Annotated in this window: 56 protein-coding genes and 2 pseudogenes (2 of these 58 only partly in view); 30 read left to right on the top strand and 28 right to left on the bottom strand. The window is 71.0% G+C overall.

The features are described from left to right. A protein-coding gene (locus tag MTP10_RS12135) for a YncE family protein (RefSeq protein WP_310709203.1) crosses the window boundary here: on the bottom strand, positions 1–745 show its 5' portion. The gene continues 182 nt to the left of window position 1, outside the view; the window shows 745 of its 927 coding nt (coding positions 1–745); the start codon lies at positions 743–745; its stop codon lies off the left edge, out of view. A 379-nt stretch (positions 746–1124) separates the two neighbouring features. Here MTP10_RS12135 and MTP10_RS12130 point away from each other — a divergent pair, with 379 nt between their 5' ends. From MTP10_RS12130 to MTP10_RS12115, 4 genes are all read left to right on the top strand, one after another. After that, positions 1125–1331 carry a hypothetical protein gene (locus MTP10_RS12130; RefSeq protein ID WP_310709202.1) on the top strand — a complete coding sequence of 69 codons (207 nt, stop codon included), beginning with the start codon at positions 1125–1127 and terminating at the stop codon, positions 1329–1331. A 68-nt stretch (positions 1332–1399) separates the two neighbouring features. Next, on the top strand, positions 1400–1579 hold the full coding sequence (locus MTP10_RS12125; protein ID WP_310709201.1) for a hypothetical protein: 180 nt from the start codon (positions 1400–1402) through the stop codon (positions 1577–1579). Positions 1580–2314: 735 nt separating this feature from the next. Beyond that, entirely contained in the window at positions 2315–2440 is a 126-nt protein-coding gene (locus tag MTP10_RS12120; RefSeq protein WP_310709199.1) for a hypothetical protein, read from the top strand. A 266-nt stretch (positions 2441–2706) separates the two neighbouring features. Next, entirely contained in the window at positions 2707–4011 is a 1305-nt protein-coding gene (locus MTP10_RS12115) for a tyrosine-type recombinase/integrase (protein WP_310709197.1), read from the top strand. A 517-nt stretch (positions 4012–4528) separates the two neighbouring features. Here the strand turns inward: MTP10_RS12115 and MTP10_RS12110 are convergent. After that, a complete protein-coding gene (locus MTP10_RS12110) occupies positions 4529–4846 on the bottom strand; it encodes a hypothetical protein (protein WP_310709196.1) in 318 nt (105 codons plus the stop codon). A gap of 179 nt (positions 4847–5025) precedes the next feature. Here MTP10_RS12110 and MTP10_RS12105 point away from each other — a divergent pair. Further along, positions 5026–5637: pseudogene (locus MTP10_RS12105) on the top strand (phosphatase PAP2 family protein); the annotation flags it as partial. A gap of 72 nt (positions 5638–5709) precedes the next feature. On the opposite strand, the gene MTP10_RS12100 reads toward MTP10_RS12105, so the two are convergent. From MTP10_RS12100 to MTP10_RS12085, 4 genes are read right to left on the bottom strand one after another with little or no spacing between them, the layout of a single operon-like run. Then, complete coding sequence (locus MTP10_RS12100; protein ID WP_310709194.1) at positions 5710–8244, bottom strand: FtsX-like permease family protein; 2535 nt, start codon at positions 8242–8244, stop codon at positions 5710–5712. Further along, positions 8238–8882, bottom strand: a complete 645-nt coding sequence (locus MTP10_RS12095; RefSeq protein ID WP_310709193.1) for an ABC transporter ATP-binding protein — start codon at positions 8880–8882, stop codon at positions 8238–8240. Before MTP10_RS12095 ends, MTP10_RS12100 begins: the two co-directional genes overlap by 7 nt. Continuing rightward, positions 8879–9586 (bottom strand): ABC transporter ATP-binding protein, encoded by a 708-nt coding sequence (locus tag MTP10_RS12090; protein ID WP_310709192.1) that lies wholly within the window; start codon positions 9584–9586, stop codon positions 8879–8881. Before MTP10_RS12090 ends, MTP10_RS12095 begins: the two co-directional genes overlap by 4 nt. After that, entirely contained in the window at positions 9583–10179 is a 597-nt protein-coding gene (locus MTP10_RS12085) for a hypothetical protein (RefSeq protein ID WP_310709191.1), read from the bottom strand. The genes MTP10_RS12090 and MTP10_RS12085 overlap by 4 nt, the downstream gene beginning before the upstream one ends. Before the next feature lie 104 nt (positions 10180–10283). Here MTP10_RS12085 and MTP10_RS12080 point away from each other — a divergent pair, with 104 nt between their 5' ends. Continuing rightward, entirely contained in the window at positions 10284–11585 is a 1302-nt protein-coding gene (locus MTP10_RS12080; RefSeq protein WP_310709190.1) for a HAMP domain-containing sensor histidine kinase, read from the top strand. Here the strand turns inward: MTP10_RS12080 and MTP10_RS12075 are convergent. Continuing rightward, entirely contained in the window at positions 11573–12250 is a 678-nt protein-coding gene (locus MTP10_RS12075) for a response regulator transcription factor (protein WP_310709189.1), read from the bottom strand. The genes MTP10_RS12080 and MTP10_RS12075 overlap by 13 nt on opposite strands. A gap of 492 nt (positions 12251–12742) precedes the next feature. Continuing rightward, complete coding sequence (locus tag MTP10_RS12070) at positions 12743–13390, bottom strand: helix-turn-helix domain-containing protein (protein WP_310709187.1); 648 nt, start codon at positions 13388–13390, stop codon at positions 12743–12745. Between the two features lie 119 nt (positions 13391–13509). On the opposite strand from MTP10_RS12070, the gene MTP10_RS12065 reads away from it, so the two are divergent. From MTP10_RS12065 to MTP10_RS12055, 3 genes are all read left to right on the top strand, one after another. After that, positions 13510–13797: a DUF4287 domain-containing protein gene (locus tag MTP10_RS12065; RefSeq protein ID WP_310709185.1), complete on the top strand. Its 288-nt coding sequence runs from the start codon at positions 13510–13512 to the stop codon at positions 13795–13797. A gap of 303 nt (positions 13798–14100) precedes the next feature. Further along, positions 14101–14280 carry a hypothetical protein gene (locus MTP10_RS12060; protein WP_310709184.1) on the top strand — a complete coding sequence of 60 codons (180 nt, stop codon included), beginning with the start codon at positions 14101–14103 and terminating at the stop codon, positions 14278–14280. A 306-nt stretch (positions 14281–14586) separates the two neighbouring features. Further along, complete coding sequence (locus MTP10_RS12055) at positions 14587–15021, top strand: DUF6196 family protein (RefSeq protein ID WP_310709183.1); 435 nt, start codon at positions 14587–14589, stop codon at positions 15019–15021. Between the two features lie 475 nt (positions 15022–15496). Here MTP10_RS12055 and MTP10_RS12050 read toward each other — a convergent pair whose 3' ends face one another. The 4 genes from MTP10_RS12050 to MTP10_RS12035 all read right to left on the bottom strand — a co-directional run bounded on the left by MTP10_RS12050 (position 15497) and on the right by MTP10_RS12035 (position 21789). Beyond that, a complete protein-coding gene (locus tag MTP10_RS12050; protein WP_310709181.1) occupies positions 15497–15853 on the bottom strand; it encodes a nuclear transport factor 2 family protein in 357 nt (118 codons plus the stop codon). A gap of 542 nt (positions 15854–16395) precedes the next feature. Beyond that, entirely contained in the window at positions 16396–17556 is a 1161-nt protein-coding gene (locus MTP10_RS12045) for an epoxide hydrolase (protein WP_310709180.1), read from the bottom strand. Between the two features lie 61 nt (positions 17557–17617). Further along, positions 17618–19831 carry an HAD-IA family hydrolase gene (locus MTP10_RS12040; protein ID WP_310709179.1) on the bottom strand — a complete coding sequence of 738 codons (2214 nt, stop codon included), beginning with the start codon at positions 19829–19831 and terminating at the stop codon, positions 17618–17620. Between the two features lie 503 nt (positions 19832–20334). Next, complete coding sequence (locus tag MTP10_RS12035; RefSeq protein WP_310709177.1) at positions 20335–21789, bottom strand: MFS transporter; 1455 nt, start codon at positions 21787–21789, stop codon at positions 20335–20337. Positions 21790–21918: 129 nt separating this feature from the next. Between MTP10_RS12035 and MTP10_RS12030 the strand changes: the two genes are divergently transcribed. Then, a complete protein-coding gene (locus tag MTP10_RS12030) occupies positions 21919–22272 on the top strand; it encodes a helix-turn-helix domain-containing protein (RefSeq protein WP_310709176.1) in 354 nt (117 codons plus the stop codon). Between the two features lie 312 nt (positions 22273–22584). Here MTP10_RS12030 and MTP10_RS12025 read toward each other — a convergent pair whose 3' ends face one another. The 4 genes from MTP10_RS12025 to MTP10_RS12010 form a co-directional block, all read right to left on the bottom strand. Beyond that, positions 22585–23061, bottom strand: a complete 477-nt coding sequence (locus tag MTP10_RS12025) for a MarR family transcriptional regulator (RefSeq protein ID WP_310709174.1) — start codon at positions 23059–23061, stop codon at positions 22585–22587. A 292-nt stretch (positions 23062–23353) separates the two neighbouring features. Continuing rightward, the gene (locus MTP10_RS12020; RefSeq protein ID WP_310709173.1) at positions 23354–23740 is read right to left on the bottom strand and encodes a pentapeptide repeat-containing protein; all 387 of its coding nucleotides are present in this window, start codon (positions 23738–23740) and stop codon (positions 23354–23356) included. A 244-nt stretch (positions 23741–23984) separates the two neighbouring features. Beyond that, entirely contained in the window at positions 23985–24206 is a 222-nt protein-coding gene (locus MTP10_RS12015) for a hypothetical protein (RefSeq protein WP_310709172.1), read from the bottom strand. Positions 24207–24403: 197 nt separating this feature from the next. Beyond that, positions 24404–25321 carry a DMT family transporter gene (locus MTP10_RS12010; RefSeq protein WP_310709171.1) on the bottom strand — a complete coding sequence of 306 codons (918 nt, stop codon included), beginning with the start codon at positions 25319–25321 and terminating at the stop codon, positions 24404–24406. Positions 25322–25394: 73 nt separating this feature from the next. Here MTP10_RS12010 and MTP10_RS12005 point away from each other — a divergent pair, with 73 nt between their 5' ends. Continuing rightward, on the top strand, positions 25395–26423 hold the full coding sequence (locus tag MTP10_RS12005) for a LysR family transcriptional regulator (protein WP_310709170.1): 1029 nt from the start codon (positions 25395–25397) through the stop codon (positions 26421–26423). Between the two features lie 169 nt (positions 26424–26592). Here MTP10_RS12005 and MTP10_RS12000 read toward each other — a convergent pair whose 3' ends face one another. Beyond that, a complete protein-coding gene (locus MTP10_RS12000; protein ID WP_310709169.1) occupies positions 26593–27474 on the bottom strand; it encodes a LysR substrate-binding domain-containing protein in 882 nt (293 codons plus the stop codon). Positions 27475–27575: 101 nt separating this feature from the next. On the opposite strand from MTP10_RS12000, the gene MTP10_RS11995 reads away from it, so the two are divergent. From MTP10_RS11995 to MTP10_RS11975, 5 genes are all read left to right on the top strand, one after another. After that, positions 27576–27944: a cupin domain-containing protein gene (locus tag MTP10_RS11995; RefSeq protein ID WP_310709168.1), complete on the top strand. Its 369-nt coding sequence runs from the start codon at positions 27576–27578 to the stop codon at positions 27942–27944. After that, complete coding sequence (locus tag MTP10_RS11990) at positions 27941–29119, top strand: four-carbon acid sugar kinase family protein (protein ID WP_310709167.1); 1179 nt, start codon at positions 27941–27943, stop codon at positions 29117–29119. Before MTP10_RS11995 ends, MTP10_RS11990 begins: the two co-directional genes overlap by 4 nt. An 8-nt stretch (positions 29120–29127) precedes the next feature. Then, the gene (pdxA, locus tag MTP10_RS11985; RefSeq protein ID WP_310709166.1) at positions 29128–30084 is read left to right on the top strand and encodes a 4-hydroxythreonine-4-phosphate dehydrogenase PdxA; all 957 of its coding nucleotides are present in this window, start codon (positions 29128–29130) and stop codon (positions 30082–30084) included. A 108-nt stretch (positions 30085–30192) separates the two neighbouring features. Further along, on the top strand, positions 30193–30894 hold the full coding sequence (locus tag MTP10_RS11980; RefSeq protein ID WP_310709165.1) for a hypothetical protein: 702 nt from the start codon (positions 30193–30195) through the stop codon (positions 30892–30894). Positions 30895–31249: 355 nt separating this feature from the next. Beyond that, complete coding sequence (locus MTP10_RS11975; protein ID WP_310709164.1) at positions 31250–31465, top strand: hypothetical protein; 216 nt, start codon at positions 31250–31252, stop codon at positions 31463–31465. Positions 31466–31616: 151 nt separating this feature from the next. On the opposite strand, the gene MTP10_RS11970 is transcribed toward MTP10_RS11975, so the two are convergent. After that, positions 31617–31997, bottom strand: coding sequence for a helix-turn-helix domain-containing protein (locus MTP10_RS11970; RefSeq protein WP_310709163.1), 381 nt, complete (start codon positions 31995–31997; stop codon positions 31617–31619). Positions 31998–32080: 83 nt separating this feature from the next. Between MTP10_RS11970 and MTP10_RS11965 the strand changes: the two genes are divergently transcribed. Continuing rightward, positions 32081–32515 (top strand): nuclear transport factor 2 family protein, encoded by a 435-nt coding sequence (locus tag MTP10_RS11965; protein ID WP_310709162.1) that lies wholly within the window; start codon positions 32081–32083, stop codon positions 32513–32515. A 22-nt stretch (positions 32516–32537) separates the two neighbouring features. On the opposite strand, the pseudogene MTP10_RS41935 reads toward MTP10_RS11965, so the two are convergent. Continuing rightward, a pseudogene (locus tag MTP10_RS41935) lies at positions 32538–32762 on the bottom strand (IS5/IS1182 family transposase); the annotation flags it as partial. Positions 32763–32945: 183 nt separating this feature from the next. Between MTP10_RS41935 and MTP10_RS11955 the strand changes: the two are divergent. Then, entirely contained in the window at positions 32946–33254 is a 309-nt protein-coding gene (locus MTP10_RS11955) for a hypothetical protein (protein ID WP_310709161.1), read from the top strand. A 64-nt stretch (positions 33255–33318) separates the two neighbouring features. Here MTP10_RS11955 and MTP10_RS11950 read toward each other — a convergent pair whose 3' ends face one another. After that, complete coding sequence (locus tag MTP10_RS11950; protein ID WP_310709224.1) at positions 33319–33798, bottom strand: MarR family transcriptional regulator; 480 nt, start codon at positions 33796–33798, stop codon at positions 33319–33321. 69 nt (positions 33799–33867) lie between these two features. Here MTP10_RS11950 and MTP10_RS11945 point away from each other — a divergent pair, with 69 nt between their 5' ends. Together MTP10_RS11945 and MTP10_RS11940 are read left to right on the top strand one after the other, a co-directional pair. Then, entirely contained in the window at positions 33868–34671 is an 804-nt protein-coding gene (locus tag MTP10_RS11945) for an NAD(P)H-binding protein (protein ID WP_310709160.1), read from the top strand. A gap of 775 nt (positions 34672–35446) precedes the next feature. After that, entirely contained in the window at positions 35447–36250 is an 804-nt protein-coding gene (locus MTP10_RS11940; protein WP_310709158.1) for an endonuclease/exonuclease/phosphatase family protein, read from the top strand. Positions 36251–36366: 116 nt separating this feature from the next. Here MTP10_RS11940 and MTP10_RS11935 read toward each other — a convergent pair whose 3' ends face one another. Further along, positions 36367–36573 carry a hypothetical protein gene (locus MTP10_RS11935; protein ID WP_310709157.1) on the bottom strand — a complete coding sequence of 69 codons (207 nt, stop codon included), beginning with the start codon at positions 36571–36573 and terminating at the stop codon, positions 36367–36369. Positions 36574–36812: 239 nt separating this feature from the next. Between MTP10_RS11935 and MTP10_RS11930 the strand changes: the two genes are divergently transcribed. The 3 genes from MTP10_RS11930 to MTP10_RS11920 all read left to right on the top strand — a co-directional run bounded on the left by MTP10_RS11930 (position 36813) and on the right by MTP10_RS11920 (position 39922). Continuing rightward, positions 36813–36971, top strand: a complete 159-nt coding sequence (locus MTP10_RS11930; protein ID WP_310709156.1) for a hypothetical protein — start codon at positions 36813–36815, stop codon at positions 36969–36971. Between the two features lie 985 nt (positions 36972–37956). Next, complete coding sequence (locus MTP10_RS11925; RefSeq protein ID WP_310709155.1) at positions 37957–38937, top strand: zinc-binding dehydrogenase; 981 nt, start codon at positions 37957–37959, stop codon at positions 38935–38937. 76 nt (positions 38938–39013) lie between these two features. Beyond that, positions 39014–39922, top strand: a complete 909-nt coding sequence (locus MTP10_RS11920) for an NmrA family NAD(P)-binding protein (RefSeq protein ID WP_310709154.1) — start codon at positions 39014–39016, stop codon at positions 39920–39922. A gap of 157 nt (positions 39923–40079) precedes the next feature. Here the strand turns inward: MTP10_RS11920 and MTP10_RS11915 are convergent, their stop codons facing one another. After that, entirely contained in the window at positions 40080–40415 is a 336-nt protein-coding gene (locus tag MTP10_RS11915; protein WP_310709153.1) for a DUF2637 domain-containing protein, read from the bottom strand. 120 nt (positions 40416–40535) lie between these two features. On the opposite strand from MTP10_RS11915, the gene MTP10_RS11910 reads away from it, so the two are divergent. After that, positions 40536–41210, top strand: coding sequence for a response regulator transcription factor (locus MTP10_RS11910; protein ID WP_310709152.1), 675 nt, complete (start codon positions 40536–40538; stop codon positions 41208–41210). A 40-nt stretch (positions 41211–41250) separates the two neighbouring features. Here the strand turns inward: MTP10_RS11910 and MTP10_RS11905 are convergent, their stop codons facing one another. The 3 genes from MTP10_RS11905 to MTP10_RS11895 are packed head-to-tail and all read right to left on the bottom strand — an operon-like array spanning position 41251 to position 44161. Beyond that, on the bottom strand, positions 41251–41952 hold the full coding sequence (locus tag MTP10_RS11905) for a carbon-nitrogen hydrolase family protein (protein WP_310709151.1): 702 nt from the start codon (positions 41950–41952) through the stop codon (positions 41251–41253). Beyond that, positions 41937–43670, bottom strand: a complete 1734-nt coding sequence (locus MTP10_RS11900) for a serine hydrolase (protein ID WP_310709150.1) — start codon at positions 43668–43670, stop codon at positions 41937–41939. The genes MTP10_RS11905 and MTP10_RS11900 overlap by 16 nt, the downstream gene beginning before the upstream one ends. 56 nt (positions 43671–43726) lie before the next feature. Continuing rightward, the gene (locus MTP10_RS11895; protein ID WP_310709149.1) at positions 43727–44161 is read right to left on the bottom strand and encodes a VOC family protein; all 435 of its coding nucleotides are present in this window, start codon (positions 44159–44161) and stop codon (positions 43727–43729) included. A 97-nt stretch (positions 44162–44258) separates the two neighbouring features. On the opposite strand from MTP10_RS11895, the gene MTP10_RS11890 reads away from it, so the two are divergent. The 4 genes from MTP10_RS11890 (at position 44259) to MTP10_RS11875 (ending at position 50740) form a co-directional block, all read left to right on the top strand. Beyond that, positions 44259–45239: a YafY family protein gene (locus tag MTP10_RS11890; RefSeq protein ID WP_310709148.1), complete on the top strand. Its 981-nt coding sequence runs from the start codon at positions 44259–44261 to the stop codon at positions 45237–45239. Between the two features lie 38 nt (positions 45240–45277). Further along, positions 45278–45721, top strand: a complete 444-nt coding sequence (locus MTP10_RS11885) for a hypothetical protein (protein WP_310709146.1) — start codon at positions 45278–45280, stop codon at positions 45719–45721. A 331-nt stretch (positions 45722–46052) separates the two neighbouring features. Then, positions 46053–46862 carry a DeoR/GlpR family DNA-binding transcription regulator gene (locus tag MTP10_RS11880; protein WP_310709145.1) on the top strand — a complete coding sequence of 270 codons (810 nt, stop codon included), beginning with the start codon at positions 46053–46055 and terminating at the stop codon, positions 46860–46862. Further along, positions 46859–50740: a glycosyl hydrolase gene (locus MTP10_RS11875; RefSeq protein ID WP_310709144.1), complete on the top strand. Its 3882-nt coding sequence runs from the start codon at positions 46859–46861 to the stop codon at positions 50738–50740. Before MTP10_RS11880 ends, MTP10_RS11875 begins: the two co-directional genes overlap by 4 nt. Positions 50741–50774: 34 nt before the next feature. On the opposite strand, the gene MTP10_RS11870 is transcribed toward MTP10_RS11875, so the two are convergent. Then, entirely contained in the window at positions 50775–51323 is a 549-nt protein-coding gene (locus MTP10_RS11870) for a TetR family transcriptional regulator (protein WP_310709143.1), read from the bottom strand. Then, positions 51320–51643, bottom strand: coding sequence for an SMR family transporter (locus tag MTP10_RS11865; protein WP_310709142.1), 324 nt, complete (start codon positions 51641–51643; stop codon positions 51320–51322). The genes MTP10_RS11870 and MTP10_RS11865 overlap by 4 nt, the downstream gene beginning before the upstream one ends. Before the next feature lie 123 nt (positions 51644–51766). Here MTP10_RS11865 and rbsD point away from each other — a divergent pair, with 123 nt between their 5' ends. Beyond that, the gene (gene rbsD, locus MTP10_RS11860) at positions 51767–52156 is read left to right on the top strand and encodes a D-ribose pyranase (protein ID WP_310709141.1); all 390 of its coding nucleotides are present in this window, start codon (positions 51767–51769) and stop codon (positions 52154–52156) included. Between the two features lie 77 nt (positions 52157–52233). Next, positions 52234–52725, top strand: a complete 492-nt coding sequence (locus MTP10_RS11855) for a GNAT family N-acetyltransferase (protein ID WP_310709140.1) — start codon at positions 52234–52236, stop codon at positions 52723–52725. A 15-nt stretch (positions 52726–52740) separates the two neighbouring features. Here the strand turns inward: MTP10_RS11855 and MTP10_RS11850 are convergent, their stop codons facing one another. Further along, a protein-coding gene (locus MTP10_RS11850) for a hypothetical protein (protein WP_310709138.1) crosses the window boundary here: on the bottom strand, positions 52741–55425 show its 3' portion. The gene runs 420 nt beyond the window's last position; the window shows 2685 of its 3105 coding nt (coding positions 421–3105); its start codon lies off the right edge, out of view; it ends in the stop codon at positions 52741–52743.

The following is a 55425-nucleotide window of genomic DNA, read 5'->3' as shown; positions in this document are numbered from 1 at the left end:
CGCCCATGTCGGGTGAGCCGCCTCCCGGGATCCGCCACCGGTCGACCACCTTGCGGCGGGCAAAGGAGACGACGGACACGGTCCCATCGTCCCGGTTGGAGACGTAGAGGGACCGCGAGTCCCTGCTCACGTACAAGCCGTGCGCGCCCTTGCCGGTGCGAAGGAAGCCCACCCGCCGGAAGGTGGCGGCGTGGATGATCCAGATGCCGTCGGCCATCATGTCGGCGACGTAGAAGAGCCGTCCGTCGGGCGAGATTTTGACGTCCTGCGGCATGTTCCCCGCCCCGACACTGAGCACCTTCCGCACGCGGGGACGCTTCCAGTTGATGGCCACGAGTTGCCCGGAGAACTCGCAGCTGGCCAGGAAGACGGATCCGTCGGCGGTGAAGTCGCCATGGTTGACGCCCCGGCATGGCAGAGGAAGGGAGCGGATCAGGCGCATCGTGCGGGAGTTGCGGAAGTCGAGCCGGTTGAGGCGTTCGGCCATGACCAGCGCGTACGTGCCGTCCGGGGTGAAGTACAGGTTGTACGGGTCCTCCACCGGCACCGGCTTACCGAGGCGGCCCGTCACCGGGTCGATGGGGGTGAGCCGGTTGCCCTTGTTCTCGTTGACCCACAGTGTCCTGAGGTCCCAGGAGGGCACGACGTGCTGCGGCAGGCTGCCCACCCGGTAGCGGTGCACGACCCGGAACGTCCGCGGGTCGATGACGTCCACGATGTCGGACTCGCTGTTGGGGACGTACACGCGCCGTCGCCGTGGTGGCTGACCCTGCTGCAGACTTTCTCGATATTGGGTGAATTACCGAGACGGCCCGCTTGGAGAGCTACTGTCGTATGCACACCAAGCGTCACAAATCCGCGCCACAGGGGGACAGCAAAGATGACCGTCTCGAGCTTGCTCGCCGTCGTCGTATGGGGCGCGAGCGTGTCCGTGATTCTCCTCGCTGTCAGCCTGAGGCCGGCTGTCGAAGCAGCCACGGTAGCTCGCACATGGGCCCTGCCCAGGGCGAGCCGCTGGCGCGACGCCGACCACTCCGTTCATCTCGACCGGCAGCTCCTTAGACCAGGGCTCCCTAGCGACCTGCTAGGGCTTCCACCTGGTTTGGAAAGGGAGTCGGTAATTGATGGAGACGCTGCTCCGCCTGCTGGCGGAGATCGGCCCGGCGGTCGGCATGACCGCCTGGCTCGCGGCCGTGGTGGTCGGGGCCTTCGTCATGTACGTCGGGGTCGCCATGGCGGCGACCCTGTTCTCCTCGGATGAGGAGTGCGCGAAGACGCGCTACCGGGTCTTTCGTGACCTGATCCAGCTCTTCCGTGGGGGGCGCAGGTGAGCGCCCCGGTATCGCAGCCTCGGCGGGGGCGCCCGCCGGCGTGTCTTCCGCAGGTCCGCGCGCGGGTCGTGGCTCTCCGCGACCAGGGGCTGAGCCTCACGCAGATCAGTCGCGTCATGATGGCGGAAGGCTGGCCCACGCCGGGTGGCCGCCTGCAGTGGAGCAAGTCGCATGTCGACCGGCTGCTGCACACCCGGCACGTCCGTGAACTGATTGGTGAGGGATCCGCCGCGGTGCTCGCCGTCTAGGCGCAATAAGGCCATGGTCGGCAGTCGGTGACGAATGGGGGCTACGGTGCATGCTGTAGCCCCCGGTCAAGCACAGGTGTTCCCGGCTGGTGTAGTCAACCTCCCGGTGGCGATGGGACGGCACCTGATCTCGACACGCCGGGCAATTGCCCTCTGGAAATTCATCGAAGATGAAGTACAGAAGGGCAACCGAATCGTCATCGCTGAGCCTAACGGGAGGCAACGCGAAGTGGTGCTCGTCGGGAGCTAGTCATCTTCAGTTTCTGACAGTCGCCGCTTAGAGGCCAGCAAGCGATCTCGACGCGTTGTAGCGCATCTCGCCGGCCCTCTTGCAACCTTCCTCGTTTCGATCGAAGAAGACCGCATATTCGATCGGTTTCCGTGTTCGTGGGGTGAACTCATCCCCCACTCAAGCGCTTGCCCTCCGATCGCTCTCCCCGCTCTTGCTCGGAGGACGGGCGCGGGGAATCTCGCCAGTGAGGCGCCTCAGGCAAGGGGCGGCTTGACGTTCAGTAGCAGGGCAGCGCGGACGGTGAACGCGGACGACAGGGTCCGTCCGCTTGTGCCGCCCGGTAGAAGCGGGATGACTCTGTGGAGCACAAACCTCTACCGCGAGCATTAGGTGCCCCATGCCCGGCCCTCTACCGTCATGGCCAGGACAGTGTTGCTTCGCGGCGCCCGTACGCCCCTTCGCGGCCGCTTGCCGGAAGGTCCGGCGGATGGGAGAGCAACCCCGTGGAGAAGCACCGTCCTGACAATGACCGGCAGCAGCGTCTCCAGAACGCGCTGGCACTGGGCAGGTTCATCCTGTGGCTGGGCTGGCTGATCTGGACGCTGACCGGTCACGACGCCACCCGCTAGCTCATCTGAGCAGCGGGTGAACGGACCCCCTACCGGCGCAACGGTGGCCACCCCTGCTGGTAGGAGGTCCGCTGTCGTCCCAGCGTAGGCCGCGCGGCCCACCTGAGCCCACAGGGACCGCGTTCGTCCGCTTGATCAAGCGCGCGCCATTCCTGAGCGGGAGCTGCCCGCTAACCCTCAGAGGCGCATACCACCCGAAATCGGACATTGATCGGTGTTCACAACTGCACAGAGTTGAATCTCCCTGGTACTCCATAATCACAGTTATGGTGTATGAGTCTCCAGACGGCGCCACGTCGATCCCCCTGGTCGCCCCGCACCTCACCAACTACCTGGCGGCGTACCTCACTGCCGCCGACGACCTCGCATACGGCACCCCACGCCCAGCTCCCCGCCCAGCACCTCGCCGTGCCGAGACCCCACCTGCTCCTTTGCCGATCCTCTCCGCTGCAGGGCGAAAAGTACGGACACTGAGCGCCACCGGACTGGCCACAGCTGATCCGGCCGAACGACGCCGGCAGATCGCCGAAGCCGTCCTAGCATTACCCGCACTCGGCAAACCTGCCCTGGGCAACCGCTTCAGCGTGCACCCGCTGACCGCCGTCTGGCTGGCCACACGCCCTTCGCCGGACACCATCGCCGCCTACCACCGAGACCTGGCCCAGTACCTGACCTGGTGCGCCGAACGCCCACTGGACCCGTTCCGCGCCTACCAAGACGACACCGATGACTACGCCACCGCACTGGCTCAGCGCTACGCCCCAGCCAGCATCGCCCGTAAGCTCGCCACACTCTCGTCCTGGTACAGCTACCTACTTACATATGACGCCGCCAGCCGCAACCCGCTGGCCGGCCTCCAACGGCCACCGCTCAACCGCGACCACTCCACCACCACCATCCTGTCCCGCGCCGAAGCCGCGGCCTTCCTCGCCGCCGCCAACGCCGACACCCGCCCCAGGCGACTGCGCACCGCAGCCTTACTCGGCCTCCTGCTCACCGAAGGCCTACGAGCCGCCGAGATATGCGCCGCCGACATCGCCCACCTGGGCCATCGACGCGGCCACCACACCCTCACCATCACCGGCAAGGATGGCCAGCGTCGCGCTTACCCACTCGCCCCGCCCATCGCCGCCGCCCTTAAGAACTACCTCGCCGACCGCGCCACCCGCACTGGCACCTCCCGCGAGGAACTGACCGGCCCGTTGTTCGTCACCGAGCCCTCCGGACCGCACTCCGGCGGCAAGCGACTCGACCGCTGGGCCATCACCAAGCTGATCCGTCGCATCGCCCACGACGCCCGCATCCCCACCGCCGCAACCCTCTCCCCACAAGGCCTGCGCCAGACCTTCGCTGCCCTCGCCATGGACGCCGGCGCAGCCCTGCACGACGTACAGCACGCCCTGGGCCACGCCGACCCACGCACCACGCGCGCCTACGACCGGACGCGGCCCAACATCGAGCGCCACCCCGCCTTACGCATCCTGAACCACCTGACCTCCCCGGCGACTGACCAACGCACCACTCTCGCGCCAGACAAGCCGTCACCAGGCACCCTCACGGCAGGCCCGTGACAGCACGGCCCCCTGCCCGGGGGAGTACGGGGGCCGTGCGGCCAGCCGCCCGCGTATCGAGAGCACCGCATATATCCGCAGATACAGTGTCAGGTCCTTGACCTTGGGACTGAGCATCCCGGGCCGGTCGTGGGCGTAGACGTCAGTGATGGTTTCGCGCGCGGGTGCCTGTGCGGGCTGCTGCCGCGATGGCGACCGCAGCGGTGGCGCGGACTCGGGGATTGCAGCCATGGGGGCGGGCGGCGCGCCGCAGGAGGCCGCCGCGACGGCGGCTGCACCCAGAATGCTCGTCATCCATCGCAGTCGCATGCCTGTCAGGCTAGAAAGGCAGGCGGCAACGCCGGCCGATATCGGGGTCAACGTCCTGATCGCACAAGGCCAAGGGTCGCTGACCGAGCGGTCAGCCCCCCATCCCCATGGACGGGCACAGCGAGCGATACGCACTGCGCCCGTCGGGAAGGCGGCGCTCGCGCGCCCTCCGCTCGCCGACGCGTGCGGAGGGCGCCCGGCCCGGGGATCAGTCGTCCTGGCCGTCCTCGGACTCGTTCTTCTCGTTCTTCTTGCTCTGGCCGTCCTCGCTCTTCTCGTTCTTCTCGTCCTGGCCGTCCTCGGCCTTCTCGTTCTTCTCGTCCTGGGCGTTCTCCGTCTTCTCGTTCTTCTCGTCCTGCTCCCCGTGCTCGGCGCTGGGCTCGGGTGTGGCGACCTTGCCGCTGGGGGTCTGCCCCGTGGAGGCGGGGGTGGGGCTGTGATGCAGGGGGGAGGCGAAGGCGGCGCCTCCACCCGTCACGAGGACGGCGGCAGCGGCGAGTCCGGCGATGATCGTAGGCTTGCGCACAGGGGTCTCCAATGCGGTAGGTGTATTGCTGACCGCTCCAGCCTGCGAGAACGTCGGATAACAGCGGGTTGGGCCAACGACAGCGCGAGGTTAACTTCCTGCGCCGGAGCGTCTGGGTTAGCGTCGTGTTAACCAGGTGCTGAGGTTCCGCTGACGCGATTCTTCCTAGCGTGTCCTCCATGCGATGCGGCATCAGGAGCAGAGCGAGCGCGGGGCGGCCGTGGCTCTGGGCCGCGATCTCGGCAACGTTGCTCGTCCTCGGGGTGATCGTGGGATTCGCCGCCCGTTCGCCCGGTTGGACCGCTGCGGACGCGAGGGGAAGCGAGATGGTCCAGTCCGTCCGCTCGCCCGGGTGGACCGCGGTGGCGCAGGTGCTGAATGTTGGCTTCGGCACCGTCATGGGCAGCGTGCTCATCGGTGTGCTCGTCGTCGCAGTTGTCGTGTGGCGACGCCTGCGGCCCGCCTGGTCGGCGCTGGTGGTGATCGCCGCCGGGTGGTGCGTGAGCCCACTGGTCAAGACGCTCGTCGCCCGCCCGCGTCCGCCCGCCGTCCACGCCCTGGTGCACGAGCTCGGTGCGGACAGTTTTCCCAGCGGCCACGTCTGCCTGACACTGTCGATCGTCGTCGCCGTCGCCCTGCTGGCGAGGAACACCCGCTTCTTCTTGCCGGTCCTGGTGGCGGGCTGTGTGCTCGTGGCCGGTCAGATGCTCGCCAGGGTCTACCTCGGGGCGCACTACCCCAGCGACACCCTGGGCTCGCTCATCCTCACCCCGGCCGCGATCATGTTGGCGGTGAACGCCTTCCGGCTGTCCGGACGGACACTGCCGCCGTTCTGGCCGGGGAAGTCCACGGACAGGGCCACGTCACAGGTCGCGCAGGACGGTCAGCGGCGGCCTGCGGGCGGCTCGGACCGTGGCGGCTCCGGCGGCGAGAAGCGCAGCGAGGCCCAGGCCGGCGACGGCGGCCAGGTAGGTCCACGGAACGGCCAGCGTGTCGGGAGGAGGGTCGAAGACGCCGCTGAGCACGGCGACCAGCATCCGTGACAGCGCCCACCCGCAGGCAGTTCCCAGCACGATCGCGACCAGTCCGACCAGAAGGACCTCCGTCCACACGAACGAGCCGAGCTGGCGCGGGCTCGCTCCGAGAACCCTGGCGAGCGCGTACGCGCGGCGCCGCTCGGCGAACCCGAGAATGAGCAGCAATCCGGTGGCCAGGCCGGCCAGAGCCAGCGCATAGCCGAGCTCGATGGCGGTGAGGCCGGACAGATCGACGGCGGTGAGGCTGGAGCCGACGACCTGGCGGCTGGTCTCCACGTCGGTGACCTTCGCCGTCGGGCCGAGTCTGCCGCGCAGTTCGGCGGCGACCCGGTGGGGCGGGGTCCCGTCCGTGGTGATCAGGTACGTGGTGTCGGTGGGCATCTGGTGGGCCAGGTAGGAGGCGTTGGCGACGAGGAAGCTGTCACGGGGCGCGGTCGGGAACTCGGTGACGATGCCGGCGTAGTGGAAGGGGACGGTCTTGCCGTCCTCGGTGCGCAGCCGTATCTGGTCTCCGAGGCGAAGCTGGAAGTCGTTGACGGTCTCCTGGCTGACGAGCAGCGCGTCGGCCCGGTGGGCGAGCCGGTCGAGGATCTGGTGAGCGGTGCCGCCAACGAAGTAGGTGTCGTGCAACCGGGTGGTAGTGGGACGGATGCCGTACAGGTCCTGCAGGTCGGAGCCGACGTAGGCGAAGCGATGCTGGAGCGGCTCGACCCGGGACACGCCGGGCACGGCCGTCAGGCGCGCTTGGGAGGCGGCGGTCTGCGAGACGGTGACATCGGCGCCGTTGGTCAGTTCGGCGTCCACCTGGGCCTGCTGGCGGTAGGTGGCGTCGAAGACGGACGTGGACAGGGCGAACGCGACAGCCAGCGCGGCCAGGGTGGCGGTGCGCGCCAGCGGCGCGCGCTGGCGCGTCAGCATCGCCGACACCGTGCCGGCCAGGCCCCCGGCCAGTGGCCTGGCCGTCCAGGTCACGAACGAGCCCGGCAGCGTCCGGATGAGACGCCAGATGAGCAGGCCCGCCCCGGACCACAGCAGCGCCGGACCGGCGAACGCCCAGTAGTCGACCGACAGCTGGGGCAGCCCCTCGGGGACCAGGACGAGCTGGTAGCCGTTCCTGCTGGTGATCCAGAAGATCACGGCGGAGCCGGCGAGCAGCCACAGGTCCAGCCCGTAACGCAGCCAGGCAGGCGAGCGGCCCGGCCTGCCGATGGGGCGGCGGGCGGCGGTCACGGTCGTGGCACGCAGCGTGGGAAGCAGCACGGTGCCGCCCGCGATCAACAGTCCCAGGACGGCCGCCCACCACGACACCCACGCCGACCCGAACATCGCCCAGCCGGCCACGGCGGCCACGCCCAGGCCCGCCAGCACCCCGGCCACGCCCACCAGTGCCGTCTCGGCCAGCGCGAGCCGGACGAACGCTCCCCGAGGCGCTCCCCTGATCCGCAGCAGCGCCTGCTCGGCGGTGCGCCGTGGCGCTCCCGCCCGCGTCACGAGGCCGGTGAGCAGGGCCGCCAGTACGACTCCCGGCACGCCCAGGAACAGGAACAGCACCTGCGAGTACAGGGCGTCCTCGCGGGCGGCGCCCAGAGCGGCGCCCAGGTTGTCGCCGACCAGTCCGGTGCCGGCCAGCCGCTCCTCCAGGTTGCGTGCCCGCCCGGTGACCGTGCCATACGCCACGGCAGGATCGAAGGGGAGCCGGTGGTCGATGCGGACGTGGAACTGGGTGCGCACCTGGTCGCGGGGTACGCCGTCGAACAGGCGGTGCCAGTCGGCGGACGGGAGCAGGAGCACGTTGTCGGGTGGAGCCTGCGGCTGCGCGCCCGGGGGCGCGCCGACCCGCTGGAACAGCGAGTCGGCCGCGGGCAGTTCAACCACTCCGGCGACCTTCACCGTGGCGGCGGGCAACCCGGGACCGCGTACGGTGACGGCGGATCCAGGAGCGGCGTGCAGGTTGGCGGCCGTCTGCTGGGCCAGCAGCGGCCCGGTCGCCTTCCCTGCCAGCATGCGCAGCTCGCCCGGGAAGGTGGCGGCGTAGTCGGCGGGCAAACCGAGGACCTGGCCCGCGCCGGTGGTCAGCGTCTGCCCAGCTTGGTGGGACTCGAACCCGTCGATCCTGGCGAAGTCCACCCGCCGTGAGGTGCCGGGCATCGGGACGGACACGATCTGGCCGGGCTGCTGCTCCACCTGCCAGTCGACCGGCACCCGCTGCACCGAGCGGGCCGTCATGGTGGCTTTGGCGGAGGCGAGGAACGCCCCCAGCGCGGCGGGCAGGGCCACGGCGAGCGCGATGCCGGCCATGGCCGCGAGCAGCCTGCCCGTCCGCCGGGTCAGCAGGCCGCGCAACCAGATGAGGATCAGCATGACAGCGTTCCGTCGGTCATGGTCCAGGTCTTGGGCAGCCGGGCCGCCACCATGGGGTCATGGGTGGCGATCACCAGGGCCGCATTCAGACGGGACGCCACGCCGTTGAGCAGGTCGGCCACCTGACGGGCGAGCCCGGCGTCGAGCTGCGCGGTGGGTTCGTCCGCGATGACGAGGCGGGGTTCGCCGGCCAGCACGCGGGCGACGGCGACGCGCTGCGCCTGGCCGCCCGACAGCTCCTCGGGCAGTGATCCAGCCACCTCGGCCAGGCCGATGGCCGCGAGCGCGAGCAGTGCCCGTTCTCTGGCGGCGCTCTCACTGAGGCCGGCGATGAGCAGGGGCAGGGCGACGTTCTGTGCGACGTCCAGTGGGGGCAGCAAGCTGGGCCCCTGGAACACCACACCCACCCGGCCGCGCGGATGATCGTTGAGCTCGGGCCAGGTGATCCATCCCGCGGTGGGGCGGTCGAGGCCGGCGAGCAGGTGCAGCAGTGTGGTCTTGCCGGATCCGGACGGGCCGGTGATCGCGAGCCGGTCTCCCGATCGCAGTTCACAGGTGATGCCATGGACGGCGACGACGGCATCGGGTCCCCTGCCGTAGACACGGGCCAGGTCCTGGCAGCTGACCAGCGCGTTCATGCCGTCCGTCCGTCCTTGAGCTCCACCACGCGGTCGGCCAACCGTCGCACGGCCGGACTGTGCGAGGCGATCACCACGGCGGTGCGCTCGTCGGCCTGGTGACGGATCAGCCGCAGTACGGGCGCCTCTGTGTGCTGGTCGAGCTCGCCGGTCGGCTCGTCGGCCAGCAGGAGCGCGGGCCGGTTCGCCAGCGCCACGGCCAGCCCCGCGCGGGCCGCCTCCCCTCCGGACAACCCGCTCGGCCACGCCCCCGCCCTGCCGGACAGCCCCAGGGAGTCCAGCAGGCTGTCGCGTCGGCGCGGATCGCGCCGTCCCGCCAGCCGCTGGGCCAGATCCACGTTGGCCGCGACCGTCAGGTGCTCGACCAAGTTGCCGCTCTGCAACAGCACGCCCACCAGCCGGGCGCGCAGCGCGGCCCGTTCGGCTTCCGGCCGGTGACTGATGCGGTGGCCGTCCACTCGCACGGTGCCGCCGTCCGGATCGTCCAGCCCGGCCAGGCAGGCTAGCAGCGTCGACTTGCCCGACCCCGACGGGCCGCAGACCGCCACCACCTCACCCGCGCTGGCGTGGAAGGTGACGCCGCGCAGCGCCCTCGTCTCCTCCTCGCCCGACCGGTAGAACCGGTAGAGCTCCTCTGCCTGCAGGAGCACGCCCGGCTCGCTGGTCACACCTGCCGCCGCGGGCGTGCCTGTTTCGAGGGTCACGGCGTCGTCCACCGGAAGGAGTCGGAGACCGCGCGCCATGGGTCCACGTTGTCCGCGCCGACTGGCCCCGAGAGAGTCAGGATGGCCTCGTGCCCGGCACGGTAGAAGGCGTAGCGCTCCACCTCGTCTCTGACCACCTTGCCGGTGACCGGATCCGGGCTGCTGTCGGCTCGGTAGACGACCCGCACCGCCTTGCCGCCCTTCCTCGACACCGTGCCCACCGTAAGGACCTTCCCCTTCACCCGGGCCCTGACCGATGCCTCCGTGAGAGGCGAGGAAGCGGGGGCGGTCTCGATGCGGACGCTGTTCAGCTTGTCGGTGAAGGATGCGCCCATGGGCAGATCCGTGCGCGCCCACCCCTCGGGCACCTTCACCTCGTACGGCTGCCCGGGATGCCGATATGGCACGAAGACCGTGTCATCCGGAATATCGCCCGGCGGATTCGACTCCGTCACGTGCGGCGCCGGTACGCCTTGATCCTGCGCCTGAGCTCGTGCCGGTGCTTGTCCTTGTGCTTGCGCTTGTGTGTGCGTCTGAGCGGGCGCGCCTGCCGCGCAGCCCGCCGCCAGCCCTGCGATGGCCAGAGCCAGCACGCTCCGCCTTACCTGCATATCTCGCACGCTACGAGGACGCCGGCAAGCGCCCGCTGAGCAGCGGGTTAGCGCGACGTTTACCTGCACTCTGCCACCCTGGAGAGGTGACGGCGCGAAGCGTGCCACTGCGGCGGCGGGTGCTGGTGGTGATCGTGAGCGTGACCGCCCTGGCCGTCGCGCTTTTCCTGGTGCCCCTGGCGGTCGCGGTGCGCATGCTCTACCACGACCAGTCGGTGGCCGCGCTGCAGCGCGACGCGGCCTGGGTCGCCACCGCCGTGCCTGATGAGGCCGCACGCGACGCGGGGGTGGCGCTGCAGCTGCCCACACGCCTGTCCGGCGAACTGGCCGTCGGCGGCTACACCGCGGACGGCGCCCGGCTGTTCGGTGACGGCCCCGCCCGCTCACGCCTGGCCGCCTCCAGCAGGGACGGCCGCGTTCACGACATGGTGGAGGACGGCTTCCTGGCCGTGTCCGCACCGGTCCCCTCCGACGAGGGCACCGCGCTGGTCATCCGGGTCGCGACACCGAACGAGCAGGTCGACCACCGCATCCATCAGGCGTGGCTGCTCATGGGCGGTCTCGCCCTCCTCGTGATCGCGCTCGCGGCGGGAGCGGCCGTACGCCAGTCCGCCCGGCTCGCGGCGCCGCTGGAGCGGCTCACCCGCGCCGCGCAGGCACTGGGCGGCGGCGACTTCAGCATCCGCCCCTCCCCGTCGGGGTTGCGCGAGGCCGACCAGGCGGGACAGGCTCTCGAATCGACCGCGCACCGTCTTGGCGCCGTCCTGGCCCGTGAGCGCGCCTTCAGCGCGGACGTCTCCCACCAGCTTCGCACCGGCCTGACCGGCCTGCTCATCGGCCTGGAATCAGCCCTGTCCCGTCCCGACGCCGACCTGACCAGGGCGGCCCGGACCGCCCTGGTCAGAGGCGAACGGCTCCAGGAGATCATCGACGACCTCGTGCGACTCAGCCGTGACAGCCGCGTGCCGACCCAGCCGCTGGACCTGCGCGAGCTTGTCGAAGAGATCGATCGGGAATGGCACGGCCCGCTGGCCGAGCAGGGCCGCCGTCTGACCGTCACAGTCGAGCCAGGAATACCGCCGGTAACGGCCCAGCCCGCAGCCGTCCGGCAGATCATGCGCGTCCTGCTCGACAACGCACTTCGCCACGGCCGAGGAGAGGTCGCGATCACCATCTCGGATGTGGGCTCCGGGCTCGCCATGGAGGTGACCGATCACGGACCCGGCGTCCAGGAAGGCGCGGATCCGTTCGTCAGATCCAGCGGCGACAGCCATGGCATCGGCCTCGCCCTGGCCCGCTCACTGGCCGAGGCGGAGGGCGGCAGACTGGTGCTGAGCCGGGCCAGGCCACCGCTGTTCACCCTGTTGCTGCCCGGTCAAGGCTCGTAGCGGTAACCTCGCCCCCGTACCGTGACGATCCGCTCCATCCCCTCACCGTGCTCGGCCAGCTTGCGGCGCAGCGCGAACACGTGCACATCCAGCGTCTTGGTCGGGCCGAACCAGTTCTCGTCCCACACCTCGTCCATGAGCTGTTCGCGAGTCACCACCTCCCCCGCGCGGCTCACCAGCGCCGCCAGCAGGTCGAACTCCTTAGGCCGCAACGCCACCTCCGCCTCTCCGACATACGCGCGCCGCGCGGGCAGGTCGAGCCGCAACCGCCCGGCGTACAACATCCGCTCCCCCGAGGCGGGGCCGCGCCGCCGCAGGTGCGCCCGGATCCTGGCCATCAGCTCGGTCAGCCGGAACGGCTTGGTCAGATAGTCGTCGGCACCGGCGTCCAACGCGACCACCACTTCGAACTCCTGCGTGCGCGCGGTCAAGACGACGATCACCGTGTCGGGCACCCGCGACCGCAACCGCCTGCACACGGTCACGCCGTCGAGATCCGGCAGACCCAGATCCAGCAGGACGAGGTCCGGCTGATGCCGCTCCGCGGCCTCCAACGCCTCGGTTCCCGACGCGACGGACTCCGCCTCGTAGCCCTGGGCGGCCAGAGCTTCGGCCAGCTCGGACCTGATGACCAGGTCGTCCTCAACGACCAGCACACACGTCATGCGCCCGATGCTACGGGCCGTGCCGTCAAAGGAGCGCCAGGAGACGCGGGCAGCGCTCGCGATCCTCGCCGACCACCGGCCGAGCCGCCGCAACAACGACACCTTCACCTGCTCATAACCCGACTCGCGCCACAGAGGACATAGCGCCTCAAGACCACTGAGAGGCCCACGCACCGCGCACGCCGCTGAGCAATACCGCCGCCGCAACGTGGATCCGGCCAGCAACGGCCGGCCGCACACCACGCACCTTCTGGCCTTTCCCCCACAGAGGCCGTCCTCCGCCACCACCACGGCGACGGCCAGCGGCATCAACCGCTTCATTCCTGAGCGGAGCCGCTCTCTGGCAGCTCGGTCTCCGAGCGGGGTTCAGCGACCGCCAGAAGACGGAGCGGATCGTGCGCGGGCACTCCGGAAAGAGTGGCGTCGCCGAGGCCAAGCTCGCCTGGCGGCTTCAGCAAGAGGCAAGGCGGAACGGCATGACCTGTCTGTTGATCAGAAGTGGAACATCTCGGCGAACCGGCTGAGAAGCGCCGGATCACCTTCCACACGCACGCCGCCGTCGTGAAGTACTTCGTCTGGGGTCTTGCTGCCATTCATGAGTTCGCGGATTGGGTGGCCGGTCAGCCGTTCGATGACAAGGTCAGGTGCAGGGTGCTCGCCGGTGCCGACCGTCAGTTCCCCGTCGGTGATCTGCAGCCGGAGCGTGAAGTCGCCCATGCGAACCTCGTAACCGACGGTGACATTCTGGGCTGCCTCCGGCCGGTAGGTGGTGCGGAAGGACATGGCGATTGATTCGGCGGTGATGACTTCACCGGGGCGAGGTTCGATCATCGTGCGTGCGCCCCAGCGGCCCAGCGCGATCAGCGCCGATTCGAGATCGCGTCCGTAGTCGGTGAGCTCGTAGACGACTGCGCGTTCGGGATGTGGCAGCGCGCGGCGAGTGGCCAGGCCTGCCCCTTCGAGCTGTTTGAGGCGGGCCGAAAGGATGTTGGTCGGGATGGCAGGCAAGCCTTTTCGCAGGTCTGTGAAGCGCTGGGGCCCGGCGAACAGGTTGCGGATGATCAGCATGCTCCATCGTTCGCCGACCATCTCCATCGCGCGGGCAAGGCCGCAGAACTGCCCGTACTCTCGAGACGCCATGGTGCAGATTTTAACCCATACTTCAGTTGACAAATAACACTTTCAAAAGACAAGCTTGCTACTCGCCAGGCTGCAGAGTCGGCGGCCACGAGAGTGATCCCCACAGAACGGAGAAACACATGTCGTTCCAGGCCTACCTCGACACCATCGAGGACAAGACCGGACTGACACCACGTGAGTTCATCGCTTTGGCGAAAGAGCGCGGCTTTGACGACCCGTCCACGAAAGCTGGAGCGATCATTGATTGGCTGAAGCGGGACTACAACCTTGGACGTGGACACGCGATGGCGCTGGTGCACGTGATCAAAAAGGGCCCGAAGATCGACGCCAAACACGTCGGCAGTTCGGGTTCCCATCGCGACGAGACCGACACGCTATGGCTGGACGGCAAGAACAACCGGCCTTGACAAGCCGACCCAGCTACCCCGTTCAGCACCATGCTTGAAGCTCGAGCCGAAGGCTAGCCGGCTCGGCCTTCGGTCCAAGGCCCGTCGATAACCAACGGCATGGAACACCTGTGGCTCGAACTCCACGACCGCTACGCCGGTTCCACTCGGCCGCTAACCCTCATCGAGCACTCCCCGCCCTCGCTGGCACCGACCAGCAAGAGCATCTGGACGAGGCGTGGTTCGAATCCAACCGCCACTTCTGGCGGCGCCTTTGGCCCATCTCGCCCCGCAACCCGGACCACGGCCTCCTCCAGGCGTGGGATGTCCGCCGACGACGGCGCCACCTGGCGCGACGTCGCGACCGCCCGCGCCGGCCACGGCTGGAGCGCCAGACTGACGAACCCTTCCACGGCGGGGTTCGTCTCCCTCCGCGCGACGGTCACCGGCTTCGCCGGCGACGCGGTGACCCAGACGATCACCCGCGCGTACGCCGTCGGCTGATCGCCGACGGTGAGGGCACCCCACGGCGTCCTCACCGTCGCGGCCGTCGTGGTCACCGTGTGGGGCTCAAAATGGGATGCGGTGTCTGACCAGCCGGTTCTCGGGTGGCGTCAGCCGACAAGCGAACCGGCCATGAGTCGATCTTGAGAATGTCAGAGCATACCTGACTCGCCGTGAACGCGACGGGAATCAGCACGTCGGCGACGATGTTGTGAAGATCGTCGCCAGGGCCGGGAGGCCTCCCACCCAGGCGCGACCGCCAAGATCCCAGAGTGGATCAGCCACATGGACCAAGGAGACCCACCCATGGTCAGCGTCAGCGTGGAGACTGCGGAGCAGACGGAAGCACGCCTACGACGCGTGATCGCGGCAGCCCGGCTCGTCGTGCACAACGGCGTCTGGTGTTTCCAGGAGTCTCCGGCCGACCGCCCGCCAGCCCTTACCGGTGACACACTGGCGGTGGTCCGGGACAACGAGAGCTGGAGCGCCTTGGTCCCGTTCGCCCAGGAGCACGACGGTGTCGAGCAATTCGGAGTCTTCTCCTTCCACTTCCCCGCCGACCTGGACAACAGTGGCTTCGTCGGCTGGCTGGCCACCCGTCTCAAAGTTCAGCTGGGGACCGGCGTATTCGTCATCTGCGGCAGCAACCGTGCCAGCGGAGGAATCTACGACTACTGGGGCTGCCCCATCGACCTGGTGGCCGACGCTCTTGCAGTCATCAAGGAACTACGTGGCGACTGACAGTGATCCTTCGTGCACTCGCATCAGGCCATCGGGAGCGGGCTGCACATACGCGAGAAGCTGACCGCCCCCATCGTCCCCCGCCGGCAGAAACCGCAGATACTTCGGCCGCGACAACGCGCCCACGATCGTCGGCGGCAACCCCCAGTCCTGCAGGCGGCACCACGACGGGAACTCCCCCACCGTCGCCGTGACCGCATTCGCGGTGGCTGGATCACGGCTACGAACGGGTGGGCGTCCACTGCGCGCCGGCGGTGTGGCAGGTCGACGGTGAGGCGGAAGCACCGGCCGTCCCAGCCTCTCTGCTGCAGGACGTGCAACCCGTCGACGGGCACCCACGTGGTGGCCTGCCTGGAACGGATGGGGCTCCGGCGTCTGGATGGCGGGAAGGACCCGGGTTTTCTTGGCGGCCCGTACATGATCTCGACAGCATGACAAGAGGCCCGAAGAGCCGTTTTCATCATGACGAGTTGGATCATTGCTGTGGGCCTTCATAGAAGGCATTGACGCGGGCGGCGTGACCGTGCTGGTCCAGTTCGACGACATCGAGGGCACGGTTGCCGTTCTCACGTCGGTAAAGCAGTGCGTAGCCGCCCGGGCTGGTCAGCAGCGCTTCCTCGGTGAAGGTCAGGCCCGGGGCCAGTTCCAGTCCGAGCTCGAAGTGCCTGCGCAGCTCTGCCTTGCCATGCAATCGGCCATCGGCACGTCCCCAGCGGCGCACCACGGTAGGGGCGACAAAGTCCACGTTCTCCGCGTAGCAGGCCAAGATCGCATCGAGATCGCGCTGCTTCCACGCTGCCAGCCATGCGTCGGCATGGGCTCGAAGATTCATAGCGAAGTATCTCCTACGGGTGCCTGCGTGACTCGACGGGGTCAGTTGCTGGAGCATTCGCCCCCACCACCCGGTCGCCAACGAAGTCTGGGAACGGGGTCCACTGCCGCAGGCTGTAGACCGGACCGGATCGCCGAGGCGTTCCTGGCCAGGCGGGACGACGGCCTGCCGCTGTCCGGCGAAGGTCAGCACGCGCGAGCGGCGCGTGGCGGTTTCCTGCCCAGGTCGGGCAATGGCGGCTGCGTCGATGGTCGGAGGGCCTGATTCGTTCGGTGGTTCCGCCGGCGCTGAGTCGGATGATCTGCCGCAGGGTTTCGGTGCTTCGGCCGGCGAAGCCTCCCGGGACCAGCTGGGCCGTACCAGGAGGTGCCGGGACGGCGGGCTGGGCAGGGGATGGCGAGCCGACCCGGGTAAGTCCCTGGGTGTCGACGGCGGTGCCGGTGTGGTCGAGGGGATGGTGAGCTGAACTGCTTCGGTCGAGCCCCATGGATCCCAGCGGAGGCCCGCGGCGGTAGGCGTTCGCCACAGCAGCTGTTGTGCGGTCAGCGGAGCATGCGGAAGAAGGTACGTAGTTCCTCGACGAACAGGCCGGGTTGCTCGAACGCGGCGAAGTGACCACCCTTGTCCGGTTCGTTCCAGTGCAGGATGTTGGCGAAGCGCTTCTCGGCCCACCGCCGGGACGGCCGGGGGTTCTCCTTGGGGAAGATCGAGCATCCTGCCGGGACGGTCACCAGGTCCGTTGTCTCGGTGGTGAAGAGCCGTTGGACGGGCTTGAAGCTCTCCCAGTAGAGCCGGGCGGCGGATGCGCCGGTGCCGGGTAGCCAGTAGAACATGAGGTTGTCGAGGAGTTCGTCGCGGGTGAGGGCGTTCTCGGGGTGGCCGTCACTGTCGGTCCAGGCACGGAACTTCTCGATGATCCAGGCGCACAGCAGTGCCGGTGAGTCGAGGAGTCCGTAGCCGATGGTCTGTGGCCGGGTGGACTGCTCCAGTGAGTATCCGTCCTCGCTCTCCCGGCCTCGTTCCAGGTCGGCGATGGCGGCCTGCTCGGCGGCGGTGAGGTCGTCGAACGTGGCCGGATCCGGGGCCGCCAGCGGCGGGACGAGGTGGATGCCTGCCACGTGGGCGGGATCCCGCAGGCCGATGAGCGTGGTGATGGTCGTGCCCCAGTCGGAGCCCTGTGCGCCGTAGCGGTCGTAGCCGAGGCGGGCCATCAGCGTGATCCAGGCGTCGGCGATCCGCTCGACGCCCCAGCCACGGTGGTCCGGTTTGTCGCTGAAGCCGTAGCCGGGCAGGGATGGGCAGACGACGTGGAAGGCGTCGCGGGCGTCGCCGCCGTAGGCGGTCGGGTCGGTGAGCGGTCCGACCACTTTGCGGAACTCCACGATCGAGCCCGGCCATCCGTGGGTCAGGACGATCGGCATCGCGTCCTGGTGTGGCGAGCGGACGTGAAGGAAGTGGATCCCGAGGCCGTCGATGGAGGTGCGGAACTGCGGCAGCGCGTTCAGGTGCCGTTCGGTGGCCCGCCAGTCGTACTCATCGGCCCAGTACCGGCACAACTCTCGCAGGTAGCCCAGCGGGACGCCCTGCGACCAGTCCTCGACCGTCTCCTTCTCGGGCCACCGCGTGCGCCGCAACCGTTCGCGCAGGTCGGCCAGTACGGGCTCGGGGACGTCGAGACGGAACGGGGTCACGTGGTCAGACATGCTGCCTTCCTCGTCGGATCATTCGGTGATGCGCATGGGAGCGGCGTCCAACATGTGGCGGTCATTCTCCGGCCAGGAGGAGCACCTGCTGCGGCGCGAGGCGGGCGTAGCCGGTCCTGGGCCGGTCGGGGGTGACGCCGGGATCGTCGGTGTCGAACACCGCTGGGGCCGGCAGGTGCAGATCGGCGACAGGGGTGTCCCGGAGGTTCGCCACCGCCCAGAGTGCTCCCCGGCGGTAGGCGGTCACCGGTGCGGCGAGCCTGACTCTGCGCACGTCGTCGGTGGCGGCCAGCACGTGCGTCAGCCGGCGTCTGGTGGCCAGCAACCGGCCGAGGCTGTTCAGGTGCGATGTGGGGTCGTCCTGCTGTGCCGCCACGGTCTCGTCGTCGCCGCGCGCGCCGTCGGGAAGCCAGGGGTGCCCTGTGGTGAACCCCAGCCCCGGGCCGGGCCGCCATGGCATGGGGGTGCGCGCGGCGTCGCGGCTTTCCTCCGGCTGGGCCGCGCCCAGCGGATCGGCGCCGTGGCCGGGCGGCACCCGCCCGTCACCCAGGCCGAGCTCCTCGCCCTGGTACAGCCAGAAGGTTCCCGGCAGCAACGCCATGAGCGCGTGCAGCGCGAGTGAGCGGCGCCGTCCCCGCGGCCCACCGCCGAACCGGGTGACGGCGCGGGAACGATCGTGGTTGCCCTGCACCCAGGACAGCCGTGGCGACGCCAGCACAGCGCTCTCGATCATGGTGTCGATCCGGTCGGCGTCCCAATCGGTCTCCACCAGCCCGAACCAGAACGACGAGTGCAGCCGCTCGCCTTCCACGAAGCGCGCGAGCGCCCGGGGATCGAGCTCGTAGACCTCGCCGACCAGGAAGGCGTCGTGCCGGTCGGCGATCCGCCGCCACCGCTCGTGGATGGCGTGCACGCCGGGCTGGTGGATGTCATGGCGATGCTCCTGGCGGCGCCAGTCCATGGTCACCCCGCGTACCGGCAGGATCCGGCCGGCGGGCAGCGGCGGGTTGTCCCGCAGGTCCGCGTCCTTGACGAGGTAGCCGGCGGTGTCGATGCGGAAGCCGTCCAACCCGCGGCTCAGCCAGTACTCGGCGATCGCGTCGATCTCGGCCGCCAGCGCCGGGTTGCGCCAGTTCAGGTCGGGCTGTTCGGGACGGAACAGGTGCAGGTAGTACTGGCCGGTCGCCGGGCTGAAGGTCCAGGCGGGACCGCCGAAATGGGACAGCCAGTTGTTGGGCGGGCCGCCGTCCGGGGCCGGGTCGCGCCAGATGTAGTAGTCGCGGTGCGGGTCGGCCGCGCAGGAGGAGGCGGCGACGAACCATGGGTGGGCGTCGCTGGTGTGGTTGACAACCAGGTCGCCGATCACCCGCATGCCGCGCCGGTGTGCCTGCGCCAGCAGCCCGTCGAGGGCCGCCTGCCCGCCGAACGACGGGTCCACGGCCCGGTAGTCGGCGATGTCGTAGCCGTGGTCGCGCATCGGCGAGCGGTAGAAGGGGGTCAGCCACACCACCTCCACGCCGAGCCGTTCCAGGTGGTCCAGCCGCGCGCTCACCCCGGTCAGGTCTCCCCAGCCGTCACCAGTGCCGTCCGCGAACGACGGAAGGTACACCTGGTACCCCACGGCGTCGCGCCACCACGGCCGGACCCGCGAGCGCTGCAGCAGGTGAGCCAGCCGGCCGAGGCCGGGCAGGGACAGGTCGCCGTCCAGCCCCCGCACGGCCGCGGTCGGCATGCCCGCCGCCCGTCCCGCGGCCAGCCCCGGCTCGGAGTCCTCCACCACCAGGCAGGCGGACGGTGCGACGCGAAGGCGGCGCGCGGCCTCCAGGTAGCCCTCGGGATCGGGTTTGCCCGCCCGTACGTCGTCGATCGTGAGCAGGACGGGCGGATCGATCCCCGCCGCGTGCAGGCGGGCCTTCGCCAGCCGTCCGTCGGCGCTGGTCACCACAGCCCACGGCAGCTGGAGCCGGTCCAGCGTGGCGAGCAGGAGACGCGCGCCGGGCGCCGCTGTGACGTCTGCCAGGTCTTCGTACTGCAGGGCGTGCTGCCGCTGCGCCGCTGCCATGACGGCCTCGTCGTCCAGGGCGGGAAGCAGCCGCCGCACCGTACGCGCGGCCGGGCTTCCATGAGCGATGGCGAGTACCGCGCTGGGGTCGACGCCGTACTCCTCGGCCCAGATCGACCAGGCCCGCTCGACCGAGGCGTCGGAGTCCACGAGAGTGCCGTCCATGTCCAGCAGGATCGCTTCGATCGCCGCGAGATCCGTTCGTCGTGTCACAGCGTCCCCCTTCGATTAAACTCGTGCATCGAGCATAAAGAAGGTCGACAACACATGGCAACCCCACGCAACCGGCCAGGTCCGTGCGCGCCACGGATCTCCACTGGCGCAGCGGCTTGGCCGTGCTGGACGAGATGCGCCGTGAGCCGGGTGTGACCAGGGCGGCCGTGGCGCGACGACTCGGTCTCAGCACCGGCTCGGCCACCGAGATCACCTCCCGGCTGCGCGACCTCGCCCTGCTCGCCGAGACCCCCGCCGCCGCGACATCACGGGGCCGTCCGACGAGCGTGCTCACCCCCACCCGGACGGCCCCCTCGTCATCGCCGTGGACCTGCGCCAGGAAGACTGGCGATGCGCAGTCGCGTCGCTCGACGGAAGCCCGGCATCGTGGAAACCGGAACGCACCGCAGTCGCCGGGAGCGGCGAGCGTCCTGCACGTCACCGTGGAAGTGGGCGTCGGCGGCACCCTGGTCGGAGCACCTGCGGACTGTGCCGCCGGATGCTCAGCCGGTGGCCGCGCGGGACGGCTCGGGTCGCTCGGTGGCGGGGACGTCGCGGCGCAGGCGTGGCAGGGTGAGGGTGATGAGCAGACCGGCGATCATCCCGGCGGCGGTGAGCAGGATGACGAGGAACTCGCCGTCGGCTGTGGCCGCGCGCAGAGCCTGGCCGGTCTTGCCGTCGGTGCCGAGGTCGGCGATGACGGTGAAGACGGCCAGGCCGATGGCGTTGCCGATGTTGAGCGCGGTGGAGGCGATGCCGTTGGCCACGCCCTGCTCGTGGGTCGCGGTGCCGGTGGCGGCCGCGATCCACATGGCGGTCCAGACGATGCCCTGGCCGAGGCCGGAGACGATGAGGCCGGGCACCAGAAGCCAGTAGGAGGCGTCGGCGTCGAAGCCGAGTGCCAGGACGGCGGTGCCGGGCACACCGATGGCGAAGCCGATCAGCAGAGAGGCGCGGGTGCCGATCCGGGTGGCCAGCCGCTCGCCTGCCTGGGTGCCGGCGGCGATGGCCAGCGAGGGGATGAGGAAGGCGAGCCCGGTCTGCAGGGCGCTGTAACCGTGGATGCTCTGCATCAGCACGGTGAGGAAGTAGGGCAGGACACCGAAGGTGGCCATGTAGATGAAGGTCACCAGCATGCCGACGGTCAGGCTGCGGTTGCGGAACAGCCGGAAGGGCATGAGCGGGTCGGCACTGCGCGCCTCGACCAGCGCGAAGACCACCAGCAGTGCGGCGGCCAGCACGAAGGCGCCGGCCACCGGGAGGCTGCCCCAGCCCAGCTCGGGCCCCTCCACCAACGAGAACACCAGCAGGGTCGATCCGCCGGTGACGCTGAGCGCGCCGGGGATGTCGAACCTGCGCCGCTCCCCCCTGGCGGGGTCGCGGGGGATGACGGCCAGGGCGGCCAGCGCGACCAGCCCGGCCAGGGGGACGTTGACGAAGAAGACGGCGGGCCAGCCGAAGTGCTGGGTGAGCAGGCCGCCGAGCAGGGCGCCGATGGTCAGGCCGCTGGCGCCGGCGCCGCCCCAGACCGCCAGCGCCCGGTTGCGCTGCGGGCCCTCGGCGAACAGGCTGTTGAGCAGCGCCAGCGTGGAGGGCAGCAGCAGCGCGCCGCCGATGCCCTGGATAGCGCGGGCGGCGATGATGACGGCGGGGCTTGTGGCCAGCCCGCCGGCCAGCGAGGAGACGGCGTACAGGGTCAGGGCGAGCACGAAGACGCGGCGGCGGCCGAGCAGGTCGGCTGCCCGGCCGCCGAACAGCAGGAAGCCGCCGGCGAAGACGACGTACGCGCTGACCACGAGTTGCTGGGTCTGGCCAGGGAAGCCGAGGTCGGCGCCGATCTGGGGGAGCGCGACGAACACGATGTTCAGGTCGAGTGCGTAGATGAGCTGGGCCAGGGCGAGCAACGCCAGGGTCAGGCCGAGTCGCGGCCTGGCGTCGCCCAGGGACTGTGTGGACATGGATCGCCCTTCGGAGGGAGCCGGGTGGCGGGCATGCGGAGGCCCGCCCCACGCAACGACTGTACGATTATTTACGTACGATCGAACTATGCCACAAGAATCGTTCGAAAGTCGCGGTACAGTCGGACCATGGCCTTCCGTCATCCCGACCGCGAACAGATCCGGATCGAAGACGTGCTGTCGGCGCTGGGGAACGGCGTGCGCCTGGCCGCCGTGCGTATCCTCGACGCGGGCGGCGAGCACAACTGCACCAGCGTGCTGAACACGCTGGGGATCACCGCGAAGTCGACGATGACGCACCACTGGCGGGTGCTGCGCGACAGCGGCGTGATCTGGCAGCGGCCCGCAGGCAGGGAGAACCTGCTCGTCCTGCGCCGAGAGGACCTGGATGCCCGCTATCCCGGGCTGCTCGACGCCATCCTGTCCGGCGCCCGCACCGACGCCGCCCTCGATCGCAGTGACCGCACCGGATCGGCCACCTGACCAGCCGGCCCCCTCCTCTTCGCGCCCGGCCTGATCATCAAAGGGGCCAGCGGCAGCCATTGAGCTGCACAGTGCCCTGAGCCTGGGCGTCGCGGCCGACCAAATCTCATTCCTGGACGAGCCCGAGTGTTCCGGCGCCGTCTTCAGGCGTGCGGCAGTACGATGCCACGAGCCGAGAGGGTGTGGAGCAGCGGCGGCACCGGACTTCTCTGTGTCCGGGCTTCTACGTGGCCGGACTTCTCCGTGGCCGGACTTCTCCGTGGCCGCGGGTCTACGTCCCGGCGCGGACGGGACGACGGAACCGTGACGGGCTCATTGCCCATTCTTGATCGCTTCGCTGAGCGCGCCGAGGTTCGCGGCCAGCAGCTCGATGTCAGCCGGCTCCCAGCCCGCCAGCAGGGCGGCGACGGCTGCCGTGCGCGCCTTCCAGAGTTTGCTGATGGCGAGCTTCCCCGCCCGCGTGACGCTCACCAGTTGTGCCCGGGCATCGGCCGGATCGGGCCGCCGCTCGATGAAGCCGCGTGACTCCAGGCGTTTGGCCGGCGGTGACAGGGTGGACTTGTCCACCTCCATCAGCTCCGCCAGGACCGACAGCCGCACCGGCGCGTGCAGCGACACCTGGGCGAGCAGGGTGTAGTCGCCCAAGGACAGCTCCAGCCCGGAGGAGGCCATGATCTTGCGTCGCGTGGCGGGAGAGAACATCCAGTTGCCCACCGTGGCCAGCGCTGCCGCCACTCCGTCGACGGTCTCACGCTGCGAGCGGGAGAGACCGTCCTTGCCGGCCGACACGCGTTCCATCCTCACACCGTCTCCGAGATGGTTGGTTTGCCAAACCAAATATCTCGCATGAGAGAACTGGATGCAAGCGCATGAGCCCTCGATCTCAGGAGGCCCGTGCCGCCCCGACAATCGCGGCCCATGGCCTCGCCGGATTGATCAACGCCCTGGGCTCCGCCTGACGCTGATTCTCCATTCGAACACGAGCCCGCATGGCGAGGTCCAGCTGTGGACCGACCGCCTCCTGGATCTGCCTGGCTTGGCGACAGCCGACCGGTGCCGGGATGCCGGCCTGCACGCGGGGCTACTGCGTATCGGTGATCGCGCCATCCAGGCTGGAGCGCTTGAGATCCAGCCTGCTCAGGTCACATCCGCGCAGGTCGACGCTGGTCAGGTCACGCTCACGGAACGACGTCTGGTCGAGGATTGCACCGGTCAAGGTCGCGGGCTGGATCATCGCACTGCCCAGGCGGGTGAAGGCGATGGTCGCGTTGACCATCTCGCTGTAGCCGAACCCCGCCCCGGTAAGGTCGGCGCCGGCCAGGTTGGTGTCGGTCAGGTCGGCGCCGGAGAAGACAGCGCCGCGTGCGGACACGTGCGACAGATCCGCGCGCGCGAGGTCGGCACCGGCGAAGACCATCTTGTCGAGCTCCAGGCCGCGCAGATCGGCGCCGGAAAGATCGAGTCGCACCTCCGCGTTATCGGCGCGCCACTGATGACCGCGAACGGCCCCTGCCTCAGGATCCCGATGACCTCCGACGTTTCCGGTGCCGTTGCCACGCCGACCTCCCCGTTGAGACGCTCCACCGGCGCAGGATTGCCGGTGGTGGAGGCGACATCCTCTCTCGCGCTGGCGAGTTCTACGGCGAGTTCCTCCTCGTACGGATACATCTCCGCCATCGCCTCCGTCATCGCGAGACGAGTGCTCAGCAGTTTCAGCGCGAGGGCAGCCCTGCTGCAAGCGCGGTTCCCGCGGTGAAGTCCAGAGGGTCCAGCCGTAGGACACCGAGGGGGTTGTCCGTGGCCGACGGCGGTAGCGGCATCCGGCTGGTCACCAGGACCCGGCCCCGAACGGCGGCCTGGCACAGCCGGTCGAACACCTCGCCGAAGCCGGGATCCAGGAAACCCGTGCCGCCCAGGTTCCTCTGCCCAGCCATCGGCCTGGAGCCGCAGCGCGGTCCGCACGTCGGACTCTCTGGCCAGGCCAGGCGATCCGAGCCGTCGCACCTCCGGGCTTCATGTCCGCTTCCGCATTCACAATCGTCCTCCAGCAGATATGGCGAATTTGATCGACCAAGCCCCATCGACTCGATGGACAGAGGCAGCGACTGATCAGGCGTTGTCCGTCCGCCGATTACTTCTCGGCCTTGTCGAGGAGGGGGGAGGGTGGCTCCGGAACAGCGGCCGAACGTGCCGTCTGCCGGTGGATCAGGAGGACGCCGACCATGCTGATCAGTCCCCCGACGAGTTCGACCGGGCCCGGTATCTCTCCCAGCCACACGAACGCCACCCCGATGGCGAGCGGCGGAACCAGGTACAGGGCCGCCGTGGACTGCGCGATGGTGTACCGGGCGACCGCGTACCCCCAGGTGACGAAGCCGAGCGCGGATGGAAGCAGGCCCAGGTAGAGGGTGGACACGGCGGCATCGGCCGGGGCCTGGAGCAGGTCGTGCACGGCACCGGGCGCCAGCGGGGTCAGAAACAGCGTGCCCGCCCACATCGCGTAGCAGGCGACCTCCAGACCCGTATACCGCTTCAGCAGCGGCTTGGTGGCGAAATGGTAGACGCCTTGGACGACAGCCGCCGCGAGGATCACCAGCGCGCTGGTGGTGACCTGCGCGGAGCCGGCGGCGTAGGCGATGAGCGCCACGCCGGCAAGGGCCGTGACAGTGCCGGCCACGATGGTCGTCGAGAGGCGTTCGCCGAGGAAGATCGAGGCCAGCAGCACGCTGAACACCGGCGCGGTGGCGATGAGCAGGCTGGCCGTACCGGCCGGGACGTGCACCTCACCCCAGTTGAGCAGCACCTGATAGGCGCTCATCCCGGTGAATGCGCACAGCGCGATCAGCGGAAGGTCGCGTCGGTGCGGCAGTCGGACCCGCAGGATCGGGCTGACCACGGCCAGCGCGACAGAGGCGACCGCCAGCCGCCAGAACGACAGCCCGCCGACACCCAGGCCGTCGACGCCGACCCGGATGGCAGGGAAGGCCGACGCCCAGAGCACAACCGTCGAGATCAGGGACGTCAGGCGCAGCGAGATCGGTTGCTTCACCCCCCGCAGCATTTAACGTAGGATCAGAAAGGTCCAGTTATTGTTTCCTCCTAAATCAAGAAGATGTGCTTACATGTTGGATCTTCGTCGCCTTCGCCTCCTGCGTGACCTGCAGATCTACGGCACCGTCACAGCGACGGCCGAGGCACGGCACCTCAGCGGACCGGCGGTGTCACAGCAACTGGCCGCGCTGGAACGCGAGGCTGGGCTGCCGCTGCTGGAAAAGCAGGGACGGCGGTTGCGGCTCACACCGGCAGGCAGCCTGCTGGCCGAACACGCCGAGGTCATCCTCGGTCAGATCGCCACCGTCGAGGCCGACCTGCGTGCGCTCCAGGAGGGCGGCCAGGGCCTGGTCCGGCTGGCGGTGTTCGCCTCGGCCGCCCGGGTGCTGATGCCCCGCCTGTGGCGCCGGATGTCGGCTGACCACGCACCCACGCCGGAGTTGCGCATCACCGAGTGCGAGCCCGACCCGGCGGCCGAGGCGCTGCGCCGCCGGGAGGTCGACATCGCGATCGTCCACGCCTACAGCCTGCTACCGCGTGAACTACCGCCCGGATGCCGGCAGCACCACCTCATGGACGAGCCCGTGTTGCTGGCCATGCCCACCGCCCTGGCCTCCCGCCGCGGGCTGAGCCATGGGCAGTCAGTACACCTGGCCGACTTCGCGCACGAGCACTGGCTGATGCCTGGCACCGAGACCTCCTGTCACGAGATGACCCGCCGGGCCTGTGGCGCCGCCGGTTTCGTGCCCCGTCCCATCGTGACCGCCAACGACTTCTCCGTGTTGAGCGCGCTGGTGGCCGCCGAGGCCGGGATGGCACTCATCCCCCGCATGGCACTGCCCAGCGACGCCGAGAGGATCAGCCTTCACCCGCTGGCGGAACGCGTCGACCGCACGGTGTCGGCCTACACCCGGACCGGCGACGCCCGCCTGCCACGGGTCGCGCTCGTACTGGAGGCAATCCGCAGCGCCGCAGCCGACGTGACGGACACAGCGGACGACAGAGCCGAGGCTCGGTGCGTGGCCTCCGCCCTCGACAACGTCGACGCCGCCCCGTCCATGGGAGCGGCCTTCCAGCAGGTAAGAGAGCGTCACGAGTAAAGAGCCGGCGCTTCACGTGGTGGCGTTGAAGGGTGCGCCCATGAGATGGGATCAGCGGCAGCTACAAGGGCGCGCCACACCGCCGTCCGCGAAGCGCCGCCTCGAGCAGTTGAGGCGGAGGCTTCTTCACGGGTCGTGTGATGCACCAGGTCGCCGTCGGCGCATGGCGTCAGGCGTTGCCTTGCGCCTGTTCGCGCAGCCAGGACACCAGCGCGGTCACGCGGTCGTCGCGAGCGGGCAGGGGCGTCATCAGCAGATAAGTGCTGCCGTCGGGACGGAAGCCGAGCGGCGCTGTCAGCCGGCCGGCCTCCAGATCGTCGTGGACCAGGGCCCGCGGCCCCATGGCCACGCCGAGCCCGCTGGCCGCGGCCTGCAGGCTCAGGTAGAAGTGCTCGAAGGTCTGTTCAGGTGCGGGTGGAAGGGGCATGGGGTAGTTCTTCGCCCAGTCGGCCCAGGCTGAGGGCCGGGTGCTGGTGTGCAGTCTCGGCAGGCGCGTCAGGTCTTCCGGACGGGACAGGCGGTGGCCCAGTTCGGGTGTGCAGACGGGGCCGACCGATTCGTCGAAGAGTTCAAAGGTCGTCAGGCCGCCCGGGATGTCGAAGTCGTTTCGGCGGATGGCGACGTCGATGCTCTCCCGCTCGAAGGCGACTGGTCCGCCCGAAGCGACCAGATGCAAGTTCAGGCCGGGGGCGGCGGCGGTCAGGGCGGGTAGCCGGGGGATCAGCCAGCGCATCAGCAGGGTCGGCTCGCAGGACAACACCAGGAGGGCGGGCCGGGTGGTCGCACGCGCCTGCCGGGCGGCCGCGCTGAGCAGGTTCAGGGCGTCGTCGACGCTCTGGACGAAGGTCCGTGCGGCCGGGGTCGGTACCACTGCCCGATTGCGCCGCTCGAACAGGGTCACGCCCAATGCGCGCTCCAGTTGCTGGATCTGTCTGCTGACGGCGCCGTGGGTGAGGTGCAGTTCCGCGGCGGCCTTGCTCACGCTGCCGTGCCGCACCGTCGCCTCGAAGGCCACCAGCGGTCCGAGTGGCGGCAGATCACTCCATGTCATGTGTGAGAAATTATCACTAACAGTGTGCGCGATTGTCGCTTTTTCCTGGTCATTTTCATGGTTAGAGTGATTTCAGGTAACGAATTACTGCGAGGACCGCCATGCAGAAGATCAGCCTTGCCGAAGCCTTCTCCTCCTTCGACGACACCTGGAGCCCGAAAGTGGCCGGTGCCGTCAACGACATGGAAGTCAAGCTCGCCAAGTTCGAGGGCGAGTTCGTCTGGCACCACCATGAGCACGAGGACGAACTGTTCCTGGTGCTGCGGGGCAGGCTGCGGATGCGCCTACGCGAGGGCGACGTCGTGGTGGAGCCCGGGGAGTTCCTCATCGTGCCGCGTGGCACGGAGCACTGCCCGGTGGCCGAGCCGGATTGCGAGGTGTTGCTGCTGGAGCCCGCGACCACCGTCAACACCGGTAACGTGCGCAACGAGCGGACCGTGACTGACCTGGGTCGTATCGAACACTCATGAGGACGCTCCCGAGCATCGCGGTGGTGGCCGATGACCTGACGAGCGCCGGTGACGCAGCCGCGCCGTTCCACCTGGCGGGGTTCCCGGCGTGGATCAGCCTCGAGGCCGCCGTCATGCCCCCGGCCGGGACGGTCATGGCGGTCGACTGCGACACCCGCGCGCTGCCCGCAGCGGACGCCGCGGCCCGCGTCACCCGGGTGGTCCGGCAGCTGACCGGCGCGGACGTCCTGGTCAAGACCGTGGACTCGACCGCACGCGGTCATCTGGCGGCGGAGATCGCCGCCGCGCTGTCGGCCGGCGGCCGGGCCACCGCGGTGATCGCCCCCGCCTTCCCCGCCGAGGGACGCAGCACGGTGGGCGGGGTGCAGCACCTGGCGGGCGTCCCGGTCCACAGGACGGCGTTCGCCCAGGACCCCGGTCATCCCGTCCGGGACGCCGACCTGACCCGGCTCGTCCCGGGAGCCGTTCTGGCCGACGGGTCCGGCCATCTCGCCGGGCTGGCCGGGCGGGCGCGGTACGTCGTCGCCGACGCCGTCAGCGACCGCGATCTCGATGAGATCGTGGCCGCCGTCGACCGGCCGCGGGAGGTGCTCTGGGTCGGCTCACCAGGGCTGGCCGAGGCGCTGGCTCGCCACCTGGCACCCGGCCGGCACCCCGGACGGACGTGTCCGATGCGACGGCACTCGACCCGATCCCGCGTGCTGACGGTGGTCGGCAGCCTGCATCCGGCCAGCCGGGGACAGGCCGAACGGCTGGGCGCACTCGGCGTCGGCGCGATGGTGCCGGTAGCCGCCGCCCATGCCGCCCAATGGGCCGAGCGAGAGCTGGACGACTACGGCGCCGCTCTGCTGCACGGCCCGGCGGACTGGGCCGCCACAGGTTCGGTGCCTGCGGCGCTGGCCGCCGTGGTCTCCCTGCTCGCCACGCGCCGCGCCTTCGACGCTTTGGTCCTCACCGGCGGAGAGACCGCCAGGACCGTGCTGGACGCTCTCGCCGTCCGGGCCGTCCGGCTGGCCGGACAGGCCGAGCCCGGCGTGCCGCTGGGCGTGGTCGACCACCCCTGGCGGTTTCCTGTCGCCTTGAAGGCGGGCGGTTTCGGCGACCTCGACACCCTTGCCCGCCTCACCGACCTGCTCACCACATCTGCCCCAGCGGAGGACCCGTGCGCCCCATAGGTGTCTCGATGGGAGATCCGGCCGGCATCGGACCAGAGATCGCCCTCAAACTCGTCGCCGACCGGCGGTGTGACGTACCCGTCCTCATCATCGGAGACGCGGGCGTGCTCACCCGCGCCCGCGCGTCGAGCGGGCTCGACGTTCCCATCCGCACCGTGGTGTCGGCCCAGGACTGCGCCGATGCCACCGGCGTCGCGCAGGTTCTGGCCGAGACGTCCCTGCCGCACGACCTGCCCTGGGGACGCGTCGACGGCCGGGCCGGGGAAGCGGCCTACCGGTACGTCGCCAAGGGCGTCGAACTCGCCCGCGACGATCAGATCGCCGCCCTGGTCACCGCCCCCATCAACAAGGAGGCACTGCGGCTGGGCGGCTACTCCTACCCGGGGCACACCGAGATCCTGGCCGAACTCAGTGGCGCCGACGAGTACGCCATGATGATGGCCAACGACGAGCTGCGCGTCGTGCTCGTCACGATCCACCACGCGTTGCGCGACGCCATCGACTCGATCACGCCTGAAGCCGTGCGAAGGGCGATCCGGCTCACCCATGACGCGCTGTGCCGGGCCGGCATCACCGCTCCCCGGATCGCCGTCGCCGGCCTGAATCCGCATGCCGGCGAGAACGGACTGATGGGTCGGGAGGACCTGGACATCATCGCCCCAGCCGTGCAAAGGGCGCGCGTGGCGGGGATCGACGCCAGCGGCCCATGGCCCGCGGACACGGTGTTCCTGCGCGCCCGCACCGGCGAGTTCGACGCCGTGGTCGCGCAGTACCACGACCAGGGCCTCATCCCGGTCAAGTACCTGGGCTTGGAGCGCGGCGTCAACATCACGATCGGACTGCCGTTCGTGCGCACCAGCGTCGACCACGGCACGGCCTTCGACATCGCCGGCAAGGGCGTGGCCAGCCACGCCAGCCTGCTCACCGCGCTGGATCACGCGCGCACACTGGCCGGCCTGCGATGACGCTGCCGAGTGATCCGCCGGCAGCGTTACAGAGATCTGCGCCGCGGGGCCGAGGACGACTCCGGACTCCCGGCCGGCGCCTTCGTCATCCGCGCCCGAGGAGGGCTCATGGACTTCATCTTCATGCTCACCCGCCACGACCAGACCGTGTCCGACTGCCTGCGCCTGGTCGACGAGCTCGGCGATCTGCGGTTGGGACACCTCGGCTTCAAGGACGTCGGTGTGGACGCCGCCACCCTCACCGCCCTGCACCGCCGTATCAAGGACACCGGCGCGATCAGCTACCTGGAGGTGGTCAGCACCGACCGGAAGCGAGCTCTCGACTCGGCCCGCATGGCCGCCGACCTGGGGGTCGACTACCTCATGGGCGGAACCTGGGTGAGCGAGACCCTGGAACTGCTCGACGGGACGCCGGTCAGATACTTACCGTTCCCCGGTACCCCGATCGGACACCCGACCCAACTGGGCGGCACACCCGAGCAGGTGGCCAACCAGTGCCGCCGCTTCGAGGAGGCCGGTTGCGCCGGCGTCGACCTGCTTGCCTACCGCGCCACCGAATCCGCTCCCCTGGACCTGGTGCACAGCGCCCGCCAGGCGACCTCCGGCCGTCTGGTCGTCGCCGGTGACATCGACCGTCCCTCGCGAGTGCGCCGGTTGGCCGAGGCCGGAGTGGACGCGTTCACCGTGGGATCTGCCGCCCTGGCCGGCACCTTCGCACCACACCTGCCGACACTGCGCGATCAGCTCACCATCATTCTCCAGGCCGCGGACCACACCACTCCCGCGGACGCAACCCGAGAGGACTTGTAGCGCTTCAAGAGTCCTAGCAGGGCGCTTGACCTGCGGATCGACCGTTCTCCGGGATCTTCACCCCGTTGGAGCAGCCACCCACTCGTCCGCGGTATCGCAGATGTGTCATCCAGATGGTGAAGAGGCTTGAGATTACCGCAGGTCACAACCTTAGCTCGGGGCCAGGATCGATCAGTGAGCCCTTTTCATCCTGAGTACGCGGCCTCATTGCCGATCGTCGAGGTCACCCAGGGATGAGGATCGGACTCGCCATGGCTCAGCGCGCTCAGTCCACCGAGAGCATGCACGCCGCCCGGCGCGCCGGCGATCCCGACGCCGTGAGTGCTCTGCTCGACCGCCTGACGAGGGCAGAGGCGTGGGGGCGATCGCCACGCTGCTGGCGCGCGACCCTGCCGGGCTGGCCGCCTTGGAGCACGCCGCTCACGTAGCCGATCTGCTGATCAGGCTGCACAACGTCGGCGGACGCGACCAGGTCATCAAGCTGGCCGGCCGCGCCGCCGCGCGTTCCCCCCTTGATGACGAGCACGCCCTGGTCGCGTTGCTCAGGGCATTTGCGGGAGCTCGGAGCTGATGCGCCGTCATGGTGCTGGCCGATTGGGCCGCCGCTCGCGTGCCGCAGGAGGAGCCATCACGGGTAGCCAACCTGCTGGCCAACCCCGTTTACGCACGTGGGTGATCGTCTGACCTTCCAGGCCACGGAGTTTTGTGGGCGGTGGCTACCGTCAGCCCTTGTTCCCGTGATCGTAGGCGGCCTGGGCGGCGGCGACGGCGGCGCCGTGTCGCTTGGCCCAGTCGGTGAGCTCCAGCAGCGACTTGTGGAGTTCCTGGGCCATCTCCGTCAGTGTGTACTCGACCTTGGGCGGAACGACCGGATGGACGGTGCGTACGAGCAAGCCGTCCCGCTCCAGCTTGCGAAGCTTGAGTGTGAGCATGCGCCTGCTGATTCCGCTGATCGAACGTTCCAGCTCCGTGAACCGAACCGGACCCTGCGCAGCGGCTACCAGGATGCCGATGCTCCACTTCCCGGAGACGTGATCGAGGACCTCCGAGACCGGGCACGCCTCGCTGGCCAGGACTGACACATCGATGTGACTCTGGGACATGAAAGTGCCTTCTTCCGCTGGGCTCGACAGTCACCAATCATGTACTCCGTATCAAATCGTGCACCAAACCGGAAGGCGGCCCTATGCTGCAGGAACTCGCAGACCGCACCGCGATCGTGGACGCCGTCATCGCGTATGCGACGGCCCTGGACACCAGGGACTGGGAGACTCTGGGCGCGCTGTTCACCGACGACGCCTGCTGGGAGTACAGCGGTTCGGGCGAACGGCTCTGCGGGCGCGACGCGATCATTGCCAGGATCAGTACCAGCTTGGAGCGATTCGACGCCACCCATCACCTGAACGGCAACCATGTCGCTGCAGTGCACGGCGACGAGGCCGAGCACACGTGCTACTACCAAGCCCAGCATGTCCGCCTTGGTCTGCCCGACGGCGAGAAATTCCTTGGCGGGGGTCGCTACGACGACCGGCTGCGCCGCACCCCGGACGGCTGGCGGTTCACCCACCGCAGGATCACCAGTGTCTGGAGCGAGGGAAACCCCGCCGTGATCACGTCCTGACGGCAGGCCAATGATCGTCAGCGGAGTTGCCGGCCGAGTCCGCGGCCACCGCAGCAGCGCGGGTCCGGGGCCGGCCCACCAACCCGGCCACGCGGATCTTGCTCAGGACGGTGGTGAATCGTGGGCAGTCGGCGGCTTGCCCGGGCGTGAGCACGTAGATCAGCGGCAACCCTGTGCTATCGGCCGCGGCATGGATCTTGCTCCTCAGTCCGCCCCGGGATCGGCCGAGCGCGGCAGCCTCCGCCCGAGCCTAACGGCGTCGCCGGATAGTGGCTTGATCGTGCGCCGGCGTCGCGTCGAGATCGGGTGGGCCTGCGTACCATCACCCGCAGCACTGGCGGCTGCTCCGGAAGCAGAGCCCTCTTTTCCTCGATCAGCGCCTGCTCCAGTGCATCCAGGGTCTCTCCGGCAGGGCATCGTCTGGACCGCCATGTGGATCGCGGCCGCCACCGGCACCGCGACCCACGAGCAGGGCGTGGCCAACGGCATCGCCTCCACCGCGCTCAACATCGGCAACACCATCGGCCTGGCCGTCTTCACCGTCATCGCCGACCTCGGCACCGACGGCAAGACCGGCCAGGCTCTGCGCGCGGCCACAGCCGACGGCGAGTTCCTCGTCATCCTGCTCACCGCCGCCGGGATGATCGCCGGTCTGCTCATCACCCTCACCCTGCCACGCCTGCGCCGCGACGTCCCCGCCACCGAGCGACCCGAGCCGTCCCGCGCGGCCACCGGCTGAGCATCCGGCGGCACAGTCCGCAGGTGCTCCAGCCACCTCCTGGCCAAGTTGGCAGGGTCCGGCGTCACCAGTTGCGCACCGCCCGGGCCCAAGCTCTCAGCCCGGCCACGAAGCCCTGCCGGTCCGCGGGCGAGAGGTTGTCCAGGACCTGCAGCAGAGGCGCGGCACGCAGTGCGACGAATCTCTCGACCATGGCCCGATGACGAGGAGCCAGCGATACCAGGGTGCGGCGGCGATTGGCGGGATCCTCCCGGCGCTCGACCAGCCCGGCCCGGCCGAGGTCGCTCACGAGTTCGCTCGCGGTCGTCAGCGACATACCCATCCTGGCGGCCAATTCGCTCACGCTGAGTGACGATTCGACCGTCAGCTGGGGAATGACCGCGCCGTGCCTGGCGGTGAGCCCATGTCTGCGAAAGATCTCTCGCAGCTCGTCCGGCATCTCGGCCTGGGCTCGCCGGAAATAGGCCTCCACCAGGGGCACGAAGCCAAGGGCCTCCTTGACCTCCTCCGACCGTGGCAGTCGAGGGGCTGGGGCGTCATCCATCACTCCCCAAGGATACAGTTCCTCTATCCAAACAGTTCGGATATCCGAAGTGAGGTAGACGTGATACTGGTGACAGGGGCAACGGGCAACGTCGGCCGTCATCTGGTGAGCCTGCTGCTCCAAGCGGGCGAGCAGGTCCGAGCGACCAGCCGCGACCCCGGGCGGGCCGACCTGCCCGGCGAGGTGGAGGTGATCAGAACCGACCTGTCCCGTGCCGCGCTGCAGGGAGCGGACAGCGCGTTCCTGTTTCCGGCCGCCGGTCAGGTGCGTGGCTTCCTGGACGAGGCCGCCAAAGCCCGCCTCAGGCACGTGGTGCTGCTGTCCGCGCAGGCGGTGACCATGAAGGAGGCGGGTGCGCTCGGCAAGGTCCACGCCGAGTACGAGCGGGCCGTGGCCGGATCGGGGCTGCCGTGGACCTTCCTGCGCCCCGGCGCGTTCATGGCCAACGACCTGCGCTGGGCGCCCAACGTCAAGAACGACGGCGTGGTACGCACTCCCTTCGCCGAAGCCGCGACCGCCCCGATCGACGAGCGCGACATCGCCGCGGTGGCCGCGCGGACGCTGCTCGACGACGGGCACGCGGGCCAGGCGTACGAGCTGACTGGGCCTGCCTCGCTGACCACGGTCGAGCGGGTACAGATCCTCGGCGAGGTCCTCGGCCGCGACCTGCGCCTTGAGGAACTGTCTCCCGAGCAGGCCCGCGAACAACTGCTCACGCAGGCCCCCGCGGCGCTCGTGGACTCCCGGCTCGCGCTGTTCGCCTCGTTCGTCGGCAAGACCGCGGACGTGTCGCCGGTCGTACGGGAGCTGACTGGCAGAGCTCCGCACACCTACGCAGACTGGGCGGCCCGGAACGCCGCGGCGTTCCGCTGACAGACGAGGAGGCGCCAGCGGATCGCCGCCCGTTCGGGCAGTCGGCCTGATAGCTCTCGCTCTGAAAGGCCGCCCGACGGCGTCGCCCCGAGCGCCAGGCTTCATCGGGCAGGCCGGGGGCGGACCACTCTGGAGACGGTCACGACCTCGATGCTGAACGCCTCTCCGGAGGCGTTGCCGCTGCTGGGGCTGACCGGGCGTGGCTGTGAAGCGTCGCCAAGGACGGCGGGGTGGCCCTGCTACAACGCCACTGGCACCGCCGTCCACGAGCAGGGTGCCGCTTGTTGTTGGACGGCTGCCTGACCATGCATGACGCCTCGGCCGAGCAGGGTGCGCCGCCGACGGCATCTCCGCCGGGATGATCGCTGGTTCGCTGATCACGCTCATCTTGCCGTACCGGGGGCAAGGCGCCTCACGCTGACCACACCTCCAGGGCGGCGGCCATGCGACTGACGGCCGTTCGGGGGCGGTGGCGAAGTTGAGACGTACGAACCCCTGTCCCTCCGGCCCGAATCTCAGGCCGCACCGCAGCGACCAGGATCCGGGTCAGGTGTTCAGGCGGACCGTACCGCTCGGGTGAGAAATCCCCTGGCCTCAGCCTCCGCCACTCCGGTGGCGGGCGCGCCGATCAAGCAGGCCGTATGCGCCCTCGGTCGCCGGATGCTCGTTTCCGGCATCCTGGACGCTTCTGCGCCCACCTGCGTTCCGCCCATTCTCAGCGGGAACCGCACGCCGGACCTGCCTCGGCCTCCGAGCCGGGCTTGATCTAGGGTCCGTGCCTGTGCGAATAATCTCTCTCAACGCCTGGGGAGGCGCGATGTTCGACGAACTCGCCCCCTGGCTCGACAGCTGCGACGCCGACATCCTGTGCCTGCAGGAGGTGACGCGCACTCCCGGTGCCGGCGGCTGGACGCGCTTCGACGACGCCGAGCGATCGCTGCCGCAGCGAGCGGACCTGCTCGCCGATGTCCGCTCGCGCCTTCCCCGCCACCTCGGCCTGTTCACGGCGAGCGACTCTGGACCGGTTCTGGACCACGAACACGCCTCGCGCCGGCAGGACTTCGGGCTCGCCACCTTCGTCGCCGAGACCTTGCCGATCGTCGGCATGCAATCGGAATTCGTCCACGGGAGTTACGCCGAGCATCATGACGGATGGCCGGCGGACGGGCGGCCCCGCGCCGCTCTGGCCGTACGTATCTTCGACAGCAGCGCCCGGCGGTTCGTCACCATCGTCAATCTCCACGGCCTGCGGGACGCCCAGGGGAAGGCCGACACCCCGGCCCGCCGCGCCCAGGCCGAACGGCTCGCGGACCTCGTCGCCGACGTGTGCCAGGAGGGCGACCTGACGGTGGTGTGCGGCGACTTCAACGTGCTGCCCGGCAGCGAGACGTTCCGGATCCTCGCCAAACTCGACCTGACCGACCTGGTACGGGACGCCGACACCAGGACCTCGCGCTATCCCAAGCCGGTACGCCATGCGAGCTACCTGCTCGTCTCCGACCCCGACGCCGTCCGGCGGTTCGAGATCGTGACCGCGCCCGAAGTATCCGACCACCGGGCCTTGACGCTGGACATCTAGCACACGTCGCTACCCGCTGGGATGGCACATCACGTCATGCGCCCGCCCTCACTGCTGGTGGCCCAGCTCAATCCCCAGTTCGCCGAGTACGGTGACCGGGTCCTGCTTGACCGACATCAGCAACCATCACCCTCGCGGCGTAGGCAGTTCCCAGCGCCCGTCCCGATCGAGCGCGAACGGTTGCGCCGGGCGATCAACGGGTCGAGAAGGGCATCCGCAGCGAGGGAAGGCGAGTTGCGGCGCAGGTCGGTGAGCACGGCGAACTCCGTGCCGGCGAGCTGCTCGATCTCGATGAAGGCGATTGACCACTGACACGCTGTCATCAGGGTCCCCTGAACTCCTGTGAGCCGACATGTGCACGCCGATCGGGAAGGACGCTCCGCTATGGTGAGGCGCCTGTCAGGAACTCGTCTGCGTTCGGGCGACCCGGCCCCCGACGCCGCGGCGCTCCCCCCGTACAGCGGCCTAGAGCTTCTGCCCGAAGTGCGGATGGATCGGCGCGACCCTCGAGCACCGGCCAGCGCGGGGTCCGCTCGTCCTCCCGTGGAACCCCGACCGGCTCATGGACGTCGCCCGGCCGGAACGGCTCGCACGTCACTGCACCTCGTGCGGATGCCACTGGGACGAGACCCCGCTGGACGCGCCCGCCATGGCGGCGACCTCCATCGTCCCCACGCCCGGCGACGCCGACGAGGGCCTGGCCGAGGAAGGGCACTCCTGATGGCGTCCCAACCCGCCTGCCGATGCCGCCGCCGCGAGCCTGGCAGGAGAGCGTGGCCGACAGCCTGGCGCACGGTACGACGTCCGAGGCTGTCCCGGCTCAGGCCCGCGATGCGCACATCAGCATCAAGCCGCCCAGAAGAGGACGTATCCATTCGGTCAGCCACACGGCCGATCATGCTGAGCCGGGAGCGTCCGCGCCTGACCTTCGAGGCGACCCTGTACGACCGCCGGACGGTGACGGTGGTGCGACGAGCAGATGGCGAGGCACCGCTGATGCCGTTCGTGCAGCACGGGGACCGCTAATGCTCCTGGCACTCCAGCGACCCGTCCGACCAGATCCCGGTCACGGCTGACTGGTGGGGGCCGCCGGAGAAGTCCGGTTGGCCAGGCGCATGCACTTGCATCTAGTCTCCTCATGGGACATAGTTGGTTTTGCCCAACCAACCTTTCGGGAACGGTGTGAGGATGGAACACGTGTCGGCCGGCAAGGACGGCCTGGCTCGCCCGCAGCGCGAGGCCGTCGACGGAGTGGCGGCGGCGCTGGCCACGGTGGGCAACTGGATGTTCGCTCCGGCCACACGGCGCAAGATCATGGCGTTCTCCGGGCTGGAGCTCTCCGGCCAAACGCCTGGATTTAGGCGGATTCATCGAACGCCAGCGCGGCCGCCGTCGCCGACCTGCCGGCGGACTGGGAGGCGACCGACTTCGAGCAACCGGCCGCAAGCCTCGGCGCTCTCAGCGAAGTGATCAAGAAATGGCCGTGAGCCCATCACGGTTGTGTCGTCCGTCCTCGCCCTGAAGTAGCACTGCGGCCACGGAGAAGCCGGGTCCACACCACCGCACGTTCCCTCCCGGCTGATGTCCATCGACCGGGCCAGGGCCGCCGGGCCCGGTTCTCCCGCACCCAAACGCGGTGCGGCCGTCTGCGCATCCCCGTCGACGCGCACACCACGACTGCCTATCCATCGAGGAAGTGATGTCACATGCGTGCCGTACTGCTGCACGAATTCGGGCCACCGGCCCACCTGCGCGTCGCGGACGTGCCCACCCCGAGACCGACGGCGGGCGAGGTCGCGGTGCAGGTGGCTGCGGTCGGTGTCCAGTTCCTGGAGACGCAGGTCCGCGCGGGGACGATGCGCGGCGCGCTCGGCGGCGCGCCGCTGCCGGTGATCCTCGGCAAGGAGATCGCCGGACTGGTCGCCGAGGTCGGTCCCGGCGGCGACACCGCCCTGATCGGCACGCGGGTCCTGGCCGGCACCAAGGGCTTGGGCGGGTACGCCGAGACCGCCGTCGTCCCCGCCGCCACCCTCATCCCGGTCGGCGACGGCATCGGCCTGCCGGAGGCCGTCGCCCTTCACCGCTATGGCGCCACGGCCCAGGGCCTGATCAGGGCGGCCCGCGTGAGCGCCGGTGACCGGGTCCTGGTGCTGGCGGCCGCGGGTGCCGTCGGCACGGTCCTGGTGCAGTTGCTCAAGCGAGCCGGGGCGACAGTCGTCGCGGCCGCGCGCGGCGAGCACAAGCTCGCCCTGCTGAGCAGGCTGGGTGCCGACCACGTGGTGGACTACACGCTCCCCGGCTGGACGGACCTGGCTGGTGAGCCAGTCGGCGGCTCGATGGACGTGGTCTTCGACCATGTCGGCGGAGCGCTCGGACGCGAATCGTTCGAACTGCTCACCCCGGGCACCGGACGGCAGATCACGTTCGGCTTCTCCAGCGGCACGCCGCTGGACATCCGTCCCATGGAACTCATCGGCCGGGGCCTGACTCTGGCCGGGTTCAGCGCGGGCCTCATCTGGAGCAGGCCCGCCCTCGCCCGCGAGCTGGTGACCGAGGTCCTGGAGCTGGCCGCAGCCGGGCAGCTCACGCCGGTGATCGGCCAACGCTTCCCTCTGGAGCGGGCGGCCGACGCGCATGCCGCCATCGAGGCGCGTAGCACTGTCGGCAAGACCCTGCTCATCCCCTGACCACACCCCGACGTGCCCCTCACGGGGGTTACGCGTGAACGTCCACATTGGTTTCCGACAAGGAGTCCACATATCCATGTCCTCTTTCCCCAAGGTCTTTGTTGCCGGTGCCACCGGGCTGCTCGGCGGCCAGATCGTCCGAGCCCTTCTCGACCAGGGCGCCCCCGTACGGGCCCTGGTGCGGCCCGGCACCAGCGAGGAGAAGAAGCGTTCACTGACCGCCCGGGCGGCCGGCGGTTTGGAGCTGGTCGAGGCCGACATCACCGATCCGGCCGAGCAGCTGGCAGAGGCCGTCGGCGACGCCACGACCGTGATCTCGGCCGTCCAGGGCGGCCCCGAAGTGATCGTGGACGGGCAGGCCAACCTCGTGCGCGCCGCGGAGAAGGCCGGCGCCCGGCGGTTCATCCCATCCGACTTCGCCTTCGATCTCACCAAACTGGACGACGGCGACAACTTCATGATCGACTGGCGCCGGCAGGCCGCCGCCGCTCGCGCCGGCAGCCGCCTTGACGTGGTCTCCGTGCTCAACGGGGCCTTCTACGAGGTGATGACGGGCTTCATGGGGCTCATCGACTGGCAGCAGGGCACCCTGTCCCACTGGGGAGACCCCGACCAGCCGCTCGACCTGACCTCAGTGCCCGACACCGCCGCCTACACCGCCGCCGTCGCCCTCGACCCGTCCGCCACCGGCACCCTGCGCTTCGCCGGCGAGGTCATGTCGATGCGCCAGTTCCACGACGCGGTCCAGCGCGGCTCCGGCCGATCGCTAGAACTGCGCCACCTCGGCACCGCCGACGACCTCCGCGCGGAGATCACCCGTCAGGCGGCGCTCACCCACAACCCGTTCGACTACGTGGCGCTGCAGTACCAGTGGTGCATGGTGACCGGCAAGGCCAAGTTCGACAGCCTGGACAACGCCAGATACCCGAACGTCACACCCCAGTCGCTGACCGACTTCGTACGCGCCACCACACCCGCGCACTGACGCACCGTCCGACAAGCCGGTACGCGATCTGCAGCCCGCACGGTGGACCGCGTACCGGCTTTGCCTGAGGACCACTGACCGTTGCGCGTCTGGATCGCTCGTGCCCACTGCCACGCCTCGCGTTGCACCGCACGATCATGCCTACGGCGCCACTTCGTCACCGCATCACAGTCCTCGCCGCCTGCGATGGCTCAGCGATTGCGACGTTCGCCCCGAGGCTCGCCAGACTTGCGACCACCCGGAGCGTCCACGGGAGTAGGCCGTCTCGCGATCCGTACCGACTGGCCAGGAGCAGTGACATCGAGGCGGCCACGATGGCGCCGTCCACCGCCAGGGGAATGAGCGCCGCAGCAACCGGCTCCTCGCCGTGCTGGAGCGCGAGCCCGTACATGTGACGGAACGAGACCACGGCCGCGATGCCGGCGACCAAAAGCACACTCGCCGTCGTGGCCCATCGAATCCACTTCTCCGCGCGACATGGTGTGTTGGCCATCGGCGCTCACCCCTGGCCGAGCAGGAACTTCGTGGTCAGCGTGAACGCATGTGCATGTGGTTCGAGTCCCCAGCCAGTGGGTGCGGGCCGGCGACGTTCGTGGTCCGTCCATCTGGCCGCATGAGGGTGCTCGTCGTCGAGGACGACACCGCCCTGGCCGGCGTGCTGACGCACGGCCTGCGGCGGGAAAGCTACGCCGTGGACGTGGCCACGAGCGGCGAGGACGCCCTGTGGAGCGTGATGGAGCACGACTACGACGCCGTGGTGCTCGACGCGATGATCCCGCCGCCCGACGGGTACGAGGTGTGCCGGCGGATGCGGGAACGCGACCGATGGGCGCCGGTCATCATGCTGACCGCCCGCGACGCCGTCCACGACCGGATTCGCGGCCTCGACGCGGGCGCCGACGACTACCTGACCAAGCCGTTCGCCCTCGCCGAGCTGTACGCGCGGCTGCGCGCCGTGACCCGCCGCGACCAGGTGCGCCGTCCCGCCGTGCTGCGGGCGGGCGACCTCGCCCTCGATCCGGGCACGCGGGCGGTGCGGCGGGGCGAGGTGGACGTCCCCCTGTCGGCCAAGGAGTTCGCGCTGCTGTACGAGCTGATGCGCAGGCCGGACGAGATCGTGACCCGGTCGTACCTGATCGAGCACGTCTGGGACTTCGCCTACGACGGCGGCTCGAACGTCGTGGACGTGTTCGTGCGGTACCTGCGGGAGAAGGTGGACCGCCCGTTCGGCCGGGAGACGATCGAGACGGTGCGGGGCGCCGGCTACCGCCTGTCCACCAGGCGCTGACCCGCGACGCCCCACCGGGCGCCCGCCCCGGGCCGGGACCTCAGGTCAGCTTCGTGGTGAGGGTCGCGCCGGTCTCCGGACCGGCTTGGGCCACGAGGCCGCCGCCGGGCGCCCAGAAGCCGGAGCGGCCCGCCGTCTCGGCGAACCCGCCCCCCGTCGGCCCGGCGAAGCTCGCCACCGCGACCCACAGCCCGTGCTCGGCGGCGATGCGCCGGGCGCGCCCGGCCTGGAGCTCCGCCTCGGCGGCGTGCTTGACCGTCCCGGCCACGTAGGCGTCCACGCCGAGGGCGGCCGTCGCCGCCGCGTGCTCCGGGACGCCGGTGTCCTTGCAGACGGCCAGGCCCAGCCGCCACCCGTCCACCTCCAGCACCCCCGGCTCCGAGCCGGGCGCGAACCGCAGCGCCTCCTGCTCGCCGAGCCACATCTTGCGGTACGCGACGGTGACGCCGGCCCCGTCGACGGCCAGCATCGCGATGTGCGGACCCCGGTCCCCGGCCACGGGCGCGCCGGCCAGCGCCACGGCCCCGGTCTCGGCGCACGCCGCCACGAGGGGCGCCAGCCGGGCGTCGCCCGGCTCCACGGTCGCGGCGTCCAGCTCGTACCCCGTGAGCGACAGCTCGGGGAACACGACGACCCGCGCGGCGGCCGACCGCACGGCCCGCGCGTGCTCGGCGGCGTTGGCGGCCACGTCGTGCGCGGCGGACAGCGGCTGGGCGACCGCGATGGTCAGCGGCTCCGGCATGGGACCTCCCTGGGCGACGTCTCCCCGGCGGGCCTGCCGGGGCCGGGACCGCCCCATTCTAGGCCGTGCTCAGAAGGGGTGCGGGTGAAGGTGCCCAGGCCGGTGTGGTCGAGGTTCTCCACGGTGACCTTGGCGGCCCGGCCGTCCGCGCCCGCCGCGAAGCGGACGCCGGCCAGGCCCACGGCGTTCTCCCCCGGGGTCCGGTAGGCGAAGGTGTCGCCCGCGTAGTGGCGCAGCGGCAGCCGGAGGGGCTCGGGCCCGAGCCGCATGACCAGCCCGCCGCCCTCCTCGGTGACGGTCAGCGGCCCGTAGTGGCCGTTGGCGTACACGCCGGTGTAGGAGCTCGCCGGCCGGGCCGGGGCGGCGTCCGCGGGCGGCCTGCCGTAGTCGGTGGCTGGCCGCGCCTCGCGAGCCGTCCGGGCGAACGCGTCCCCGGCCAGGCGCAGCCAGTCCACGGTCTGCCTGCCGTGCCCGGCGACGTCGAGGAAGGTCAGCGCCACGGCCTCGGCGGCGCCGACGGGCTGCCCGTTGGTGAGCACCACGACGCCGAGCCCTTCGGACGGCAGCATGGTCACGTTCGTGGCGGCGCCCAGCTCGAACCCGCCGGAGTGGCCCAGCCGCAGCCGGCCGAGGTCGTCGTAGCCGACGTTCCAGCCGAGCCCGTAGAAGCCGGGCACGCCGTACGGGGCGGCGGGCCGGGCCGAGAGGATGTGCGGCAGGTACGTCTGGTCGAGCGCGGACGCCGGGATGAGCCGCTTCCCCGCGTACACGCCGCCGCCGAGCAGGAGGCGCAGCCACGCGGTGAGGTCACGGGCCGTGGAGCTGGCGCCGCCGGCGGGTGACTGGGCCTGGGCGTCGCGGGTGTGGCGCGCCTCCCAGTGCCCATCCACCCGGACGTGTCCCACGGCCCGGTCGCGGGCCTTGTCGTAGGCGGAGAAGAGGGAGCTGGTGGAGCGCATTCCCAGAGGATCGTAAAGGAGTGTCCGCGACAGCTTCGCCCAGCTGAGCCCGGCGGCCCTGGCCACGGCGAGCGCCGCCTCGGTGAAGCCGAAGTTGGTGTAGGCGTACTGCGCGCGGAACGGGCCGAGGGGCTCGTCGCGCAGGTGCCGCAGGATGTGGCGGCGGCCGTAGCCGAGGTCCTCCAGCAGGTCGCCCGCGTGGTCGGGAAGGCCGCTGCGATGCGAGAACAGGTCGGCGAGCGTCACGTGCCGCGTCACCCATGGGTCCTTGAGCGCGAACCCGGGGTCGTGCCGGACGACCGGATCGTCCCAGCCGACCGCGCCCTGCCCGACCGCACCCGAGCCGACAGGGCCCCGGCCGACCACCCGGGCGACGACGGTGGTGGCGAGCGGCTTGGACACGGAGGCGAGCTGGAAGACCGTGTCCGGGCCGACCGCGCCGGGACTGCCCGCCCGCCGCACCCCGAACCCCTTCAGGTACGCGACCCGGTCCCGGTACACGACGGCGACGGCCATGCCGGGTACGCCCGTCCTGCCCATGACGTCGCGCACGATCCCGTCGAGCCGCGCCACGGCGGTGTCCACGGCGGCCGGGGTGAGGGCGGGCGGCGCCTGGGCGGGGGGCGCGGCGGACAGCGTCGCCGCCGGCGTGCCCTGCCCGTACGCCGCCGGCAGGCGCGGGCCGCCCGTGGGCGCGGCGCCGCACCCGCACAGCAGCACCGCCGCCGTCGCGGCGCCCGCCGCTGCTCCCCGCCTCATTCCCGCAGGTTAAGCCGGGCCCGGGCGGCGCGCCGGAGGCACGCCGCAGCGGCGGGTCAGGACGGGCGGGCCGAGGCGAGGACCTCCAGGGAGTGGGGGTTGGTCATGATGCCGAGGACGTTGCCGAACGGGTCCACCACGGACGCCGTCACGAACCCGTTGCCTCCGCGGTCCACGATGCCCTGGTGCTCCTCGGCGCCCATGGCGAGCAGCCGGTCGAGGGTGGCGGCCAGGTCGTCCACGGCCCAGTACAGCACGGCACCGGCCGGGGCGGCGCCGACACCGACGCCGACGCCGTGCGGGGCGTACGCGCCACGGACGATGCCCAGCTCGTGCCGGTAGTCGCCCACCCGGAACTCCACGTACGCCGGCTCACCGTCGGGCCCCGGCCGCTCGAAGTACGGGGCGACGCCGAGCAGCGCGGCGTACCAGTCGCGGGCGGCGGCCAGGTCGTCGGCGAACAGGTTGACGGTGGCGAATCCACGCAGCATGCGAAGGCTCCTTCAGTTCCGGGGAGGGCGGTACGGGAAGAACGGTACGGACGCTTGAGGAAGCTGCGGTTCCTCAATCGCCTGGCAGACTCGGGGCATGTTGGACACCTCGGTACGGCTGCTGCGGCTGCTGTCGCTGCTCCAGGCACGGCGCGCGTGGGGCGGGGCGGAGCTGGCGCAGCGGCTGGGCGTGACCACGCGGACCGTGCGCAACGACGTGGAGCGGCTGCGGATCCTCGGCTACGAGATCCACTCCGCGACCGGCACCGCCGGCGGCTACCGGATGGGGGCGGGCACCGCGATGCCGCCGCTGCTGCTGGACGACGAGGAGGCCGTGGCCGTCGCCGTCAGCCTGCACGCGGCCGCCTCAGGGTCGGTGACCGGCATCGAGGAGACGTCGCTGCGGGCGCTCACCAAGGTCCAGCGCATGCTGCCGTCGCGGTTGCGGCACCGGATCGAGGCGATGCGTGCCGCGACCGTCTCCGTGGCCGGGCGCGGCCCGACCGTGGACGCCGGGACCCTCACCGCGATCGCGGCCGCCATCCGCGACCACGAGCGGCTGCGGTTCGACTACGAGGGACACGACGGCACGGCGAGCGTGCGCACCGTCGAGCCGCACCGCCTCGTCTACACCGGGCGGCGCTGGTACCTGCTGGCCTGGGACGGGGAACGGGACGACTGGCGGACGTTCCGGGCCGACCGGGTACGGCCGCGCACGCCGGGCGGGCCGCGCTTCACCCCGCGCACCCCGCCCGACGGCGACGCCGCGGCGCACGTGGTGCGGGGCGCCGCCTCGACGGCGTACAGGCATCCGGCCCGGGTGCGGTTGCACGCGCCGGTGGAGGCGGTGGCCGGCCGGATCCCGCCCGCCGCCGGCCTGCTGACGCCCCTGGACCCCGCCGAGGGCGAGAGCGGCTGCCTGCTGGAGACGGGCAGCGAGTCGCTCCACGACCTGGCCGGCTTCCTGGGGAGCCTGGGGGTGCCGTTCACCGTGCTGCACCCGCCCGAGCTGCGCGCCCACCTGCGCGACCTCGCCGCCCGCTACGCCGCGGCGGCCGCCGAGGAGGGACCCCGCTGATGGTCTGGCTCATGCCCTGGTGCGAAGATTGAAGGGTCATGCCGACCAACCTCACCGTGATTCTCAGCGATCGGCCGGGGGAGCTGGCCCGCCTGGGGGAGCTCACCGGCGAGGCCGGCGTGAACATCGAGGGCCTGGCCGCGTTCACGGGCGAGGGCAAGGGCGTGGTGCACGTGCTGGTCGCCGACCCTGACGCGGCGCGCTGCCGGCGGACGCTGGAGGGCGCGGGCATGGGGATCGCCGACGAGCGGTCCGTGCTGGTGGTCAACATCGAGGACCGGCCCGGCACGCTGGGCGAGCTGACCCGGCAGCTCGCGAGCGCGAACGTCAACATCGACCTGGCCTACACGGCCTTCGGCGGCGTGAAGGTGGTCATCGCGACCGAGGACCTGGACAGCGCGCTGGCGGCACTGGAGGGGCCGGTGACCTCGCGCCTGGACGAGGTGCCGGGGGCGCCGAGCATCTGGGACCAGCCCGCCTGACCCAGCGAAATATCAAACGTCGTGTGATAAATAACAGCCACGACACACGGCTCCGGCCACGTGTTCTCTCGTCGTAGACCCCCGTTCGCGATGATGGCTACGCACTTTTTAACACTAGACACCGTGATCTATCACATGTCAGGGTTGATGCCGCGTCCATCACGCGATCTCCTCTCCGATTGTCGGGACATCCCCCGGAGCCGTCCATGACCCCTTGCATCCGGCCTGCCGAACGTGACCGCGCCGGCCCTCGCGTGCTCGTGCGCGACACCCGACCGCTCAGGCCGCACCCGTCACTGATCGCCTTCCACACCGCGGGCGGGCTCGCGGGATGACGGACGACACCGGCGGCGCGCGGCGGGGACCGGCCTGGCGGCAGGAGGCGATCGCCGAGCAGATCCTCGCCCGCGGCGACATCACGGCCGCCGAGCTGGCCGAGCTGTTCCAGGTCAGCGTGATGACGATCCACCGGGACCTGAACGAGCTGGAACGCCAGGGCCTGGTCCGCAAGCTGCGCGGCGGCGTGACCGCGCAGCCGTCCAGCGTGTTCGAGAGCAACGTCGGCTTCCGCGAGCGCTCGATGCGCGTCGAGAAGGACGCCGTCGCCGCGCGGGCGGCGGAGCTGGTCGAGCCGGGCATGGCCGTCATGCTGGACGACTCCACCACCAGCCTCGCCCTCGCCCGGCGGCTGGAGCCGCTCGCGCCGCTGACCGTCGTCACCAACTTCCTCACCACGATCGAGCTGGTCGCCGGCATGCCCGGGATCCGGCTCATCGCGCTCGGCGGTGACTACGACGTGCTGCACAACTCCTTCCTCGGCGTCTCCTGCACCGAGGCCATCGCCTCCCTGCAGGCCGACCTGTGCTTCGTGTCGACCTCGGCGGTGACCGGCGGCTACGCCTACCACCAGGAGCAGCACATCGTGCCGGTCAAGCGCGCCATGCTGGCCTCGGCCACCCGCAGCGTGCTGCTGATCGACCACACCAAGCTGGCCAGGACCGCGCTGTACCGTGTGGCCGGACTCCAGACGTTCGACCACGTCATCGTGGACGCCGGCGCCGGGCCCGAGGCGCTGCAGGACCTCGACCAGCTCACCCGCTCCCTCGATGTGGCCACCACACCCGCTCCGGAGGCGTCATGACCCCGCCGTCCCCCCTCCCGTCCTCTCCGCCGGCGCTCGCGTCGTCGCTCCCGCCGGAGCTGGCGCGGGTCCTGGCCGAGCCGCCGCGGGCCTACTCCCCCGCGGCGATCTGGTGGTGGAGCGGCGAGCCGCTGCGCCGCGACCGGCTGCGCCGGCAGCTCGAACGCTTCGCCGAGGGCGGCGTGTGGAACCTGGTCATCATCAACCTGGCGCCGTCCGGGCCGATGTTCGGCTCCGACGCCGACGACCCGCCGTTCTTCTCCGAGCCGTGGTGGGAGCTGCTGGAGCAGGTGTGCGACGACGCCGAGGAGCTGGGCGTCTCCCTGTGGTTCTACGACCAGCTCGGCTTCTCCGGCGCGGACCTCCAGGCGCGGCTGGTGGACGAGGAGCCGCGCTTCGCCGGGCGGTGGCTCGCCGCGGACGGCTCGGTGACGACCCGCGGCTTCGACTACCTGTCGCGGGAGGCGTGCGCGACGCTGATCGACCGGGTCCACGGCGAGTTCGAGCGGCGGCTCGGGCACCGGCTGGGGGGCGTGATCGCAGGCTCCTTCCAGGACGAGCTGCCGTCCATCCCGACCTGGTCGGACGGCTTCGCCGAGGAGTTCGCCCGGCGGCGCGGCTACGACGTCACGCCGTACCTGCCGCTGCTGTGGCAGGACGGCGCGGAGGGCGCAGAGGGCGCGGACGACGCCGGCGGCGTCGATCCGGGTCTCGTGCGGCGCGACTACCACCGGACCCGGGCCGAGCTGGCCGAGGAGGCGTTCTTCCGGCCGCTCGCCGCCTGGCACGAGCGGCACGGCCTGATCAGCGGCTGCGACCAGCAGGACCCGGCCCGCGCCGGGCACCCCGTGGAGGGGGTGAGCCTGTACGCGGACTACGCGCGCACGCACCGCTGGTTCGGCGCGCCCGGCTCCGACCACCACGGGGACGCGCGGATCCACTCCTCGCTCGCCCACCTGTACGGGCGGCCCCGCACGTGGATCGAGGCGTTCCACTCCAGCGGCTGGGGCGGCACGCTGGAGGAGACCTTCGACTGGCTGCTGCCGTGGCTGCGCGCCGGCGCCACCCTGTACAACCCGCACGCCGTCTACTACACGACCAAGGGCGGCTGGTGGGAGTGGGCGCCGCCGGCCACGGACTGGCGGCAGCCGTACTGGCGGCACCACCGCGTCTTCGCCGACGCCGTCACGCGGCTGTGCGCGGCGCTGTCGCTGGGGCGGCACGCGTGCGAGGTGGCGGTGCTGCTGCCGACGGCCACGGCCCAGGACGGCACCCGCCTCGACGGGGCCGGTCCCGAGGCGGAGCGGGCGCAGGAGGTGTACCGGCGGCTCGTGGGCGACATGGCGTGGTTCCGGATGGTGCCGGGCGTGCTGGACGGGCTGGGCCTGGACGCGGACGTCATCGACGACGACTCGCTCCAGCGCGCCACCGCCCGGCCCGCCTCGGCCTCCGCCTCCGCCCCCGGCCAGGGCCAGGGACAGGGCCAGGGACAGGGCCAGGGACAGGGCCAGGGACAGGGCCAGGGACAGGGCCAGGGACAGGGGTGGGGCGGGGCGCGGCTGGAGGTGGCCGGGGAGTCGTACGCGGCCGTCGTCCTTCCCGCCTGCGCCGTCCTGGAGCCGGACACCGAGCGGGCGCTCGTCGCGTTCGCGGAGCGGGGCGGCCTGGTCGTGGCCGTGGAGACGCTCCCCGAGGGGCCGCTGCGCGAGCTCGTCCGCTTCGCGCCGTCGGTGGACGAGCTGGGACCGCTGCTGTCGCCGCTGCGCCGGGTGGAGGCTCCCGCGCCGCCGCTGGTGCGGGAGGTGGACGGCGCGACGCTCGTCTTCCTCCAGGCGGCCTTCCCCATGGCCAGCCGCGTGACGGTGGAACGCCCCGACGCGCGGGGCGCGGACCAGGGCTGGGACACGGCCACGATCGACTTCGACCCGGCCCGGTACGCGACGGAGACCCCGGTCCGGGTTCGGGGCGTCGCGGGGACGCCGCTGCTGGTCGACCCGTTCACGGGCGGGGTGCGCGCACTGCCGTACGAGGTGGACGGGGAGCACGTGGAGGTGGTGGTGCCGTTCGACGCGGGACCCGCGGCGCTGCTGGTGTTCACCGGCGAGGACGTGACTCCCACCGCCCCCAGCGCCCCGGCCGGGACGCTGGAGGTGGACCTGGGCTCCGGCTGGGAGATGGAGCCGGTGCCCACGCTCGACGACACCTGGGGCGACCTCGGTCACGACGGGCCGGTGCTGCGGCGTTGGGAGGTGGAGCACCGCCTCGACGGTGAGGACGCGTGGCGGCCCGCGTACGCCACGTTCGGCCCGCACGGCGCCTGGCGCGTCACCCCCGCCTCCTCCCCGTCGGCCGGCTCCCCGGCCGGCTCCTCGTCGTCCGGCTCCCCGTCGGCCGGGCCGGTGGGCGCGGACGGCTGGCGGCCCGCGGTGTTCTCGGTGTCGCGCGGGATCCGCAAGGACCCGATCCACCGGGTCACGCTCGGCCCCAAGGGGCACGTGCCGGAGGAGTTCCTGGACTTCGGCCCGGTGGACGCCGGTCAGGCCGCCTGGTTCCGGTGCGAGCTGACCGTACCGGGCCTGCGGGACGCGTACCTGGCCGTGGGGGCGCCCGCCGCCAAGGCGGCGTGGATCGACGGCACCCCGGTGGCCCTGGACGACCGCGGTTACCTGGCCCTGGCCCGCGACCCGCTCTCCCCCGGCACATACGTCCTCGACCTGCGGCTGGACCCGGAGGACGACGGCGCGCCGCTGCGCGCCCACCTCGCCGTGGTGACGGACCCGGAGGCGTACCTGCGGCCGGAGTGGATCGCCGGGCCGGAGGGGCCCGCGGAGCTGACCGCAACGTTCACCCCGCGCGGGACGGTGCTCCAGGTGGCGTCGTCGGCGGCCTGCCGGGTCCTCGTCAACGGCGTCGAGCTGGGCCGGCAGGGCGGCTTCGACCCGTACGCGGACATGCGCAAGCCCCGGGTGCGTCGCTACGACGCCGCGCGGGCGCTGCGGCCGGGCGTGAACGAGGTGACGGTCCGGGTCGGCGACGGCTCCGAGCCGGTCCTGGTGGACGGCTGCGCCACGTCGGGCCCCGGCTGGGAGGCGGTCCGGGACGGCGTCCGGGTTCCGGCGCGCGTCCGCCGGGCCCAGTACCTGGACCCGGCCGCGCTGCACCTCCCCCGCCGCCCCCACCCGCTGCCGGACACCTCCTGGCTGTCGGCGGCTCCCAGCACCCCCGTGGTGGGCCCGGCCGTGGTGGTCCCGGCCGTGCTGGCCGAGGAGGGGACGGAGGGCCGGGTGGAGTGGCTGCGGTTCGGGGTGCCGCCGGGCGCCACCGCCCTCCGGGTGCCGCTGCGCGGCAAGGCCGTCCTCCACGTCGACGGCGACGCCGTGGCGGACGGCACGGGGTGCCTGTCCGTGCCCCTCGACGGCCGGTCCGGGCCGCGCGTGGCGACGCTGCGGGTGGAGACCGAGGCCGGGTACGCCGGCGGGGCGATCCTGACCGGGCCGATCGAGTTCGACGCCGGGCCGGGGCCGATCGAGCTGGGCGACTGGGAGCGGACGGGCCTGCCGGAGTACAGCGGCGGCGTCCGTTACCTCCGGACCGTGCCCGTCGCGGGGTCGCCGGACTCGGCGGTCCTCGACCTGGGCCGGGTGCGCGGCACGGCCGAGGTCCGGGTCAACGGCCGCCCCTGCGGGGTCAGGGTCTGCTCGCCGTACCGGTTCGACGTCGGCGCGGCGCTGCGGCCCGGTGACAACACGGTGGAGGTCGAGGTGTACGGCACGCTCGCCCCGCACCTCGACGCGGTGAGCCCCACCCATTTCGTCTTCCCCGGCCAGCGCGTCACGGGTCTCTTCGGCCCGGTCCGTCTCGTGCTGCCCCGGCCCTGAGGCGGGTGAGCCGGGTCCCGGCCGGGGCGGCCGGTCAGCCGGGGCCCATGCCCAGCAGGGCGGCCAGCGACCGCTCCAGCCAGCCGATGTCGAGGGGCTCGTCGTCGATGAGGCAGTGCAGGAGGGCCCCGTCGACGAACATCGCGGCGGCCCGCGCCGCCCGCGCGTCCGCGCGCCCGGCCAGGACGGCGGTCAGACCGTCGATCCACAGCCGGGCCAGCGGCCGCAGCTCGGGCCGGTGCGCGGCCGCGGCGCAGAGCTCGTTCCAGGTCACCATCCGGTCGCGCTCACGCAGGTAGGCGGCCGTCAGCGCGGCGAGGGTGGCGGGCACGTCCGCGCTGCTCCGCAACTCCTCGGCCCAAACGCGCAGCCACTCCTCGGTGGCCTCGGCGGCGTGCGCGAGCGCGGCGGCGACCAGGTCGCCGAGGGAGGCGAAGTAGTACGTGGTCGCCCCCAGCGGGACGCCGGCCCGCGCGGCGACGAGCCGGTGCGTCAGGCCGTTCACGCCCACCTCGGGGATCAGCTCGCAGGCGGCCTGGACCATGCGGCGCCGGCGCTCCACCGGGTCGCGCCGCGCGGTCAATGCGCGCCCGCGAGGTTGAGTGTGACGACTCCCGCCACGACCAGGGCCACGCCCGCGACCTTCGCCGCGGTGAGCGGCTCGCCCAGGAACAGCATCCCGATGACGACGATCAGCGTCGTGCCCAGCCCGGCCCAGACGGCGTAGGCGACGCCCACCTGCATGCCCCGCTCCAGGGCCCGGGCGAGCAGCAGGAACGCCGCGCCGTAACAGGCCAGGCAGGCCAGCGTCGGCCACAGCCGGGTGAACCCCTCGGTGCTCTTGAGCAGGGTCGTCCCCAGCACCTCGGCCCCGATCGCCAGGGCGAGGAACAGGTACATCATCGGCGCTCTCCCGGAGTAGTACACCAGTACATGGACAAATGTACTATTCGTCCGGGTGTCGCTCCCCCGCCGCCCGGGTCCGGCCGCGTACGGTCGGCTCATGCGGAGAGAGCGGAGCGCCCCGTGAGGCGCGGCGGCATCCTGAACGGCGCCCTGGCGGGGGCCCTCGCGCGGCTCGGGCACACCGACCGGGTGCTGGTCTGCGACAGCGGCATGCCGCTGCGGCGCGGCGCCGAGATCGTGGACCTGGCCTTCCTGCCCGGCATCCCGGCGTTCGGCACCGTGCTGGACGGCCTGCTCGCCGAGATCGTCGTGGAGGGCGCCACGGCCGCCCAGGAGGTGCGCGAGGCCAACCGCGCGTGCGACGCCCTCCTGCGCGAACGGCTCCCCACCCTGGCGTACGTGCCCCACGAGCGGCTCAAGGAGCTGGGCCGGGCCTGTGAGCTGGTCGTCCGCACGGGCGAGGCCCACCCGTACGCCAACGTGATCCTGAGCTGCGGCGTCCCCTTCTGACCCGCGCCACCGGCCCGGCTACAGTGCTCCTTCCCGGGGGCATCCGGCCCGGCGGGTCGACGAAGGCGAGTGACCGTATGACCGATCCTCCTGTCGCTCCGATGCGGTTCCGGCTCGACGTGCGATTGCCGCAGGCCGTGCCGGCTCACGACTTCCGGCATCCGGGAGAGGCCGACATATCCGCCCTGGGGCGGCTGATGTGGGAGGCGTACCGGGGGACGCCCGACGAGGAGGACGCCGGGGGCAGTGTCGGGGCGGCGACCGAGGAGATCCGTCTGACTCTCACCGGCGAGCACGGGATCTTCCTGCCCACGGCGTCCTTCGTCGCGGACGACGGGGCCCGGCCCGTGGCCGCCGCGCTGGTGACGGAGTGGCAACAGGTGCCGCTGCTGGCGTACGTCTTCACCGCGCCGTCACATGCCGGCGAGGGGCTGGGCCGGCGGCTGATCGAAGCGGCGATGCACGCGCTCGGGGAGCAGGGCTATCGGCTGTTGTCACTGGCGGTGACGGAGGCCAACGTCAGGGCCCGGCGCCTCTACGCCTCCATGGGTTTCACCCCGCACTCGTAAGACACGCCGCCCGGGTCAGGATCCTTGGCGGGCCGGCTCCCCCGAGGTCGTGCGGGCGGACGCCACGCGGACGTTGTCGAAGTCGACGGCCGCGCGGCCCGTCACGAGCTGGACGGAGCCGGACCCGATGATCGGGTCCGGATCGGTGACGGCGACCCGCGGCGTCGGCTCGGCGCCGACGAAGACGCGGATCTCCGCGCCGCGCAGCTCGACGCGGAGCCGCGCCGTCCCGGTGACCGCGGCGCCCGAGCCGCTCGCGATGACGCCCGTGCCGGCGCGGAAGACGTCGACCGAGCCGTCGGGCCGCAGGTAGACCATGTACCCGGACCGGGTGTAGGCGTCGCCCGGCTCGGCCGTCCGCACCTGGAGGCCGGCGAAGGCCGTGGACGTGGCCGACGTCCGGAAGGTGAGGTCGGCCTCGGCGAAGCCGTCGGCGATCCGCAGGTCGTCGACGACCGACTTCCAGCCGGTCCGCGTCGTGTCCCGCTGGCGGTACACGCCGTCGGCGACCGTCCAGGAGCCGTCCACGGCGGTCCACGCCTCGGACGTGGCCTGTGCCGAGGAGAAGCCGTCGCGGAAGACGACGCCCTCGGCGTCCGGCACGATCCGCAGGTCGAGGGCGTCGGTCTCGGTCGTCCCGCCGGTCCGCACGGACTCGGCCGTCAGCGGGCACGGCCCGGGCAACGCCGTCTCCCGTACGGTCACCTTCAGCTCGCCGGGGCCCTCGGCGGTGGCGGCGCCGGTGAGGCACGGCCCCGAGACGGTGACCCTGGCGATGTCGCGTCCGGTGATCCGCACCGTCAGCTCCTGCCCGGCCACGCCGGTCGCCGCGTCGAGCGTGGCGGTGACGAGGTCCTGGCCGACGTGGGAGCGCGCCGCCTCGGCGACCAGGCGCGCGGCGTCGCGCGCGCCGAGCACGCGCTCGCGGACCAGCCGGGCGGTCGTCTTCGTGACGTGGGCGACGAAGGCGCCGTGGCTCTCCCACCGCTCGCCGGCCCGCAGGAGGTCGGCGACCGTGCAGCCGGAGCCGTCGCCGGCGTTGGCGACGCCGGTGTCGCGGTCGCCGATGAACACGTGCGACCGCTCGTCGGAGCCGGGGCAGGCGTCGTCCACGACCCGGACGTCGTAGCCGAGCCGGCCCGTGGCCTTGACGTCGAGGACCTGAAGGGCGCGCCCGCCGCCCGCCACCGGGAAGGACGACGGCCACAGGGTCGCCGAGCCGGCGCCGGTCCAGCGGATCTCCAGGCTGCGCCCGCCACGGTTGACGACGACTCCTGAGACGCCCTCCGCTCCGGCCCGGGTGCCCACCTTCACGTCGCGGGAGCCGGCGGGGCCGCCGATCCACTGCAGCGTGTCGTCCTCGCCGAGGACGAGCGGGATGCGCTCGAAGAAGTCGCCCGTGCCCTCGACGCGCACCCTGAGGGTGTCGCCGAGGGTGACGGACTTGGTCACCGGCGCGCCCGCCGCCCGGTAGCGGATCTCCAGGGCGTCGAGGTCGGCCACGGTCGCCGGGTTGACGGGCGAGCCGTCGCGGAAGAACTCGGGGACCGGCTGGTCGTAGGCGTCGACGTGGAAGCCGTCGGCCGCCGCCCAGCCGGTGCCCCAGGACAGCTCCGCCTCGGCCGGGCGGGTGCGCGGGGCGCCGACCTGGGGGGCGTTCTGGCCCTGGATGACGACGCCGAGCTTCGGGTCGTACAGGTAGCTGAGCCCGAAGCGCTGATTGTCCCAGAAGCCGTACTGGGTGTTGACGTGCTTGCCGAAGCCCATGCCGGCGACGTAGGCGGGACGCTTGGCGAAGACGAAGCGCTGGCCGGTGGCCGAGTCCGCGCGGACCTCGGTGTACGGGGCTCCGGCGTAGGGCCGCAGCGTGCCGACGGCCGCCTCGCGCTCGGCCTCGGCCGGGTAGTACTCGTCCCGCAGCGCCACGTCGCGGATGACGGCGGGGTCCAGGTAGGCCCAGGCCGGCGCGACCAGCGGCGCGACCGAGGTCTGCCAGCCGCCCTTGACGAAGGCGGCGCGGCGCTCGGCGACCTCCTCCCGGGTGGCCGCGTAGGCGCGGGCCTGCGGGATGGTCCGGCCCCAGAGGTCGTTGGAGCCGATGGGCAGCTCGGCCGCGTAGTTCCAGCCGCGGTGGCGGGAGTCGACGGCGGTGTTGACGAAGTAGCCGTCGAGCTGCTTGTCGTAGAGCAGGTTGTACTGCGCCCAGTCCAGGTAGCGGCTCTGCATCCGGTCGATCACCGGCCGGGTCGCGGGGTCGGCCCAGCCCGCGAGGTCCTCGGTCTCCACCTCCAGGCTGTAGCGGTGGGCGACCGTGCCGTCCCGGAAGAAGCCGGCCTCGCTCTGCGAGATCTTCTCGTGGTCGGCCAGGCGCTGCTCGAAGCGGGCGCGCAACGCCGGGTCGTCGAGGCGGCGCAGCAGCCGCGAGATGCCGACCAGGCCGCCCGCGACCTGGTTGGCGAACTGCGAGCCGCGCGGCCCCCACACCTCCTGGTCCTCCAGGAACCAGGTGGCCGCCCGTTTCATGGCCGCGGTCAGGGACGAGACCAGCGCCGGGTCGACCGTGCCGTCGGCGTCGAGCAGCTCCAGCATGATCGCGTAGAGTTCCAGCGCGAAGCCCGTCGCGGCGCGCGAGTGGACGTCGCCGCTGCCCTGGGGGAACGACCCGTCGGCGTTCTGGGTGCCGAGCGTGAACCGCAGCGC

Origin of the sequence: Nonomuraea sp. 3-1Str, assembly GCF_031570565.1 — a bacterium.
In the GTDB taxonomy this organism is placed as follows: domain Bacteria; phylum Actinomycetota; class Actinomycetes; order Streptosporangiales; family Streptosporangiaceae; genus Nonomuraea.
This window is presented reverse-complemented; position numbering and strand designations above follow the sequence as displayed.

Coding starts and splice junctions, on each gene's coding strand:
- MTP10_RS12130 (WP_310709202.1), top strand. CDS start 1,125: ATGGAGACGCTGCTCCGCCTGCTGGCGGAGATCGGCCCGGCGGTCGGC.
- MTP10_RS12115 (WP_310709197.1), top strand. CDS start 2,707: ATGGTGTATGAGTCTCCAGACGGCGCCACGTCGATCCCCCTGGTCGCC.
- MTP10_RS12100 (WP_310709194.1), bottom strand. CDS start 8,244: ATGCTGATCCTCATCTGGTTGCGCGGCCTGCTGACCCGGCGGACGGGC.
- MTP10_RS12095 (WP_310709193.1), bottom strand. CDS start 8,882: ATGAACGCGCTGGTCAGCTGCCAGGACCTGGCCCGTGTCTACGGCAGG.
- MTP10_RS12075 (WP_310709189.1), bottom strand. CDS start 12,250: ATGACGTGTGTGCTGGTCGTTGAGGACGACCTGGTCATCAGGTCCGAG.
- MTP10_RS12070 (WP_310709187.1), bottom strand. CDS start 13,390: ATGGCGTCTCGAGAGTACGGGCAGTTCTGCGGCCTTGCCCGCGCGATG.
- MTP10_RS12065 (WP_310709185.1), top strand. CDS start 13,510: ATGTCGTTCCAGGCCTACCTCGACACCATCGAGGACAAGACCGGACTG.
- MTP10_RS12060 (WP_310709184.1), top strand. CDS start 14,101: ATGTCCGCCGACGACGGCGCCACCTGGCGCGACGTCGCGACCGCCCGC.
- MTP10_RS12055 (WP_310709183.1), top strand. CDS start 14,587: ATGGTCAGCGTCAGCGTGGAGACTGCGGAGCAGACGGAAGCACGCCTA.
- MTP10_RS12050 (WP_310709181.1), bottom strand. CDS start 15,853: ATGAATCTTCGAGCCCATGCCGACGCATGGCTGGCAGCGTGGAAGCAG.
- MTP10_RS12045 (WP_310709180.1), bottom strand. CDS start 17,556: ATGTCTGACCACGTGACCCCGTTCCGTCTCGACGTCCCCGAGCCCGTA.
- MTP10_RS12035 (WP_310709177.1), bottom strand. CDS start 21,789: ATGTCCACACAGTCCCTGGGCGACGCCAGGCCGCGACTCGGCCTGACC.
- MTP10_RS12030 (WP_310709176.1), top strand. CDS start 21,919: ATGGCCTTCCGTCATCCCGACCGCGAACAGATCCGGATCGAAGACGTG.
- MTP10_RS12015 (WP_310709172.1), bottom strand. CDS start 24,206: ATGGCTGGGCAGAGGAACCTGGGCGGCACGGGTTTCCTGGATCCCGGC.
- MTP10_RS12005 (WP_310709170.1), top strand. CDS start 25,395: ATGTTGGATCTTCGTCGCCTTCGCCTCCTGCGTGACCTGCAGATCTAC.
- MTP10_RS12000 (WP_310709169.1), bottom strand. CDS start 27,474: ATGACATGGAGTGATCTGCCGCCACTCGGACCGCTGGTGGCCTTCGAG.
- MTP10_RS11995 (WP_310709168.1), top strand. CDS start 27,576: ATGCAGAAGATCAGCCTTGCCGAAGCCTTCTCCTCCTTCGACGACACC.
- MTP10_RS11990 (WP_310709167.1), top strand. CDS start 27,941: ATGAGGACGCTCCCGAGCATCGCGGTGGTGGCCGATGACCTGACGAGC.
- pdxA (WP_310709166.1), top strand. CDS start 29,128: ATGGGAGATCCGGCCGGCATCGGACCAGAGATCGCCCTCAAACTCGTC.
- MTP10_RS11980 (WP_310709165.1), top strand. CDS start 30,193: ATGGACTTCATCTTCATGCTCACCCGCCACGACCAGACCGTGTCCGAC.
- MTP10_RS11970 (WP_310709163.1), bottom strand. CDS start 31,997: ATGTCCCAGAGTCACATCGATGTGTCAGTCCTGGCCAGCGAGGCGTGC.
- MTP10_RS11965 (WP_310709162.1), top strand. CDS start 32,081: ATGCTGCAGGAACTCGCAGACCGCACCGCGATCGTGGACGCCGTCATC.
- MTP10_RS11955 (WP_310709161.1), top strand. CDS start 32,946: ATGTGGATCGCGGCCGCCACCGGCACCGCGACCCACGAGCAGGGCGTG.
- MTP10_RS11950 (WP_310709224.1), bottom strand. CDS start 33,798: ATGGATGACGCCCCAGCCCCTCGACTGCCACGGTCGGAGGAGGTCAAG.
- MTP10_RS11935 (WP_310709157.1), bottom strand. CDS start 36,573: ATGACAGCGTGTCAGTGGTCAATCGCCTTCATCGAGATCGAGCAGCTC.
- MTP10_RS11930 (WP_310709156.1), top strand. CDS start 36,813: ATGGACGTCGCCCGGCCGGAACGGCTCGCACGTCACTGCACCTCGTGC.
- MTP10_RS11925 (WP_310709155.1), top strand. CDS start 37,957: ATGCGTGCCGTACTGCTGCACGAATTCGGGCCACCGGCCCACCTGCGC.
- MTP10_RS11920 (WP_310709154.1), top strand. CDS start 39,014: ATGTCCTCTTTCCCCAAGGTCTTTGTTGCCGGTGCCACCGGGCTGCTC.
- MTP10_RS11915 (WP_310709153.1), bottom strand. CDS start 40,415: ATGGCCAACACACCATGTCGCGCGGAGAAGTGGATTCGATGGGCCACG.
- MTP10_RS11910 (WP_310709152.1), top strand. CDS start 40,536: ATGAGGGTGCTCGTCGTCGAGGACGACACCGCCCTGGCCGGCGTGCTG.
- MTP10_RS11905 (WP_310709151.1), bottom strand. CDS start 41,952: ATGCCGGAGCCGCTGACCATCGCGGTCGCCCAGCCGCTGTCCGCCGCG.
- MTP10_RS11900 (WP_310709150.1), bottom strand. CDS start 43,670: ATGAGGCGGGGAGCAGCGGCGGGCGCCGCGACGGCGGCGGTGCTGCTG.
- MTP10_RS11895 (WP_310709149.1), bottom strand. CDS start 44,161: ATGCTGCGTGGATTCGCCACCGTCAACCTGTTCGCCGACGACCTGGCC.
- MTP10_RS11890 (WP_310709148.1), top strand. CDS start 44,259: ATGTTGGACACCTCGGTACGGCTGCTGCGGCTGCTGTCGCTGCTCCAG.
- MTP10_RS11885 (WP_310709146.1), top strand. CDS start 45,278: ATGCCGACCAACCTCACCGTGATTCTCAGCGATCGGCCGGGGGAGCTG.
- MTP10_RS11880 (WP_310709145.1), top strand. CDS start 46,053: ATGACGGACGACACCGGCGGCGCGCGGCGGGGACCGGCCTGGCGGCAG.
- MTP10_RS11875 (WP_310709144.1), top strand. CDS start 46,859: ATGACCCCGCCGTCCCCCCTCCCGTCCTCTCCGCCGGCGCTCGCGTCG.
- MTP10_RS11865 (WP_310709142.1), bottom strand. CDS start 51,643: ATGATGTACCTGTTCCTCGCCCTGGCGATCGGGGCCGAGGTGCTGGGG.
- MTP10_RS11855 (WP_310709140.1), top strand. CDS start 52,234: ATGACCGATCCTCCTGTCGCTCCGATGCGGTTCCGGCTCGACGTGCGA.